Origin of the sequence: Streptococcus sanguinis, from assembly GCF_020729765.1 — a bacterium.
In the GTDB taxonomy this organism is placed as follows: domain Bacteria; phylum Bacillota; class Bacilli; order Lactobacillales; family Streptococcaceae; genus Streptococcus; species Streptococcus sanguinis_Q.
The window spans coordinates 1-57,671 of record NZ_JAJEPD010000051.1 but is presented as its reverse complement, the minus strand read 5'-3'; the positions used below and the strand labels follow the sequence as shown (position 1 = coordinate 57,671).

The following is a 57,671-nucleotide window of genomic DNA, read 5'->3' as shown; positions in this document are numbered from 1 at the left end:
GACCGTTCGCGGTGTCCAGGATGGTCAGGTTCATGACCCTAAGGCGCGTGTTCTAGGCATCCATGCTGGCAGTGCTGGCTTGTTTTCAACCCTAAGGGATTTAGAAGTTTTTCTGGAGCATTATCTGCAGGATGACTTTGCGGACCATCTGACCCAGAATTTTTCCAAGGAGTTAGGCAAAAGACGCAGTCTAGCTTGGAATCTAGAGGGCAGCTGGCTGGATCACACTGGCTACACAGGAACCTTTATCATGTATAATCGCAAGGAGCAAAAGGCGGCTATTTTCCTATCCAACCGGACCTATGAAAAAGACGAGCGGGCTCAATGGATCTTGGATCGTAACCAGCTGATGGACCTGATAAGAAGAGAACTTTAAAAGACTCCGGCTGCAAGCTCCGGGGTTTTATCATGTCTGCCTATATAAATATCGGTCTCTAGCCCCAGTGATTTTCTCTTAATAAAAATCGCTTTTTTTGCCAAAGTATATTAAAATAAGATAGAGAGAATCTACAGACAAGAGAAGAGTATGACAAAAGAAATCGGTGTCGGCAAGGCACATAGTAAAATTATTTTAATGGGAGAGCATTCGGTGGTCTACGGCTATCCGGCCATTTCCCTGCCTCTTAATCGTATTGAAGTGACCTGTCAGGTCTTTCCGTCTGAGCGGGCCTGGACCCTCTATGCTGAGGATACGCTGTCCATGGCTGTTTTTGCCTGTCTAGAACATCTAGGCCGGCAGGGGGCTAAGATTCGCTGTCAGGTGGAGTCCATGGTCCCTGAGAAGAGGGGAATGGGTTCTTCAGCCGCAGTCAGTATTGCGGCCATTCGGGCGGTCTTTGACTACTTTGAGGAAGAGCTGGATGACCAAACACTGGAGATTCTAGCCAATCGGGCAGAGATGATTGCCCATATGAATCCCAGTGGCCTTGATGCCAAGACTTGCCTTAGCGATGTGGCTATCAAATTCATCCGCAATTTTGGTTTCAGTGAAATTGAGCTGGATCTGGATGCCTTTTTAGTGATTGCAGATACGGGCATTCACGGTCATACCCGCGAAGCTATCCGTGCTGTAGAAAGTCAGGGTCAAAAGGCTCTGCCTTTGCTGCAGGAATTGGGGAATTTAACGAAAATCCTTGAGAAGGCTATTTCTATCAAGGACCTGATGACAATGGGGCAAGCTATGACCAAGGCTCATGAGAAGCTAGCCAAGCTAGGAGTGTCTTGCCAGAAAGCGGATGAGTTGGTAGCGGCAGCTCTTGAAAATGGGGCTTTGGGTGCTAAAATGAGCGGTGGTGGTCTGGGCGGCTGTGTCATTGCTCTTGTAGGAGAAAAAAGTCAGGCGGAGGTCTTAGCCGCCGTATTGAGAGAGAAAGGGGCCATTAACACATGGATCGAAAGCCTGTAAGTGTCAAATCCTATGCCAATATTGCAATTGTCAAATATTGGGGGAAAAAAGATGCAGAAAAGATGATTCCGTCTACCAGCAGTATCTCGCTGACACTGGAAAATATGTATACCGAGACCAAGCTGAGTCCTTTGCCGGCTACAGCGGCTGGAGATGAGTTTTATATTGACGGTCAGCTGCAAAGTCTGGCAGAACATGCCAAAATCAGTAAGATTATTGACCGTTTTCGCTCTCCAGAAGATGGTTTTGTCCGCGTTGATACCAGCAACAACATGCCGACTGCAGCGGGTCTGTCTTCCAGCTCCAGTGGTCTGTCTGCCTTAGTCAAGGCCTGCAATGCTTATTTTCAGACGGGCTATCAGACGCAAGAGCTGGCCCAGCTGGCCAAGTTTGCTTCAGGGTCCTCTGCTCGCTCTTTCTTTGGTCCGCTAGCGGCCTGGGATAAGGACAGCGGGGCCATTTATCCAGTCAAGACGGATTTGAAGCTAGCCATGATTATGCTGGTTCTGCACGATGAGAAAAAGCCTATTTCCAGCCGCGACGGTATGGAGCTCTGTGCCAAAACTTCCACCATTTTCCCAGATTGGATTGCCCAGTCTGCCTTGGATTATCAGGCCATGCTAGGTTATTTGCGGGACAATGATTTTTCCAAGGTTGGTCAGCTGACGGAAGAAAATGCTCTTCGGATGCATGCTACGACAGAAAAAGCTTATCCGCCGTTTTCTTATCTGACAGAGGAGTCTTACCAGGCTATGGATGCTGTCAGAAAGCTACGGGAGCAGGGCGAGCGTTGCTACTTTACCATGGACGCGGGGCCCAATGTCAAGGTGCTCTGCTTGGAGGAAGACCTAGACCATCTGGTGGCTATTTTTGAGAAGGACTACCGGCTTATCGTCTCCAAAACAAAGGACTTGTCAGATGAAGACTAGTGCAAGAGTCCAAACCTGCGGCAAGCTCTATCTGGCGGGTGAATATGCAGTGCTGGCGGCAGGTCAGCCGGCCATTATCAAGGCCATCCCAATCTATATGACGGGAGAAATCCAGACAGCGCCTGACTATCACTTGACATCAGATATGTTTGAACACAGCTCTAACCTAGAGCCAGACCCTGATTATGCCTTGATTCAGGAGACGATAGGAGTTATGAACACTTATTTATTGATCTTAGGCTTCCAACTTCAGCCTTTTTTTCTAAAGATTAGTGGCAAGATGGAGAGAAAAGGCAAGAAGTTCGGGATTGGCTCCAGCGGTAGTGTTGTTATTCTGACCATCAAGGCCATGGCAGCCCTTTATGAGCTGGGCTTAGAGCCAGAGCTACTCTTTAAGCTGGCTTCTTACGTTCTCCTCAAGCGCGGAGACAATGGCTCTATGGGAGATCTAGCCTGCATTGCTTATGAAGATCTGATTTACTACCGGTCTTTTGATAGAGAGCTGGTCCACAAGCGTATGGACAAAGTTGATTTACAGCAATTACTAGCAGAGGATTGGGGTTTTGAAATTCGCAGTATTAAGCCTTGCTTAGTCATGGATTTTCTGGTTGGCTGGACCAAGCAGCCAGCGATTTCTAAGGACTTGGTCAATCAGGTCAAGTCAGCTATTTCAGAGTCCTTTTTGACAGGCAGTAGGACGCAGGTTGATGCTTTGGAGAGAGCTTTATTAGCAGGAGAGCAGCCCGTTATTCAGTCCAGTTTGGAAAAGGCTAGTCAGCTATTAGAAACACTCAGTCCGGTTATCTATACAGACAGGCTGAAAGTCTTAAAAGAAGCGGCAGAGGGACTGAACTGTGTGGCTAAGAGCAGTGGTGCCGGCGGTGGTGACTGCGGGATTGCTCTCAGCTTTGATGCCGCATCTAGCAAGCAACTAATTCAAGCCTGGCAAGAAGCTGGCATTGAGCTATTATACAGAGAAAGGATGGGTCATGATGAGCCAGAATCGTAAGGACGACCATATCAAATACGCTTTAGAGCAGCGTCCAGGTTACAACAGTTTTGATGAAATGGAACTGGTTCACCGTTCTCTGCCCAAGTATGATTTGGCAGAGATTGACCTATCTACTCACTTTGCTGGTCGTGATTGGGACTTTCCTTTTTATATCAATGCCATGACTGGCGGCAGCCAAAAAGGTGGCCAGATCAATGAAAAGCTGGCTCAAGTAGCTGAAAGTTGTGGCCTTCTTTTTGTGACTGGCTCTTATAGTGCAGCCTTGAAAAATCCTTCTGATCTTTCCTATCGGGTGGCGGCTGGTCGGCCTGATTTATTACTGGCTACCAATATCGGCTTGGACAAGCCTTATCAAGCTGCCCAGCAGGCGATAGCTGATTTGCAGCCCCTCTTTTTGCAGGTCCATGTCAATCTTATGCAGGAATTGCTGATGCCAGAGGGCGAGCGGGAGTTTCGCTCTTGGCGCCAGCACTTGACAGATTATAGTCAGCGGCTGGATCTTCCCCTAATTCTTAAAGAAGTTGGCTTTGGCATGGATCGCTCTACTGTCGAAGAAGCGCGCTCCTTGGGGATTCAGACTTTTGATATTTCCGGCCGGGGTGGCACTAGCTTTGCCTATATTGAAAATCAGCGGGGTGGCAATCGTGACTACCTCAATGATTGGGGGCAATCTACTCTGCAGAGTCTGTTAGCGCTTCAGCCACTTCGCGATGAGGTCGAACTCTTGGCTAGTGGAGGTGTCCGCCATCCTTTGGATATGGTCAAAGCTCTGGTCTTAGGAGCCAAGGCGGTCGGTCTCTCTCGCACTATGCTGGACTTGGTGGAAAATCACTCAGTAGAAGAGGTTATTGATATTGTAGAAGGCTGGAAATCGGATCTGCGTCTCATCATGTGCGCCCTGTCGTGCCGAAATTTGCAAGAATTAAAGAGTGTACCCTATCTACTCTACGGTCGGCTAAAAGAAGCTCATGAACAGATTCAATAAATAGCATAAAGTCATACAAAAAAGGCCATCAATGGCCTTTTTACTTGTCCTGTTTTCGTAAGTCAGCTAGGATTTCCTGAGCAGCAGCTAAGTTGAAAGTCTTATTAGCTGTTAAGCGACTGGCTATAGCAGCAATTTCTTCGCCTTGGGCTCCAGCTTGTAGAGCCAGTGACTTTGCTTGCAATTTCATATGACCAGCTTGGATACCAGTGCTGACCAGTGCTTTGAGGGCGGCGAAATTTTGTGCCAATCCGACTGAAACGATGAGGGAAGCCAAGTCCTTGGCCTGAGGCTGTCCTAGTAAGTCAAAGCTGGCTGCCACTGCGGGATTGAGGCCGATGGATCCTCCCTTAGTTGCAATGGGCATGGGCAGGGTCATCTGACCATGAAGCTGGCGTTTGTCTGGGTCTGCCGTCCAAGTAGAGAGGCCGCGGTAGCTTCCTTCTCGGCTGGCATAGGCATGCGCACCGGATTCTACAGCTCGCCAGTCATTTCCAGTAGCCAGCACCAAAGCATCAACACCATTAAAGATACCTTTATTGTGGGTAGCCGCTCGATAAGGGTCAATCTGGGCTAGCTTGCTAGCCAGCTGCATTTTATCCGCAAGAAGTTCCGCCTCAGCCTTATCCCGGCTGAGAAAGCGATAGTCGATGACACAGCGGGCTGTTACAAGGCTATCTGTTGCATAGTTTGACAGAATAGCCATCAGGCTCTTACCGCCAGTCAGATCTTCCAGAGGAAGGGTGAGGGCCTCCAGCATAGTGTTGAGCATATTGGCTCCCATGGCTTCCTGCGTATCCACAGACAGATAAAAAATGAGGAAGTCATCCTTTTGCTCCAGCCAAAGATTTCTAGCACCGCCACCACGGGCAACAATAGATGGATAGGCTTGGTTGGCCTGCTCCAGCAACTCTTTCTTTTTCTTGAGAACATCTTTGATGGCTTGGTCGATCTTTTCAACCTGATAGAGGGCGATTTGTCCAATCATCTGACGTTTGTGGATCTCTGTCTCAAATCCGCCAGAACGTTTGATAATCTTAGCGGCAAAGCTGGCTGCTGCTACCACAGATGGCTCTTCTGTCACAAATGGAACTTGATAGGTCTTACCATCCACCAGAAAGTCTGGCACCAGAGAGTAGGGCAAGGCTAGAGTAGCCAGTACATTTTCACTCATCTGGTTGGCTGTTTCCAGAGGCAAAGTCTGTTGACTGTCTAGCGGCTGCCAATGTTCATCTTGTAAAAGTCCCTTTTCTTTCAACATCTGCAGCCGTTCAGCAGGAGTTTTTTTGGAAAATCCAGTCCAGTTTACTTTCATGATGATTTCTCAACTTTGATGTACTTGCGCTGGTGCTCTGCAATTTCCGCCAGAGCAAAGCTTTGGTCTTCATAGCCAGAGAAGCGGGCATTGCCTTCCGCATCCAGCTCAGCTTCTTCAAAAAAGATGCGCTCGTAGTCTGAGATGGAAAGAGCCTGACGCTGGTCTAATTCCTCTAGGCGTGTCTGGGATAGATGTTTTTCATAGCCCTCTACCAAATTGGCACTAAAGATTTCAGAGACAGCTCCGCTGCCATAGCCGAAAAGAGCAATCCGATCGCCGGCCTTGAGGTTGTCAGAGTTTTCTAAAAGAGACAGGAGGCCTAGGAAGAGGGAGCCTGTATAGATATTTCCAACTTTTTGGCTGTAGAGGATTGACTTTTCAAAGTTTTCCTTAAGCTGGTCTTGCTGCTCTTGAGGTAGGCTTTTATCCATGATTTTATTGAGGCCTTTAAGGGCCAGTTTTGGATAAGGCAGGTGGAAGCAGTAGGCTGCAAAATCTTTGAGAGCTAGCTTGTGGCGTTTCTGGTACTCTGTCCAAGTTGTCTTTAAGCTATCCAGATACTGCTGGGTTGAATAGAGCCCGTTGACATAAGGAGTTGTCGAGTAATTTGGGCGCCAAAAATCCATGACATCGCGTGTCTGAGCTACATTATCATCATTGAAAGCGAGGATACGGGGATTGCTGCTAATCAGCATAGAAATAGCTCCCGCTCCCTGAGTTGGCTCGCCCGGTGTATTGATTCCATACTTGGCAATGTCGCTAGCTAATACCAAAACTTTGCTGTCTGGGTGTTTTTCGATATGGAGCTTGGCATAGTCCAGTGCAGCAGTAGCTCCATAGCAGGCTTCCTTAATTTCAAAGCTGCGGGCAAAAGGCTGGATACCCAAAAGGCCGTGGACAAAAACAGCTGCCGCTTTGCTTTGGTCAATCCCTGACTCAGTAGCCACGATGACCATATCAATCTTTTCTTTGTCCTCTGCTGTCAGGATGGGGTCTGCTGCCGCCGCTCCCAAGCTAACAATATCCTCAGTCAGAGGAGCAATGCTTAGTTCCTTGAGTAAGAGCCCCTTGCTAAGCTTGTCTGGGTCAGTCCCACGGGCTGCCGCTAAATCATTTAATTTTAAGACATAATTACTGGTCGCAAAACCGATTTTGTCGATTCCGATTGTCATTATAAGACCTCTTTAAATCCTTTTATTCTAGTATATTCCGAAAACTATTTTACCATACTTAGGAATAAAACTCTTACAAAAAACATCTAATCTCAGCTAAATCAGGCTTAAGATGTATTTTCCAAAATAAAAACAGCAGATGGCTCTACTGTTTGTTTGCTGTGAGTTTGGTTTGGCGCTTTTTCAAGTAGTGGTAGAGCTTGAGTACGACAGTGCCACTGGCCATGCCAATTGAGATGACCAAGGCCAGAATGACCACCAGAGTAGCGTGAATCATGGCCTGGCTGTAATCACCAGTGACAAAGAAGGCAGTCGTCCGATAGGAAATGTAGCCTGGGACCAAAGGCGCTAGAATAGCCAAAATAAAAACAACAGCAGGCGTTTTATAGATGATGCTGAGAATTTGGCTGACGCAGGAGCCAATGATAGCAGCCACAAAGGTTGCTATGATGACATTGGTCGGTCCTTTGAGCAGGAGATAGAGTAGCCAAATAGCCATGCCCAGCACTCCGCCGGGAATTAGCATACTGCGCTGGACGTTTAGAACGATTAAAAAAGTAATGATAGCCAGTAGGCTGGCAACTGCTTGCAGTAAGAATGTCAAGATTGTCATAGGCTCATTTCATAATAAGGAGGGCAACAGAGGTACCTGCACCGAGAGCAAGAGTGATGAGGAGCGATTCAAAGAGCTTACTCATCCCAGAGTTAATATGGTTGGTCATGATGTCACGCACAGAGTTGGTCAGAGCAATGCCGGGCACAAAAGGCATGACAGAACCCGCAATAATCAAATCATCTGTGGAGTTAAAACCAGAATAGCGTGTCCAGATATGAGCCAGCAGTCCGAAGACAAAGGCTCCAGCAAAAGCTGTCACAAAAGGAATGCGGATATATTTGTCAACGTACAAAGAAAAAGCAAAGCCAAAGAAGGTAGCAATGGCAGCCCCCAAAGCATCGTAGAAATTTCCGCCAAACATGATGGAGAAGAAGGGAGCACTGAGCGTTGCGGCAGCAATCAGCTGCTTGTTGTTATAGGGCAGCTCCTTGACTTTGAGGCGATTCAGCTCATCAAAAGCCTCTTGAAGGCTAATTTCTCCTGTTACCAACTGACGGGAGACCTGATTGACATCGCAGACCTTCTCGATATTGTAGTTGGTCTTGAGATTACGCTTCATCCGTGAAACATTTGTATTTTCAATCGAAAAGAAAATAGCCACTGGCATTGCTAAGGCATTGCAGTCGATTATCCCTTGCGAATGAGCGATACGAATCATGGTGTCTTCCACCCGATAAGTCTCGGAACCGCTCTGCAGCAGCAGTGTCCCAGCCAGCATGATGACATCTACCGCCAGATTGAAATCTTTGGCTTCTTCCCTGATACCTTTCTCTGTCATTTCCCCAGTCCTTTTCCTAGTATAGCAATAGAACCATTATACCATAAAGCCTCTGAAAAATTTCATCAAGTTGGCAGTCATTTGGAGTCTGAAATACAAAAAAGAAGATTGGGATTTCCAATCTTCTTTCAAATGGTTTGTAAGTCTTTAGTCGTTTATTAGCTCAAAGCATCGTCCATAGAGAGCACTTCGTGGAAGACACGTTGAGTCAATTCAGTCTTTTGCTCTGGAGTGAGGTACTTAGTATTTACACAGTAACCTGAGATACGAACGATAACGTCTTCGCCAGACATAATCTTGTCGTAAACATCCTTCAAGTCCATAATGTTCAAGTTAACGTGCTGACCACCGTTTTCGAAGTAGCCATCCAGGATAGTAACCAAGTTGTCTACTTGTTCGTCGTGTGTCTTACCAAGCGCACGAGGTGAAACTTGAGTTGTCAATGAGATACCGTCAGCTGCGTAACTAAAGTCCAAGCTAGCAAGAGAGTTCAAGTTTTGCAACCAGCCACCTTTTGCCTTGTTAGATGGGTTAGCACCTGGTGAGAAGAATTCCAATTTAGACAAGTTCACGCTACCATCTTCGTTGAGGTACACTCCTTTATGGACTGGTGAGTTACCAGTTTGTTTAGAGTAAGCAACGTTAGATGTGATAGTCAAGAGTGATACTGTTGCTTCAGCGTTCTTGTAAAGTTTGTGGCTGCGCAGACGAGTTGTGTAAGCTTCAACTAACCATTCAGCCAGTTCGTTTGAGCGAGGGTCATCTTCACCCCAACGTGGGTATTCTCCGATTGTTTCATAGTCGTAGATATAGCCGTTTTCGTCGCGGATTGGCTTAACAGTTGCGTACTTGATAGCAGACAAGGTGTCAACAGTGTTGGCAAATCCACAGATACCGAATCCCATGTTAGCGCGTTGGTAAGTTGGCAAGAAGGCCATTTGAACAGCTTCGTAGTTGTACTTGTCAGTCATGTAGTGGATGATGTTCAAGGCATCTACGTAAGTGTCAGTCAACCAGTCCAGAGATTTTTCAAAGTTCGCTTTAACTGATTCGAATTCAAGAACTTCGTCACGGATAGGCTCGATGTCAAATACCTTGTAGTCTTTATGAACATCGTCGTAACCACCGTTGAGACCTGTCAGAAGGGCTTTCAGCACGTTTACACGAGCACCAAAGTATTGGATGTTGTGGCGTTGTTCTTCATTTTCAGGGTCAAGCGGAGACACACAGCAAGAGATACAGCTCATTTCACCGTAGCCGTCTTTAGCCATAGTTGTTACACCTTCGTATTGGATAGAAGAGTGCTTATGGCTCATGTGCATACAGTAGCGACGGAATGAGTATGGAAGTTTGTCAGTCCAGAGAACGGTCAAGTTTGGCTCTGGAGAGTTCCCAATGTTGTCAAGTGTGTTAAGGAAACGGTAGTCCATCTTTGTAACACGGTGACGGCCGTCGTTACCCATACCTGCCATAGAAGTAGTGATGAAGGTTGGGTCACCAGAGTAAAGTTGGTCGTAAGCTTTCGTACGAGCAAACTTCACTGTACGAAGTTTCATAACGAAATCATCAACAAATTCTTGGATTTCTGATTCAGTGTAAGTACCGCGAGCCAAGTCACGTTCAGCATAGATGTCAAGAACGATAGGCACACGTCCAAGAGAAGTAGCAGCACCGTTGATAACACGGCAGACAGCCATGAAGGCGATGTTAGTCCATTGGATAGCTTCTTTAACGTCAAAGGCAGGACGGCGAACATCTACTCCGTAAAGGTCACCAAGTTTTACAACTTCACCAAGTGCTTGGTATTGCAGGTTGATTTCTTCGCGCAGACGGATTGTTTCTTCGTCAATATCAGTCAAACCATTCCAGTCGCGAACTTTTTCAGCCATGAGGTAGTCAGCTCCATAAAGAGCAAGACGTGCGTAAACCCCGATGATACGTCCGCGTGAGTAAGCATCTGGAAGACCAGTTACAGTGTGGGCGTGACGAGCACGGCGGATGTTAGAAGTGTAAGCACGGAAGATTCCGTCATTTACTGTAGTAACATATTTAGTAAAGATTTCATGAACAGCAGGATCTGGTTCGTATCCATTTTCTTTCAAAGTAGTTTCAGCCATGCGGATGCCGCCTTTTGGCATGAAGTTCAATTTGAAGAGTTCGTCGTTTTGGATACCGTAAATCAGTTCGTTGTCCTTGTCAATGTAACCAGCATCGATATCAGCGATAGATGCTGGACGAGTGTCCATTGGGAAACGAGTTTCTTCGTAGTGAGCTTTTGTTTCTTCTACGATTTTCTTGATGTGGAGTGAGCGCTCAGTAGGACCTGCCAAGAAGCTTTCATCTCCATCATAAGGTGTGTAGTTAGCTTGAACGAAGCGAGAAACACTTGCTTTCTCTTTCCAGTCTTCACCTTTGAAGCCTTCCCAAGCTTTGTCAAAAATATCTTGAGCTTCAACAACTGTTTTTACAACCATTTGATTTTCCTCTTTATTCTAGCAACATAAACTGTTACATTTATAAGTAAAGTATATCATACGGTAATCGGTTTCACAAACCATTTTCGGCAGAAAGAAAGACTTTCTTTTATAATACAGAAAGTAAAAAGTCGCGTATGTGTACTATAGATTTGAAAAACATAACTCTTTTCAAATATTTTGGAAAAATGGGTAAAAAAGTTATAATAAAAGTAATTAAAATGTCATACAAAAATTGCTGACGAAGAATCTTACGTTTAAAATACTTTTTACAAGAACGAGAAACTGTTTCAGATTTATTTGAGTAAAAAGGGCCGACTTTGTGAAAGCCAGTAAGCTGAGATTGATGGCAGGAGAAAGGAGGAGGGCATGCTGATTTTTCCACTGATTAACGATACATCTCGGAAGATTATCCACATTGATATGGATGCTTTTTTCGCTTCGGTGGAAGAGCGGGATAATCCTAAGTTAAAGGGGCATCCGGTCATCATCGGCAGCGACCCACGCTTGACTGGAGGTCGTGGTGTCGTCTCCACCTGCAATTATGAGGCCAGAAAGTTCGGAGTTCATTCGGCTATGAGCTCCAAGGAAGCCTATGAGCGTTGCCCGCAGGGCATTTTTATCTCGGGGAATTACGAAAAATATCAAGCAGTCGGCTTGCAGATCCGAGAAATTTTCAAACGTTATACGGACTTGATTGAGCCAATGAGTATCGACGAGGCTTATCTGGATGTGACAGAAAACAAGTTAGGAATTAAATCCGCAGTCAAAATAGCCAAGCTGATTCAGCACGATATCTGGAATGAGCTGCATCTGACGGCTTCAGCGGGCGTTTCTTATAATAAGTTTCTGGCCAAGATTGCCAGTGACTATGAGAAGCCTCATGGTCTGACTGTCATTCTTCCTGAGGAAGCAGAGGCCTTTCTGGCGCCTATGGATATTGCCAAGTTTCATGGAGTTGGTAAAAAGAGCGTTGAAAAACTACATGACATGGGTATTTATACCGGCGCAGATCTGCTCAAGGTACCAGAAATGACCCTGATTGATAAGTTTGGTCGCTTTGGTTTTGATCTCTATCGTAAAGCGCGTGGCATCAGTAATAGTCCAGTCAAGTCCAATCGCATCCGTAAGTCGATCGGGAAGGAGCGGACCTATGCCAAACTACTCTATAGTGAGGAGGATATCAAGAAAGAGCTGACCTTGCTGGCTCAGAAGGTAGAAAATAGCTTGACTAAGCATGACAAGAAAGGGCGAACCATCGTTCTGAAAATCCGCTATGCTGATTTCTCCACCTTGACTAAAAGAAAAAGTTTGCCTCTAGCCACTCAAGACAAGGAGCAAATCGAGCGAACGGCTCATGAGATTTACGATAGCTTGGAAGAACAACCACGAGGTATCCGGCTGCTAGGACTGACAGTGACGGGGTTTGAATAAAGATAAAGGCTTGGTTCATTACCGAGCTTTTTTAGATATAGTTTTTAGTATGAGAGAGTTGCCTGTGACGATTTTCTAAGTTGTCTGATGATTTTCATTGACTAAAAATAATCTTTTTTGAAAAAATACTGGACAAAGTTTTCTGTGTCTGTTATACTAGGTCTATAAAATAAAAAAACCGTCTGGTCGGTTTTTTGAAAAGAAAGGAGCAGAAATGAAGAAATCTGTAGTAGAAAAAACAAGCGAGCACATCCTCAAGTTGAATCAGGAGATGGATCGGCAGCTGGAAGGTCAGAAAGAGTTTTTGCAGCAGCATGCAGAAAAGCTGAAAAAGATGTCACAGGGTGAGAATGGCATACGCTATTCTAAGTGGGGAGTCAAAGCTGGATATGCTGTCCTTGCTGGTGGCTTGCTGACTTCTGTCTTTAGCCCATGGCGAGGACTGGGTATTATGGCAGTAGGGGGTCTGAGCATTGCCTCCAATCTCTGGCAAATTCGGCGATTGCAAAATAAAGAAAGGAGCAAGTAGCAGTGAAATGGCCTGTCTTAAGCATCAGAGTCAGGACAACTTAGAAACTAAAAGCAGCAGGCAGTAGCTAAACGGTGCTGACATAGCTTTTAGCATTATTTAGTCTATCTTTGCTTTTTATTTTAGGCAAAGACTAAAAGACTACGTTTTCTATTTGGCGCAGGTCTTTATTTTTTATAATAAAACAAACCGAATGGTCGGATATTAAAAATCTGCGTTTCAAAACAGGTAATCATCTGAAAGACTGAGAGTAAAGGATGCCTTTGTCCAGTTTTCGGATGACTTTTCACTATTCTACATTTGATAAGGAGTTATCGTATGAACAAACAAACACATGTAGAGCCAGAGACAAGGCATATCCTGCCCTTTCTGGCCTGGACTTTTGGCATTACCTGGGGAGCCTGGCTGCTTCAGTATATTTTAACCGCCCTGAAGCTGACCAGCGGGGCTGAGCCTTTGGGCTTTGCTCTCAATTACATCGGGGGCTTCGGACCGACCTTGGGAACTTTTATCAGCCTCAAAATTTCTCATCCTAAGAAGATGCTGGACTTTATCTTCTCCCATGCCAAAGGCTGGTGGATTTACATGCTGGTCTTCTGTCTGGTTCGGGTTTTGACCCTTTTTATCGCCAATCCTGTATTACCGCCGCTCAATGCCGTTCTGATGTTTCCTCTGGGCTGGACCTTTGTTGGAGGCGGGAACGAAGAGCTGGGCTGGCGGGGAGTGCTGCAGCCGGCTCTGGAGAAAAAATTCTCCTTCCCTCTGGCAACTGTCATCACGGCTCTGGTCTGGGTGGCCTGGCATCTGCCCCTCTGGCTGATTCCGGGAACGAGTCAAGGTCAGGTTTCTTTGCTCTTCTATCTCTCCTTTGGTATCTTGCTCTGTTTCTGTCTGGCAGTTCTCTACAAGCAGACGGCCTCTGTCTTTGCCTGCATGGCTTTTCACGGCTGCATTAACTTTGCTCAGGCGACGATTGTCGGCAGTGCTACAAATGGCGGAAGGTATCTCAGCTTCCAGGCTGCTAATCTGGTCATGACCGCCCTGCTGGTCGGCTGGTGGTATTGGAAGGGCAATCGGAAAGGGGCTGAGAAAGATGCAGGCTAAAAATCTTGGCAATCGCTCTTCTGCCAAAGAAAAAGGAGTAATCATATGAAAACGCAAACACATGTTGGGCCAGAGACAAGGCATATCCTGCCCTTTCTGGCCTGGACTTTTGGCATCAGCTGGTCTGCCTGGCTGGCTTCGGCTTTCCTGAGGATTCCTATTATTTCCCAGGTCCTAACCATCGCTGGTGTTTTTGGCCCGGCCATTGGAGCCAAACTGGTCTTAGGAAAATCGTTCAAGGAGCTCTTGGCTTCTATCGGATCGGCCCGAAAAAGGACTTGGGTCCATCTCTTGATTTTGACAATTCTTTATACCCTTTCCATAGTCTTTTGGAGCCCGCTCCTGCCTGGTTTTAGCCTTCTCAGGATTGCCCTGATTTTTCTCATGACGACTCTTCTGACAGGCGGCAATGAAGAGATTGGCTGGCAAGGTTTTCTGCAGCCAAGTCTGGAGAAGATCCTGCCCTTTCCGATAGCGACTGTAACAACTGGGTTAATCTGGGTTGTCTGGCATCTGCCCCTCTTCTTTACCCCCGGCAGCAGTCAGGCAGGGACTTCTTTTCTAGTCTTTACTGCCGCCTGCCTACTCGCCCGTTTCTGGCTGGCGGCTCTTTACAAGGTCAGTCAGTCCATCCTTTACTGTGTTCTTTTCCACGGGGCCATCAATACCATTGGTGAAGGCATTTTCCTGGGGAAGGGGACGGAAAATCCGCTCTTTTTCCTAGGCTATATCTTGATGGCGGCTTACAGTATCTATCTTTGGTATCAAAGGGATCAGCAAGACAAGGCTTAAAGATATTTTTATGATTTTGTATTTCCCCGGCTTTTTTGGTAGAATAAAGCTATATTAGAAACAAAGGGGAACAGAATGGCGCAACGAAAAGACAAATCCCAGGCCATGAGAGAAAAAATTTTAAATACAGCAACCCAGCTCTTTATCCAAAAGGGGTCCGAAAAGACCAGTATGCAGGATATCGCCCAGACGGCAGGCATTTCCAAGGGGGCTATCTACCATCATTTCAAGTCAAAAGATGAGATTGTCGTGGCGGTGATGAGGAGCCGGCAGGAGTTGATGGAAGAAGAGATGAAGCAGTGGCTCAAGGCTACGGAAAATCTGACTGGCAGGGAGCAGCTGCAGACCATCCTCAAGTCTAATCTGGAAAGTCAGACAGCCCGGGCTACGGACGGCATTGTGGGTGAGTATGAGAAGGACGCGGGCTTTATTTTGACCATGATGCGGGACAATCTGCGGATAGGCGCCCCTGTGGTCAGTGACATTATCAAAAAAGGGATGGCAGATGGCTCCCTTCAGACCCAGTATCCGGAAGAGGCTGCAGAAGTTTTTCTGCTGCTGGTGAACTTCTGGATGCATGGGACCGCTTTTGAAAGTGAGCCCGAAAAACTGCCAGAACGTTTCCATTTTCTGCAGTTTATGATGACCTCGGTCGGTCTGGATATCTTTACTGACGAGCTCCTGCAGCTCTTTAGCCAGAAAAATAAGCATTAAAAAAGGCGCTGGAACAGAACTTAAAAATTGGCTCTGTCTAGGCCTTTTTATTCATGTTTTAAATATACTGTGGATATCTTCCTCGGTCAGGCCGATTAGGGGGTCAATTTTCAGAGAAAAGTTTTGAAAAGCAGGCTGAGCGTCTCCGCTTTATCCGCTTTATGCTGGAATCTATTGGCATTGATATTCTTAGTGACGATCTGATGGAACAGACTCTGACATACTTAAAACGAAGCTAAGCGATGATTGGTACACCGAATTTTCCAAATACAATTGTAGAAAGTTAATATAAAGAGGACAGCAAACTGTCCTCTTTATAATTCAATATTTGGAAATTTGTCATGGATTTGATTTTTTAAACGAGTTAAAGCAAGATCTGTTTTAGAAACGTTTTGATGTCTTAGAGGCAGTTTCTCTTCGTTGCCATCAGAAAGGACAACCCGAATCTCATTTTTTCTGATGATTGGAAAGATAGAAATCATGAATGAATTGCTATGATGATAAATTGTTAGCGCGTCATGTATGTCACATGTTTTAAAGCTAGATTTGTAACTGACCAGATGATTCTTGTAAAAGAAGACACGGATATCTGGGTCAACATAGCCACCATTGTTTTCAATCTGATTCAGCGTTTCATTCAACTCGGGATAGAGTCTGTAAAAATCATTCAATCTTTTATGGTTTAAGTAATAACGGATGAACCCGATCAAAATGCAGAATATAGCAATATAGGTGAAGAAAGTGAAGGAAGTTGTTCCACTTTTTTGGAATTCTTTATCATCAGAGAGAGTGATGTAGTATTTCAATTGTTGGTTATTTCCATGATTAAATAGATACGAGTTCATGATTTTAGCGTAATCGGGAATATCTGAAGCTGAGTGTACTGAGGCAATCAACCATTTTGGCTCTCCTCCTAAATTATCCGCTTTTTCTAGTTCATCTACGAAGCGGCTAGTTGAAGAATCATTGCGCAGGCCAACATCGGCTTCCCTACCATTTTTATCTATATAAGTTACTCTGTAGAAATAGGTTGAGTCATGATCTTCTTTTAACTCTGCAACCGGTCCATCAATATGAGTAATTTGTATTGCTTGGCTGTAGGAGGTGTCAGAGATTTTTGCAGAAAGAATTTTTCCTTCTTTTCGCAAGGTTTCCACACTGATATCCTTAATTCTTGTTGATGAACGGGAACCAAATAAAATGAGACAGCATCCTACAAGCACCCATTTTATTAGAGAGGCATATTTATTGTATTTCATTAATATCTCCTTTGAAGAAAGTTAATTGTTGTTTTGTCTGGTCGTATAGCCACATTTTAGCATTATACACAGAGCAAAGAAGGGAGTCAAGGATTACTTAAAAATTCCCTTTATATCTTCTTCTCTTATCCCAATCATAGGGTCGATTTTCAGGAAATTTTCCTCAGTTAGGACATAGTTTTCCACAGGCGCTTTCATTTTATCCACAGGATTGTGGATATTGCTTTCGGCTTGCGGGAGGTCTCCAAAGCGCTCGATGAGATAGGTTTTACGGGCGGTGCCAGTGTTTTTTATGGCATAGTCAAAGGCTGCTTTTTCCCCAAGTAAGATCAGCTTGCTCTTGGCGCGGGTGATAGCGGTGTAGATGAGGTTGCGCTGCAGCATCCGATGACTGCTCTTGGTGATGGGCAAGATGACCACGGGAAATTCACTGCCCTGAGACTTGTGAATGCTCATGGCGTAGGCCAGGCGAATCTTGTACCACTCGCTGCGCTGATAAACAAGTTCATTGCCATCAAAGTCAATGGTCAGCTCGTCCTGCTTGGAGTCGGTGTACTTAGCAGGCAGTAGATCGCTGATATAGCCTAAGTCACCGTTGAAGACATTGCTTTCGGCATCATTGACCAAGTGGATAACCCTATCTCCTTGGCGATACTGACAGTCGGGAGCTTCAAAGGTCAATTCATCTTTCTCTACAGGATTGATGAGATTTTGCATAAGATTGTTAATCTGGTCAATGCCGGCTGGCCCCCGATACATAGGTGCCAATACCTGAACATCTTGAGCTGGGATACCGCTGCGAATGGCTGCACTAGTGATTTTCTCAATCATAGGCGGGATATGCTCATTTCTAGCTTCAAAATATGAGCGATCCGCTTTTTTCTCTGTAAAGTCCGCTGGTAAAATGCCCTTCTGAATCTGGCTGGCCAGTGTGACGATGGTGGACTCTTCGCTCTGCCGATAGATGGTTTCCAGCTTGGTCTGTGGGATAGTTGGTATTTGCAGCAAGTCCGCCAGTACCTGGCCAGGACTGACAGAAGGCAGCTGGTCCGCGTCTCCGACAATCAAGAGCTTGGTTTGAGAGGAGATATTGCTGAGCAGCTGATTAGCCAGCCAAGTGTCCACCATGGAAAATTCATCCACAATGATAAAATCAGCATCCAGATAATCATCCAAATGACTGGTATCATCATCGCCAGTCATTCCCAAATGGCGGTGGATAGTGGCGCTAGGAAGACCAGTCAATTCGTTCATGCGCCGAGCAGCACGTCCAGTGGGAGCAGCTAACAGAATAGGCAGATCATTGGCCTTTCGCAAATCCAAACCGCGAAGCTGGGCGTAGACTGCGATGATACAGTTGATAACGGTAGTTTTTCCAGTGCCCGGTCCGCCGGTTAAGATAAAGACCTTCTGATTGATAGCCTGACGGATAGCATCTTTTTGGATACTATCATAGGTGATGCCAGAGCTCTCCTCAACTTGCTGGATAGCTGCAGTAATCTTATCTGGATCGAAAGAATCTTGCTCTCCTTTTTCCAGCAGACGGACTAGATTACTCCTTATTCCTTCTTCAGCAAAAAATAGGCTGTTTTCAAAGATCTTGGTTTCTACATTCTGGACCTTATCTTCCTCAATTAGATGAGCCAGCTCATCAGCGACTAGACTAGGGTCCAGCTCAACTTGGCGTGAGCTTTCTAAGAGCTCGATGGTATGCTCTAGTAAATCACGAGCTTCGACATAGGTATCTCCCCGCTCCATGGACTGGGTCAGCAGGGTGTGGACAAGGCCAGCCCGAAACCGCTCAGGGGCATCACTTTGGATACCCAGCTCTTCTGCCAGATGGTCAGCGATTTTAAAGCCGATCCCCTGAATATCCTCTACCAGCTGATAGGGATAGTTTTCGACAATGTCCAGCGTTTCTTCCTTGTAGGTATCCTGGATTTGAAAAGCCAGCTTATTGGGAATGCCGTAGGCTGCTAGCTTGGCCAGTACCATCTCAGTTCCGTAGTTGAGTCTGAGCTTGGCGACAAAGGCCTCTCGGTTCTTAGCTGCTAAGCCGTTTATCTGGGTCAGCTTTTCCGGCTCTGCTAAAATCTTGTCAATGGTGTCTTCGGTATCTTCTCCGTAGAGTTGGACGATTTTTTGAGCAGTCTTGACACCGATGCCCTTGAAATGGTCGCTGGAGAAGTATTTTACTAGGCCTTTACTGCTGGGTTTGGCTCGCTCATAGCGAGAAATTTTAAGTTGCTGGCCATATTTGGGGTGCTGGACAAGACTGCCCCAGAAGCTGTAGTCTTCGCCTTCCATGACATCTGCCATGGATCCGGTGACAATGATTTCAAAATCTTCAAAATCCTTGGCATCTGTATCCTCAATATCTAAGAGCAGAATACGGAAAAAGTTGCTGGGATTTTCAAAAATAATCCGTTCAATCGTTCCTGAAAAGTAAAATTCCATAGTTTATAGGTTCTTCTTTTAAAACGAACCCAGCTGATGTTCAGCTGAGTTCGGTATGCTTAATAGGTCTTAAAAGGCAGCAGTGGCCAGAAGCGGAACTTAGCTTCGCCCTGGATTTGTTCTTTTTGGAAGGTACCGACTTGGCGACTATCTTTGGAAACAATCCGGTCATCACCCAGAAGCAGGTATTCATCATCCAGAAGCTTGATGGTGAATACAGGGCTGCCTTCACTATCAACAGTGAAAGCTTGAGCCTGAGCAGCGAGTTTTCTGAAAAACACACCATTGTCATCATAATCATCCCCAGTATAAGTGGATTGGAGCTTGTCTTCTTTGAATTTTTTGATGTAGTCCGTCAGGTAAGGCTCGTCTGTTTTTTTGCCGTTGATGTAAAGAGTATCATTTTCATACTGAATAGTATCACCCGGCATACCGATAACCCGCTTGACAATCTCCTTGGTCGTTCCGTCATTATCTGTCTCAGTGGCGACAACGATATCAAATCGGTCAATAGACTGATATTTAAGCACAAGTAGATATTCCCCATTGGCCAGCGTAGGGTCCATAGAGTGGCCATCTACCTTTACAGGGGACCAGAGATAGAGCCGTGATAGGATAATGACAGAGATAAAGATGATAAAGAGCCCCCATTCTTTGAGAATGACAACGGCAGTATTTGATTTTTTCATAGGTTACCTTTCTAGAATTTTTTGAGCTTTTTCAGTATTTTTAAAGTGGAGTTTAGCAGAATGCTGCAGACCGGCCATTCCATAGGCTTGAAGAATCTGGCTAGCAACATGATTGCTCTTGCTTCCGGCTCCGCTAGGCAGGGTATAGCCTAGCTCTTGACTGAGATTTTCTAGATTTTCTAGAAAGAGGTCGCGAGCGATAATAGAGCTGACTGCAACAGCTAGGAACTTTCCTTCAGCCTTTTCAATCAGACTTACCGGATTTGGAAAATGATTTTTTTCCTGCTTTAGGTATTTATTGTAGTTTTGCTGGCTGGTAAAGGCATCGATGACGATTTTTTCGGGATTGATGCCTTTCTGCATCAGTAGGTAGATAGCTTGATTATGTAAGGCTACCTTGACAGAGACGGCGTTGTAGCCAGAAGCGATGACTTCATTGTACTTCTCTGGTGATAGGAGCAGAGCTTGGTGGGCAATCTTTTCTTTCAAGACCGGCGCCAGTTGGCGAATCTTGCTATCGTTCAAGGTTTTAGAATCACCAACACCCAGTTTTCTCAGAAAGTCGTGCTGGTCTGGAGTGACGAAAGAAGCTACGACGGCTAGTCCTCCAAAGTAGGAGCCGTTGCCGACCTCATCCGTCCCAATGAGGGCAAAATTCTGAGAAGCAGGACTAGAACTGGTCTTGGTCACTTGATGGCCAAAAAAGCCAGCGTAGTGAGCAGCTTTTGCCCCTTGAAAGAGAACTTTTCCGGAGCTAAAGACACTGACCGTCGCCTGATCCAGCCGGAAGAAATATTGAATATGCGGGTTCTTGCTGGGAGCCAGCTGGCTCTGATATTTCTCAACAAAAGCCTGAATTTCTTGCTGTTTGGGACTGAGGGTGATACTTTCCATACCCCCTATTGTACCATAAAAAGGAAAAGTCGAAAGTCATAAGATTAAAAATCTTACAAAAATTTTGTAGGAGAGCACCGCTGATTGCTATGTCAAAAACGATGAAAAAGAAAGTCCCTGTCTAGTTCCAAGTGTTTTTATAACTGACAAAGGGCTTCTTTTTTGATATAATACAATGAGGTGATTTTATGGCAAATTTGAATCGATATAAATTTACATTTGGAAACAAGACCTTAACTCTAACAACAGAACACGATAATCTCTTTATGGAAGAAGTGGAACGGGTAGCAAAGGAAAAATACAAGGCAATCAAAGAGCAGATGCCTGCGGCAGATGATGAAGTCTTGGCGATTTTGCTGGCTGTCAATAGCCTATCTACTCAGCTCAGCCGCGAGATTGAGTTTGATGACAAAGAAAAAGAACTAGAAGATTTTCGTCACAAAATGCTCAGTGATTTGAGAGAAAAGTCGGGTAAATAGAGGAGAAATAATGCTTTCTATTATTATTTTACTAATATTGGCCTGGAGTTTTTATATTGGCTACTCGCGTGGTATTGTTCTGCAGGGCTATTATGCTGCTGCAACCATGGTTTCCATGTTGGTAGCTGGAGCTTTTTATAAGAGTTTGGCTAAGTTTATCAGTCTCTGGGTGCCTTATGCCAGTGCGACTCAGGGCTCTTCGACCTATTTTTTCCCTAGCTCCCAGCTCTTTCAGTTGGATCAGGTTTTTTATGCTGGTTTGGCCTATCTCATTATTTTTACGGCTGTCTACATCCTTGGGCGCTTTTTTGGGATTTTTGCGAATCTGATTCCCTATCCCAATAAGCTGGATACCAAATGGTACAATGTGACCAGCGGAGTCATTGCTGTTTGCATCTCTATTTTTGTTTTGGGAATGTGCCTGACTATTTTAGCGACGGTGCCGATGGAGATGGTTCAGGAGCGGCTCAACAGCAGCTTCATGATTCGCTTTATTGTCAAGTATACCCCTATCACATCCAATATCCTCAAAGATCTCTGGGTGAATCAAGTTATCGGATAAAAGACGACTCAGTTGGCCTGCTAGCTGGGTTCTTTTTTACTAGAAAAGAAAATTATGAACACAAAAATTTTAGAAACCTTAGAATTTAAGAAAATAAAAGAACTTTTTGCTCCCTATCTTCTGACCGAGCAGGGGCAGCTGGAGCTAGGCCTGCTCTTGCCGACCAGCAAGAAGGAGACAGTGGCCTCGGCTTTTCTGGAAATGAGAGATATGCAGCAGATTTTTGTGCAGCATCCCCACTTTAGTCTGGCTGCGACTCAGGATATCACTGCCTTGACCAAGCGGTTGGAGCTGGAAAGCGACTTGAATATTGAGGAGTTTTTAGCTCTCAAGCGCGTTTTGGCAGTGACTCAGGAGCTCAAGTCCTTTTATGATGACTTGGAAAATGTGCACTTGGAAAAGCTGGACCGTCTGTTTGAGAACCTAGTTGTGTTCCCTAAGCTGCAAGGAAGTCTGCAGGCTGTGAATGATGGCGGCTTTATCGAAAGCTTTGCTAGCGAAAGTTTGAGCCGCATTCGCCGAAAAATTCAAGAAAATGAAAATCAGGTGCGGGAAATTCTGCAAGAGATTCTCAAAAACAAGGGAGAGATGCTGGCGGATCAGGTAGTGGCCAGTCGGAATGGCCGCAATGTACTGCCTGTGAAAAATACCTACCGCAACCGCATTTCTGGTGTGGTTCATGATATTTCTGCCAGCGGTAATACCGTCTATATCGAGCCTAGAGCAGTTGTCAATCTCAACGAAGAAATTGCCAGCAGTCGAGCGGACGAGCGTTATGAAATTCAGCGGATTTTGCAGGAATTATCGGACCTATTCCGTCCCCATGCAGCTGAAATTGCCAACAATGCTTGGATTATCGGACATCTGGACCTGGTGCGTTCCAAGGCCCGCTTCATGCAGGAGACAGGAGCGGTGGTGCCTGACCTGTCGGAAGAGCAGGATATCCAACTGCTCAGTGTCCGCCATCCCCTGATTGAAAATGCAGTGGCTAATGATTTGCATTTTGGGCCTGATTTGACAGAGATTGTCATTACAGGGCCTAATACGGGTGGTAAGACCATCATGCTGAAGACCTTGGGCTTAGCTCAGATCATGGCTCAGTCAGGCCTGCCGATTCTGGCGGACAAGGGGAGTCGCGTCGGGATCTTCAGTCAGATTTTTGCAGACATTGGTGATGAGCAGTCGATTGAGCAGAGCCTTTCAACTTTCTCCAGTCACATGACCAATATTGTCTCTATTTTAGAGCAGGTTGATAGTGAGAGTCTGGTTCTGCTGGATGAGCTGGGAGCTGGGACTGACCCGCAGGAGGGTGCAGCTCTGGCCATTGCTATCTTGGAAGATTTGCGGCTAAGACAGATTAAAACCATGGCGACAACCCACTATCCCGAGCTCAAAGCCTATGGGATTGAGACGGACTGGGTGGAAAATGCCAGCATGGAATTTGATACAGATAGTTTGCGGCCGACCTATCGCTTTATGCAGGGAGTGCCTGGTCGCTCCAATGCCTTTGAAATCGCTCGACGTTTGGGCTTGGCGGAAGTTATCGTTGGCCATGCCCAAGAGCAGACCAACACAGACAGCGATGTCAATCGAATCATTGAGCGACTAGAGGAGCAGACGCTGGAAAGCCGCAAGCGCTTGGATAATATCCGCGAGGTGGAGCAGGAAAATCTCAAATTTAACCGAGCCCTCAAAAAGCTTTACAATGAGTTTAACCGAGAAAAGGAAACCGAGCTCAATAAGGCGCGCTTGGAAGCCCAGGAAATCGTTGATTTGGCTTTGTCAGAGAGTGAGAGCATTCTCAAAAATCTCCATGATAAGTCCAGCCTTAAACCGCATGAGATTATTGAAGCCAAGACTCAGCTTAAAAAGTTGGCACCAGAAACGGTTGATTTATCAAAGAATAAGGTGCTCAAGCAGGCCAAGAAAAATCGGGCACCCAAGGTGGGAGATGATATCCTAGTCACCAGCTATGGTCAGCGGGGAACCTTGGTCAAGCAGCTCAAGGACGGCCGTTGGGAAGCCCAGGTCGGTCTGATCAAGATGACTCTAGAAGAGCAGGAATTCAACTTACTCAAAGCTGAAAAGGAGCAGCAACCTAAGCGCAAGCAGGTCAATGTGGTCAAGCGGGCCAATACTGCTGGACCGAAAGCCAGACTAGATCTGCGCGGCAAACGCTATGAAGAGGCCATGGAAGAGCTGGATGCCTTTATCGATCAGGCCCTCCTCAATAATATGGCCCAGGTGGATATTATCCACGGTATTGGGACCGGGGTCATCCGTGAAGGGGTGACTAAATACCTCCGCCGCAACAAGCACGTCAAGTCCTTCGGCTATGCTCCGCAAAATGCCGGTGGCAGTGGCGCAACGATTGTGATCTTTAAGTAAGAGGCCAGAAATGAAAATACAAACCTATGACTCGACTTATGAGAAAAGTTGGATTTATACAAAGGCTTTGAGTTATCTCTTTTCGCCTTTCTTTGATGATATGAGCCGCAGCAAGGATGAGTTTACCGAAGAACCTTACCAAGATTCGGTTGAGCTTATAGCAGTGGAAGATGATCAGGTTGTGGGGCTTCTAGATATTGGGATTTACACCGAAGAAGCAAGTCATTCTTATGCATATTATCCAGGAGAAAAGATAGCTTACTTCGCTAATCTGGCTGTCCATCCTGATTTTCAGAATCAAGGCATAGCCAGCCAACTCTTTCAAACTGCTTGGGAGCAGCTGCAAGAAAAGAATGTTGAGGCCTTGATTATCTTTAGCAGAGACGGAGAACAAGCAAATCACCTCTATCAGAAGTGGGGCGGCAAGCTGATTTGTCAAGATTATTTAGTTGTCGGACGCCCCAAAGATCAAATAGCGTTTTCTTTCAGCGTTGATACTAAGCAGCAGACAATCTGTCTGACAGATAAGTCAGGAAATTCCTTAGGCTATTATCAAAGAGAAGGGCATTATATTGTCTCAAGGAAAGAAGATTTGGAGCATTTTGAGATTGATGAACTTTACAAAGAGCATACCTATGTCTTGAAAATCGAATAGGGTATTGGAAGTTTCAGAGAGAGATAACAGCGGGTCCTTTTATGAGGGCCTGCTTTTTGCTATAATGTAAGCAGCATAAAGAGTATCGGAGGGAAAATAATGAGATTAAAACATGCATCAGATTCCTGCACGACTATTTTGGTAGGCAAGAAGGCCAGTTACGACGGTTCAACCATTGTGGCTCGTACAGAGGATTCACAAAATGGGGTGTTTACACCCAAGAAATTTATCGTAGTGGAGCCGCAAGACCAGCCACGCCATTATCAGTCAGTTTTGACATCCTTTGAGATGGATTTGCCGGACAATCCAGTCCGCTATACGGCAGTGCCTGATGCAGTTCCCAAGGATGGGATTTGGGGAGCTGCTGGGATTAACAGCTACAATGTTGCTGTCAGCGCAACGGAAACGATTACAACCAACAGCCGCGTGCTGGGAGCTGATCCTTTGGTAGAGTCAGGTATCAGTGAAGAAGATATCCTTACGCTGGTTCTTCCCTATATCAAAACAGCTCGCGAAGGGGTTCTTCGTCTAGGGAAAATCTTAGAAGAATACGGTACTTATGAATCCAATGGGATTGCTATTTCAGATATTAATGAAATCTGGTGGCTGGAAACCATCGGTGGCCACCATTGGATGGCACGGCGCGTGCCAGATGATGCCTATGTGACTAATCCCAATCAGCTGGGTAGTGATTATTTTGAATTTGACAATCCTGAGCACTTCCTCTGTCATTCAAATCTTAAAAACTTTATCGAGGAAAATCATCTCAATCTGAATTACTCGGATGAGGGCTTCAATCCGCGCTATGCTTTTGGCAGCCAGAAGGATAAGGACCGTCATTACAATACGCCGCGAGCTTGGGATATCCAGCGTTTTCTCAATCCAGAAGCGGAGCAAGATCCAAGGAGTTTCTTCATTCCATGGTGCCGCAAGCCATACCGCAAGATCACGATCGAAGATGTCAAGTATGTCCTGAGCAGTCACTATCAGGATTCGCCTTATGATCCTTACGGAGCAGAGGGGGACCACCACAGCAGACGGGCCTTTCGGACTATTGGGATCAATCGGACCAGCCAGACAGCTATCTTGCAGTTGCGCCCTAATCAACCGCAGGAAACAACGGGCATCCAGTGGCTATCCTACGGCTCCATGCCTTACAATACAGCAGTTCCTTTCTTTACTCAAGTCTCGACAACGCCAGATTACTTTGCCAATACGACAGACAAGGTTTCGACGGATTCTTTCTACTGGACCAATCGACTCATTACTGGGCTAGCTGATGCTCATTTTAGCAGTCATGTCGGTGATTTGGATGATTATCAGGAAAAGACCATGGCCTGGGGTCATGAAATGATCGGTCGGGTAGACCGAGCTCTGGCCAAGGGCGAGGATGTGGACTTTGAAGCTGAAAATCAAGCCATGAGCGACAAGGTGCAAGAAGCGACAGACCAACTCTTGGAGAAAGTTCTCTTGGATGCCAGCAATCTCATGACCAACCATTTCTCACTAAGTGACTGAGGTGCTACCCGTAGCAAATATTTTTCTTTCTCCTGCTTTTGGTGTAAAATGTTAACAAAAGTAAGCTATTCAAAGGAGAAGATTTATGGTAGCAGCAGTTACAGATGCAACATTTGCAGAAGAAACAAAAGATGGATTGGTTCTGATTGACTTTTGGGCAACTTGGTGCGGTCCATGCCGCATGCAAGCGCCTATCTTGGAGCAGTTGGCAGAGGAAGTTCATGAAGACGAACTGAAAATCCTTAAAATGGATGTGGATGAAAATCCAAATACTGCCCGCGCATTTGGCATTATGTCCATTCCGACCCTTCTGTTCAAGAAAGACGGTCAAGTCGTTAAGCAAGTCGCAGGTGTTCATACCAAAGACCAGCTCAAGGCTATTATTGCCGAATTAAGCTAAGTAAGGAGCCTCTGGGCTTCTTTTTTGCATCAAAAAACGTTTACATCCTTAAAAATTTTTATAAAATATTGACAAAAAGCGAATGTTCTTTTAGAATAATAGAAAATTAATAATCAACACCGAACGAAGTTTTTCAGAAAGAGGCGAGCGCTTCTGACTGTGAAATGGACGGAACTCTGGAGAGACCATGAATGGCACCGAAGGGGCAAGGCGGTTTAGAACCGCTCAAACTCTCAGGTAAAAGGACAGAGCTAAGAGGCAGGGATTTCCCTACTCCAGCACATCCAGAGTACATGTTTTGCATGTGCTCTTTCTTTTTCTCGGTGTGAAAAGGAGCTTATATCATGTTGGAAATATTGAATCGTCTAGATTCTTTTGTTTGGGGGCCGCCCCTGCTCATTTTGCTGGTTGGTACCGGTATCTATCTTAGTTTGCGTCTGGGCTTGCTGCAGATTTTTCGACTTCCGCGTGCCTTTCGGCTAATCTTTGTATCGGACGAGGAGCATCAGGGCGATGTCTCTAGCTTTGCGGCTCTCTGTACGGCTCTGGCCGCGACTGTGGGAACGGGAAATATCATTGGAGTGGCAACTGCCATTAAAACCGGTGGGCCGGGCGCCCTCTTCTGGATGTGGGTGGCTGCTTTCTTTGGAATGGCGACGAAGTATGCCGAAGGCCTCTTGGCTATCAAGTACCGCCGCAAGGATGCTCATGGTGCTATGGCGGGCGGCCCCATGCACTATATCTTACTAGGGATGGGCGAGAAGTGGCGCCCGCTGGCCATCTTTTTTGCGATAGCTGGTATCTTGGTGGCTCTCTTGGGGATTGGGACCTTTACGCAGGTCAATTCCATCACAGAGGCTATGCAGAATACCATTCAGCTGCCTCCAGCTGTGACAGCTTCTATCTTGGCTATTTTGGTGGCTCTGGTTATTTTCAGTGGCATCCAGTCTATTGCTCGAGTATCGACCAAGGTTGTGCCCTTTATGGCAGCGATTTATATCTTGGGGACTGTGACTGTCTTAGCGGTCAATCTAGATCGTCTGCTACCCACTCTCCAACTTGTCTTTAGCTCAGCATTTAGTCAGACGGCTGCTGTCGGTGGTTTTGCCGGTGCGACCATCCAGATGGCAATTCAAAACGGGGTCGCGCGTGGAGTTTTTTCCAATGAATCTGGTTTGGGATCAGCACCCATTGCAGCGGCGGCAGCTCGGACTAAGGAACCGGTAGAACAGGGCTTGATTTCTATGACTGGAACCTTCATCGACACCCTGATCATTTGTAGTCTGACAGGATTGACAATTTTAATTACAGGGGTCTGGGATGGCAATCTCAATGGTGTGTCTCTGACTCAGGCAGCCTTTGCGACTGTTTTTGCTAATTTTGGTCCAGTTCTGCTTTCAGTCTTTCTAGTTCTGTTTGCCTTTACGACTATCTTGGGTTGGAACTACTATGGTGAGCGCTGTTTTGAATTTCTCTTTGGGGTGCGCTATATCCGCATTTATCGCCTGCTATTTGTTCTTATGATTGTTCTAGGTGGCTTTGTGAGTCTAGAGGCGGTCTGGATTCTTGCAGATATTGTCAATGCTCTCATGGCCTTGCCAAATTTAATCGCTCTCCTAGCGCTCTCTCCTATTGTCATCAGTGAAACAAAGAAATACTTTGACAAGTATCGAAAGAACTAATTTTCGCACATAAAAAAGCCTCTAGTTTTCTGTAATGATGGAAGTCTAGAGGTTTTTTGTCGAAATTAATAGCGTTTTTCTTTTGGCCAGCTGCTCATCTCGGCCACAGCTGTAAAGAGAACGTCAGTAGAAGAGTTGAGGGCTGTCTCGCAGGAGTCCTGAATGACACCGATGACAAAGCCGACGCTGACTACCTGCATAGCCAAATCATTGGAAATCCCAAAGAGGCTGCAGGCGACCGGAATGAGCAGGAGAGAACCGCCAGCTACGCCGGAGGCCCCGCAGGCAGAAATTGCCGCTACAATACTGAGAACTAGAGCCGTGCCAAAGTCAACCCGGATACCCAGCGTATTGACAGCAGCCAAGGTCAGGGTATTGATAGTAATGGCAGCCCCTGCCATATTGATAGTAGCTCCCAGAGGAATAGAGACCGAGTAGGTCTCTGGATTGAGTCCTAGATCCCGACATAGTTTCATGTTGACGGGGATGTTTGCCGCAGAGCTGCGCGTGAAAAAGGCAGTCACACCACTGACTCGCAAACAGCGCCAGACCAAGGGATAAGGATTTTTCCACAGCATGATAAAGCTAATTAAGGGATTGATAACCAGAGCGACAATCAGCATGCTGGCTATCAAGACCAGCAGCAGGATACCATAGCTTTTTAGAGCCTGGAAGCCTTTGCCGGAAATGGTCGTGTAGACCAGGCCTAAAATGCCAAGAGGGGCTATAGATTGATAATCCACTCGACAATCTTAGAAGTGATATCTGCCAAGGTTTGGAGCAGTTCCTTGCTGTGGTGGCTAGCTTCTCGCATGGCAATTCCAAAGATGACTGCCCAGGACAGGATACCGATATAGTTTGCAGTGATGAGAGCGTTGACGGGATTGTCCACCAGCTGAAGCAGAAGATTGCTGAGGACTTGTCCGATTCCATCTGGCGGAGAAACCTTTTGGGAGGACGAAGCCAACTCTATGCGAATGGGAAAGAAGAAGTTGACTAGGACCGCTACCAAGGCCGCCGCAAAGGTTCCCAGGAGGTAGAGCAAGATAACTGTCTTCATATTGCTTTTTTGCCCCTTTTGCTGCTGAGACAGGGCGTTTGCCACCAGAGCGAAGACGAGGAGCGGAGCGATGGCCTTGAGGCCGCCAACGAAGATTTGGCCCAGAAGTCCGATGTCCTGTGCTTGGGGGAAGATGACAGCCAGCGGGACACCAATGCCAATACCGATGGAAATCCTCTTGATTAGATTGGTTTTATTCCAAATGGTGATGAAGCGATGGAGCATGTAAGTTCCTTTCTTGTCTTAGATACTTATTTTATTATACGATAGAAAAGGGGGGGAAAGCAATGCTAGGTCGGGTTAATCATTCTATGTCCGCGCCGATTGGTCTTTGTGGTATAATGGTAGTAATCTTTTTGGAGGTAACCTATGTCTAAGACCGGAAATGTCTTTTCCCGTTATATCCAGCAGGTTGACTGGAGCAAGATTGCAGATGACCTTTTTTCCAAGCTGGTCTCTTTACTTCTGCTTTTTATCTTATTTTACATCGTTAAGAAAATCCTGCATTTGTCAGTGACCAAGATCATTGCTCCCTCTCTCAAGCTATCCAAGCAGGATGTAGCCAGACAGAAAACAATTACCCGTCTGATTGAGAATCTGCTTAATTATGTCTTGTATTTCCTCTTGATTTACTGGGTTTTATCCATCTTGGGACTGCCAGTTTCCAGTCTTTTGGCTGGTGCGGGGATTGCTGGGGTGGCCATCGGGATGGGAGCCCAGGGCTTCCTGTCGGATCTGGTCAATGGCTTCTTTATCCTTCTCGAGCGCCAGCTAGATGTCGGTGACAATGTCCGCCTGACTAACGGTCCTATCAACATCGCTGGAACAGTAATCAGTGTCGGGATTCGGACGACGCAGGTACGGGACGCGGACGGAACGCTTCATTTTGTGCCCAACCGCAACATCATGGTCGTCAGCAATCTGTCTCGTGGAGATATGCGGGTCTTGATTGACATTCCGCTTTATGCCCAGACGGATTTGGATGAGATTTACCGTATCATTTCCAAGGTCAATGAAGAAGCAGTGCCAGAACATCCAGAGATTCTCAAGGAACCGGATGTCTTGGGGCCTCAGATGGCTTCAAATGGCCAATTCAACTTCCGCATCAGCATGATCGTACAAGGTGGCATGCAGGTTTCCATTTACCATATCTTCTACCGCCTTTACCATGAGGCGCTTTTGCGAGAGGGGATTGAACTCCCAACGCTTGGGCCTCTTACAAAAGGCGAGTAATTATTGATTAGAAAGGTCCATATGAATCAGCGAATTCAGCAGGAGATTGTCAGCGAGGACAATCATGTTTACCGTTTAAAACGTCCTCTCCACAAGCAGGGTCTCTTTTGGGCAGCTCTGGTTTCTGGGATTATTATCTTTCTTCTGGCCTTACTCAGCATTCTCCTCGTCATCACCACGATTGGCCTTATGGAGGAAAATGACCATCTCAAGTCTCTTACAGGCTACCATAACTCGCCTTTAGAGACCTATTCCAGCCATGCTTTTGAGAAAACAGTTGAATTTTCCAGCGGACTCAAGGTGACAGTTCATTCGGCAGTGGAAGATAGCAAGAGAGTCATGAGCGATGAGTCAACAGGAGTAGCTGTCGTTGCGACTATCACGGTTGAAAATACTTCTAAAAAGCCCATTCTGGTTAGTCCTTATGATTTTGGACTCTATGACAAGAAGGAAAATGTCTATATTTTGGATGGCTCAACCTTTGACAATACACAAATCGGCACCAATCTGGCGCCAGGCAAGTCTGTCCGTTTTGACCTAATCTTTGATGGGGAAGGCGGCGATGAGGATACCTATACCGTGACCTACGAAAATGCTAAGTGGCAAAAGGAGAAAAACAAGACAAAGCAAGAGAAAAAGAAGGAGCAATAGGGAAAATCATCCTATTACTTTAATGTCTTTGCTACTTTCCGCACTAGATTTGAAAGTGGAAGCAGCAAACTGTATAGATAAAAGAAGATTTGAGGCGAAAGTTTCAAATCTTTTTCTTGACTCTGACCTTAGAGGAGGGTGTATACTGGTGAAAATTAGAAAAGGAGATTACCATGCAAATCAATATCATTCGTTCAGATAAGGTTTATCAAGAGATGCTCGAGCTGCCTTTAGAAAAGAGAGAAGGCTGTTTTCGCGCTAAAATATTAGCACCTTTTGCAACAAAATATCGAACACAACACATTCCTCTGAAAGCGAAGTATCCCGGAGGGTTTGATGCTCTTTTCCTACTTGGCTTTATGAATCATCTCCCTGCTACTCTGTCAGAAAAGGATAGACCGGCTATTGATGCTCTGAGCTCTGATCAACTCTGGCAAAATTGTCAAGATACCATCAAGAGGAGTATCGGTCTTTTTGAGCAAGCTGGCTATGATTTAGAGGTTGAGGATTACTATTTTACTATTTTGTTAGGCAATCCAGAAAAGCTCATGCTACAGCTCAATAAGGGTTACAGCGGAGATGGTGGAATTCCAGGCTACCTCATGCTTAGTATGCTACCGAATGACTATACTTTGCCACGTATTCAGGCAGCTCTGGCCCACGAGTGCAACCATAATGTCCGCTTCCAATTTATCAAATGGAACCAGCAGACGACACTAGCAGACTGGGTAGTTAGTGAAGGATTGGCAGAGTCCTTTGCTGCTGAGCTCTATGGCAAGGAGCTCATCGGACCTTGGGTCACTTCAACCAGTCCAGAACAATTAGAAGAGATTAAACCCATCATCTCCAGTCAGCTTCAGCTAACGGGGATGGCGGAAATGGCTCCCTATCTCTACGGTGATGAAATTGCAGAAATACAAGGTCAAATAGCAGTTGGAATGCCTTATGCTGCAGGCTATGCTTATGGCTATCATCTGATACAAGCTTATCTGAAAAAGACTGGCAAGAGCATTATTGAGGCCACAGTAACACCGACGGCAGAGATTTTAGAGGCGACTAAAGACTTTTGGAAATGACACTTTTACTTGAAAATCTGTCAAAACTTGATATAATGTAGGTGATTTCTGGAGGTATCAGTATGCATTATAAAAGAATAGAATTGAAAGTCACAAATCAAGGTATCCATGAGCGCAAGATTTTTCAGGGTGTTAAGATTTTCAGCCGCAGCAAGCTGTCCAAAGATCAGAAAAGCATTCTGACGCAGAAGATTTACCTGACACCGAAGCAAAACATTGTTTACTATCAACAGACAGATGTCAACTATGACCAGAACTGGCACCATAAGAAGGATTATTACGAACTAGCTTATGGCCAGTTGGACAGAGAAACTGTCTTTAAGGTTTGCCAAGATTTTGACGAACTAAGTCCTTTTCTGGAGAATGAGTTGTTAGAGAAGCTAAAAGAAAAGCAGGTAGTAGGCAAATTTTTTGAAAAATTAGATATATAAAAATCCGACTGCTTATAAAAGCAGTCGGATTTTTTTGAGTTCTAGTTTGATAGTGCTTAAACAATACTTTGCGCAATCATGGCTTTGGCTACGTTTTCGAAGGTAGAGATGTTAACACTAGTCAGATGGTTTTTGCCAATTTCGTATGTTTCAGCGGTAGTTTTAGCTGTGTTGAGGATGTTGGTCATGATGTCCTTGAGACGGCCAGAGTATACTGATATCTATTCATCTGATAAGAGTGATTTTATCATCCAGATATTCATAGCTGGGTGGCCAGTGGCGTTAGAAAGTGGTTGTTGCAGTGATGTGAAACCATAGTGCTGATAGATGGCCACTGCCGTAGCCAGTTCAGTAGTGGTTTCTAGATAAAGCTGTTCATAACCTGCTAGGCGGGCTTCTTGGAATATCTGCTTTATCAGCCGACTGGAATAACCTTTGCCACGACTGTGTTTAGTGACATACAGTTTTTGTAATTCAGCAATCTTATCAGACACAGGTGCAAAGCCACCACATCCAACGAGCTGCCCTTCATCTTCCAGAACAAAGTAGGCTGCCCTCTCTTGATGTTGATAATAGTCGGCCAAATGATCTAGATGAGAATCAAAGTAGACAGTTCCTGGTTTGTTAAGTCCGAATTCTTCTAGGCTGGCTCGAATGAGCTGCGCTACAGCCGGATTGTCTCTCACTTCCATTGGCCGTAAGTTCATGATAGTCCTCCGATAGGATGTATCGACTAGTTAAACAATACCTTGCGCAATCATAGCATTTGCTACGTTTTCGAAGGCAGCGATGTTAGCACCGGCCAGGTAGTCTTTGCCAAGTCCGTAAGTTTCAGCGGTAGTCTTAGCTGTGTTGAAGATATTTGTCATAATGTCTTTGAGGCGGCCGTCAACTTCTTCGCGAGTCCATGACAGACGAAGGCTGTTTTGGCTCATTTCCAGAGCAGATACAGCTACACCACCAGCATTGGCAGCTTTAGCAGGTCCGTAGAAGATACCATTCTCTTTGTAAACTGCGATAGCATCTAGGTCGCTCGGCATGTTGGCACCTTCAGATACACAGATAACTCCTTGAGCAACTAAGCGTTTGGCAGCTTCGCCATTGATTTCATTTTGTGTCGCACATGGCAGAGCGATGTCATATTTCTCAGCGTAAGTCCATACAGAACCTTCATGGTAAGTAGCAGTTGCTTTTTCAGCAGCATATTCTGTCAAGCGAGCGCGGCGTTTTTCTTTGACATCAACCAAAAGATCAAAGTCAATACCGTTTTCATCGATAACATAGCCGTTTGAGTCAGATACAGAGATAACAGTTGCACCAAGCTCAGTTGCTTTTTGAAGAGCGTATTGGGCTACGTTACCAGAACCGGAAATAACCACTTTTTTGCCAGTAAAGCTTTGGCCGTTAGCCTTGAGCATTTCTTCTGTGTAGTAAACCAAGCCGTAACCAGTTGCTTCTGGGCGAATCAAGCTACCACCAAATCCAAGGGGTTTACCAGTCAAGACACCAGCGTCGAATTGGTTAAGGCGTTTGTATTGGCCATAGAGGTATCCGATTTCACGTCCGCCGACACCGATATCACCAGCTGGAACGTCAAGAGATGGGCCGATGTGCTTTTGCAATTCTGTCATAAAGCTTTGGCAGAAGCGCATCACTTCAGCATCAGTCTTACCTTTGGGATTAAAGTCAGATCCACCTTTACCACCGCCGATTGGCAGTCCAGTCAATACATTTTTAAAGATTTGCTCAAATCCGAGGAATTTCAAGATACCTTGGTTTACAGTTGGGTGGAAACGAAGGCCGCCTTTATAAGGGCCAACTGCTGAGTTAAATTGTACGCGGTAACCACGGTTGACTTGTACGTTGCCTTCGCGGTCTACCCAAGGAACACGGAAGCTGATAACGCGCTCAGGCTCAGTAATACGCGCTAGGATGTTTTCTTCAATGTATTCTGGGTGTTTTTCAAAAACGGGCTCCAGAGTATTGAGAAACTCTTCAACAGCTTGGAGGAATTCTGCCTCGTGTCCGTTGCGGGCTTTTACGGTCTCGAAAGTGCTTTGGATATATTCTTTAGCAGTTGTCATCTGTCATTCTCCTTTAAATAAAATAGTAAACCATCCTGTCGGAAGCTACTTACAACTTGTGTGACGAGGATGTGTTTAAATTTTTAAAACAGGCATCTTTTAGATGTCATATTTTATTACATGGAACATTATAGCAGACTTTTTTTCTCTTGTAAAGAAAAAAGTTGAATTTTCTAAAAATTTCCACAATTTATTTTCTGAAATATTCCAGAAAATAGCTGAGCGAACTGGATGTTTTCCGAACGTTAGTCAGGAATTGCTGGTTTAAAAAACGAAAAAGTGGAGTTTGGTGATATAATAGAGGAAATGAGCTAAAGGCACTCGCCTTCAGAAAAAAAGGAGCGTTTTACTATGGTTTCGACATCTACACAGATTGCTGGTTTTGCATTTGACAACTGCCTGATGAATGCAGCTGGGGTTGCCTGCATGACAAAAGAGGAACTGGCAGAAGTCAAAGATTCTGCTGCGGGAACGTTTGTGACCAAGACAGCGACGCTGGAATTTCGTCAGGGAAACCCAGAACCGCGCTATCAGGATGTTCCGCTGGGGTCTATCAACTCCATGGGTCTGCCCAACAATGGTTTGGACTACTATCTTGACTACCTGCTGGGACTCCAGGAAAGCGAACCAAATCGCGCTTTCTTCCTCTCTTTGGTTGGTATGTCGCCAGAAGAAACCCACACCATTCTTAAGAAAGTGCAGGCAAGTGACTTTAAAGGCATTACTGAGCTCAATCTCTCCTGTCCCAATGTCCCTGGCAAGCCGCAGATTGCCTATGACTTTGAAACGACGGAAAAAATCTTGTCAGAAGCTTTTGCTTATTTCACCAAGCCATTGGGAATCAAGCTGCCTCCTTATTTTGATATCGTGCATTTTGACCAGGCCGCTGCAATTTTTAACAAATATCCGCTCAAGTTTGTCAATTGTGTAAACTCCATTGGAAACGGCCTTTACATAGAAGATGAGTCAGTGGTCATTCGTCCGAAAAATGGCTTTGGAGGTATCGGAGGTCAGTATATCAAGCCGACTGCTCTGGCCAATGTCCATGCTTTTTACCAACGCCTTAAACCAGAAATCCAAATCATTGGTACTGGTGGTGTTCTAACGGGGCGCGATGCCTTTGAGCATATCCTCTGTGGTGCCAGTATGGTGCAGGTAGGAACAACCCTTCATAAAGAAGGAGTGGCAGCTTTCGAACGCATCACCTCAGAACTCAAGGCTATTATGGAAGAAAAAGGCTATGAAAGCTTAGAAGATTTCCGAGGAAAATTGAAGTATATTGAGGAGTAATTTTCTATTAAAAGATTTAATTCAAGCGTTATTGTGATTTGAAATGAAGATTATGGCTGGGTTAATTGTCATTAAGATCCAGCTTTTTCATAACAATTTGAAGAAAGTTCTAATCAAATTGCTATAATTTCGACTCCTTTTATGAGAAAATAGACGCAAAGAAATGAGGTGCTTTTATGGCAGAAATTTATTTAGCAGGTGGATGCTTCTGGGGCTTGGAAGAGTACTTTTCTCGCATTGAGGGTGTGGAGGAAACGACAGTGGGCTACGCCAATGGGCAAGTAGAATCAACCAACTACCAGCTGATTCATCAGACGGATCATGCAGAGACAGTTCATCTAGTCTATGACGAAAAGCGGGTCAGCCTACGGGAAATCCTGCTCTATTTTTTCCGAGTCATTGATCCTCTGTCGGTCAATAAGCAGGGAAATGATGTAGGTCGTCAGTATCGGACGGGCGTTTACTATACCAATCAAGCCGATAAGGCAGTCATTGAGCAGGTTTTTTCTGAGCAGGAAAAGCAGCTGGGCCGAAAGATTGCTGTTGAGCTAGAGCCTTTGCGCCACTATGTCCTAGCTGAGGACTATCATCAGGATTATCTCAAGAAAAATCCTGGTGGCTACTGTCATATCAATGTCAATGATGCCTATCATCCCTTGGTAGATCCTGGCCAATACGAGAAGCCTACAGATGCGGAACTAAAAGAGCAGCTGACGGAAGAGCAGTACCAGGTGACTCAGAATAGTGCGACAGAGCGTCCCTTCCATAATGCCTACAATGCCACTTTTGAAGAAGGAATTTATGTAGATGTGACGACTGGTGAGCCCCTCTTTTTTGCTGGAGACAAGTTTGAATCTAGCTGCGGCTGGCCTAGCTTTAGCCGGCCCATTGCCAGAGAAGTTCTGCGATATTATGAAGACAAGAGCCATGGCATGGAGCGTATCGAAGTGCGCAGCCGTTCTGGAAACGCCCATCTTGGGCATGTCTTTACTGACGGCCCAGAAGCAGCAGGCGGCTTGCGCTATTGTATCAACTCAGCAGCTCTGCGATTTATTCCAAAAGAGAAAATGGAAGCAGAAGGATATGGCTATCTGCTGACCTTCATGCAGTAAAAGGGGATAAAATCAACTCAAATGCTTCAAATCGTTATATAATTTTTTTATCACGGCGATAAATTATTTATATAAGCCAAGTCTCCTTTAACATGGTAAAATGAGAAGTAATCTTATAAAATAGAAGATTTAGAATTTTATCCATTAAAGGAGAATAAATGATGAATTTGAAAAAAATCTTTTCAGTCGGCTTAGTCGGCCTGGCAGCCTTGGGTTTGGCAGCTTGCGGAGGCTCTTCTAGTAAGGAGAGCAAATCAGCAGACGGACCTGTAACCGTCAAGGTTGGGGTAATGAGCCTGAGTGATACAGAAGAAGCGCGCTGGAACAAGGTTCAAGAGATTCTTGACAAAGAAAATGCAGGCGTTAAATTAGAGTATACACAGTTTACCGACTACTCTCAGCCTAACCAAGCTCTGCTTGACGGTGATGTGGATATCAACGCTTTCCAACATTACAACTTCCTTGAAAACTGGAACAAAGAGAAGGGAGCAGACCTTGTGTCTGTTGCGGATACCTATATCGCTCCTATTCGTCTCTACTCTGGTACAAAGGACGGCAAAAATAAATACACAGATGTGAAAGACATCCCAGAAAATGGGACAATTGCCGTTCCAAATGATGCGACAAATGAGAGCCGTGCTCTTTATCTTCTTGAATCAGCTGGTTTGATCAAGCTTGATGTTAAAGGGAACGAGCTTGCGACTGTTGCCAATATCAAAGAAAACAAGAAGAATCTGACAATTTCTGAGTTGGATGCTTCTCAAACACCAGCTTCTCTGACTTCAGCAGATGCTGCAGTTGTCAATAATACTTTCGTCCGCGAAGCAGGCATTGACTACAAGAAGGCCCTCTTCAAAGAAGAAGCCAATGAAAACTCAAAACAATGGTATAACCTGATTGCAGCGAAACCAGATTGGAAGAAATCAGACAAGGCTGACGCGATTGAAAAAATTATCAAGGCTTACCATACTGATGAAGTGAAAAAAGTTATTGAAGAATCATCAGATGGTATGGATCAGCCGGTTTGGTAATTTTTTTCCAGCAGAAGGTCATTGTATTGAATAAATGAAATGATTAAGAAGGGCGGAGATTAGCTTCTCCAGCCCTTTATCTGCTATTATGATCATTTAGTTTGATCATTATCTAGCTTTTAGCTAGGTCGGTATAGATTGTAGCTTATGATTTTACATTTCCCTAGTCGAGCGACAGGCGGAAAGCAAACTAAGAGGCTATAGTGGCTAAATCTCATATTGGACAAATCAAGGAGTGAATCGGAAATTATGGGCAAAGAAATTATCAAATTGGATCACATTGATGTCATTTTTAAGCAAAAAAAGCAAGACATTAAGGCTGTAGAAGATGTGACCATTCATATTAATCAGGGTGATATTTATGGAATTGTAGGCTATTCTGGTGCCGGGAAATCTACTCTGGTCCGTGTCATTAACTTGCTGCAGGTGCCGTCTGCTGGTAAGATCACGGTGGATGATACGGTTTTCTATGATCATCATCAGGTTCAGCTTACTGCAGCTCAGTTGCGCCAAAAGCGTAAGGATATCGGGATGATTTTCCAGCATTTTAACCTCATGGCACAGATGACAGCCAAGGAAAATGTTGCCTTTGCGCTCAAGCATTCACCTTTATCAGCTGCTGAAAAAGAGAAAAAAGTTCATACGCTTTTAGACTTGGTAGGCTTAGCGGATCGGGCGGACAATTATCCTGCCCAGCTGTCTGGTGGTCAGAAGCAGCGGGTAGCCATTGCACGGGCCTTGGCCAATGATCCAAAAATCCTAATCTCGGACGAGTCTACATCTGCTCTGGATCCTAAGACCACCAAGCAGATTCTGGCTCTATTGCAGGATTTGAATCAAAAATTGGGTCTGACTATTGTCCTCATTACCCACGAAATGCAGATTGTCAAGGACATTGCCAACCGTGTAGCGGTTATGCAGAATGGCCGACTGATTGAAGAAGGCTCAGTTCTGGATATTTTCTCTAATCCCAAGAATGAGCTGACCCAAGACTTCATTACTACCGCAACGGGCATCAATGAGGCCATGATCAAAATCAACCAGCAAAAGATTGTGCAAAACCTGCCGGAAAATTCCATTCTGGCACATTTGAAATACTCAGGTGTGGTAACGGACACAGCCATTATAAACGACATTTACAAGCAGTATCACATATCTGCCAATATTCTTCACGCCAATATTGAGATTTTAGATCATGTACCGGTCGGAGAAATGGTCGTTATCTTATCTGGAGAGACCAAGCAACTGGCGGCGGTGCAGGAAAGTCTGCGCGAAGCAGGAGTAGAGCTGCATGTTCTGAAAGAAGGGAGTAACTAATGCTACAGCTGATTCAACAATTTATGCCCAATGTTTATAGAATGGGCTGGTCTGGGCAGGCTGGCTGGGGAACAGCTATTTACCTGACTCTATATATGACTATCATTCCTTTCTTTATCGGAGGGATTCTAGGTTTTATCGCTGGTCTCTTGCTCGTCTTGACAGGGCCGAGAGGTATTTTGGAAAATAGACTTGTCTTTTTCGTCTTGGACAAAGTTACCTCTATCTTCCGGGCTATTCCGTTCATCATTCTCTTAGCCCTTATTAATCCCTTTACTCGGATTATTGTGGGAACTGGGATTGGTCCGACTGCGGCCTTGGTACCTCTTTCACTGGCTGTTTTTCCTTTCTTTGCCCGTCAGGTTCAGGTGGTCTTATCCGAACTAGACCGAGGGGTCATTGAAGCGGCGCAGGCTAGTGGAGCAACTTTCTGGGACATTGTCGGTGTTTACCTGCGGGAAGGTCTGCCGGACTTGATTCGTGTGACGACAGTTACGCTCATCTCTCTGGTTGGGGAGACCGCTATGGCAGGGGCGATTGGTGCCGGCGGACTGGGAAATGTTGCCCTGACTTATGGTTATCAGCGTTTCAACCATGATGTGACCATTCTTGCGACCATTCTTATTTTGCTGCTCATCTTCTTCATTCAGTTTGTTGGGGATTTCCTGACTAGGAAGATTAGTCATAGATAATGATTGACAACTAGAGCCTCAGATGGGGCTCTTTTTTATGCCATAATTTTATAAAAAGACTTGCACAATTAGATTAGGCTTGTTATAATAGCTAAAATCTCTTGAAGCCAAGTGTTGGGAAAGTGAGGATATGGCGGATGAAAGCTTATACAAATGTCAATCTGGTGACCTGTGACAGCGTATTTCATGTTTACCGAGAAGGGCTGCTGGTCGTGGAAGATGACCGCATTGCCTACTGTGGTCCCTATGATGAAAACTGGCTAGGGAAATGCAGTGAAACAGTGGATTATGAAGGGGCTTGGATCATGCCCGGACTGGTCAACTGCCATACTCATTCGGCCATGACCTTGCTGCGCGGGATTCGTGATGACAGCAATCTGCATGAATGGCTGGAGGACTATATCTGGCCAGCAGAAAGTCAGTTTACAGCAGAAGTGACTACTAAAGCAGTTCAATTTGCTCTAGCTGAAATGCTGCTGTCAGGAACAACAACTTTTAACGACATGTATAATCCTCAGGGAGTGGAAATTGACAGGATTTATCAGACTGTGCGGCAGTCTGGTATGCGCTGCTATTTCTCACCAACACTCTTTAGCTCAAAGTCAGAAACAGCAGAAGAGACTCTGGTTCGTACTCGGGCCATTATTGAGAAAATCCTTTCCTATAATGATGAAGATTTTCAGGTCATGGTGGCGCCTCATTCGCCTTATGCCTGTGATGAAGCTCTGCTCAAGGGCAGTCTTGAGCTAGCGCGTGAGCTGGATTTGAAGCTTCATATCCATGTGGCGGAGACTCAGGAAGAAAATAAAATCATTCTGGAGCGCTATGGTAAAAGGCCTCTGGCTTTCTTAAAGGGTTTGGGTTACTTGGAGCAGCCAGCAATTTTTGCTCACGGGGTTGAGCTAAATCCGTCAGAGATTGCGGACTTAGCGGCTTCACCAGTCAGCATCGCCCACAATCCTATCAGCAACCTCAAGCTGGCTTCTGGTGTAGCTCCAGTGACAGACTTACTAGCCGCTGGGGTGACCGTTGGCTTAGCGACGGACTCTGTCGCTTCCAATAATAATCTGGATATGTTTGAAGAAGGTCGGACAGCTGCTCTCCTTCAGAAAATGCGGGCAGGCGATGCGACCCAGTTTACGATTGAGCAGGCTTTGAAAGCTTTGACTATTGAAGGAGCCAAGACGTTGGGCTTGGAGGACAAAATCGGCAGTCTTGAATCGGACAAGCAAGCCGATTTCATTGTCATTCAACCTAAGGGACGACTTCACCTCTATCCTTTGGAAAATATGCTGTCGCACCTAGTATATGCAGTCAAAGGCAGCGATGTTCAGGATGTCTACATTGCAGGGCAGCAGGTTGTCCGAAACGGCCAAGTGCTGACTGTTGATCTAGGAAGTTTTGTGTAAGAATGAAAGCTGAGTTTCAGCTCGGCAATCAGCTATTAGAATTGAAAAAATAGATAATGAAGCAGGAGAATGGTGGAAGCATGCCGCAATTTGAAGATTGTAGCATGCTTCTCCCTCTCCTGCTTTTTGCTTTTCTTTCCTTTTGACGGTAAAAATAGTACAATATAGTAAATGTTGATGCACTATTATCAAGCAAGAAAAAGCGGAGAGATGTGATGGATAAAAAAATTCTTTGGGAGAAAATTCAGACTTTTTTTCAGGAACTTTGGAAAAAGATATCGGGTTTTGCTGCGGAACATAGTCTGCTGGCAGATGCTTACCATGCTTGGCGAGACTGGTTTAAGGGACTTCCATTTCCTCGTCCCAAAATCTTTCAAAAACAGCTTAGTAATCGCCAGTTTGTCGGAGTGCTTTTGACCGTAGTAGGGCTGTCAGCCGGATTAATTCTTCTGTCGGAGCATGTGCAGGATTTTACCTTTCTGTCTCCTAGTAAGAAAGAGCAGCAGTCAGGTTCTTCTCAGAATCAGACGGTTCGTATCATGGCGACTGGGGATTTGCTTTATCACGATGGCCTTTATCTGAGTGCTCAGAAAGAAGATGGAACTTATGATTTTTCTGAGAATTTCCACTATGCTAAGGAATGGCTTCGGCAGGGGGATTTGGTCTTAGGAGACTTTGAAGGCACGATTCGGCCGGACTATCCCTTGAATGGCTATCCGCTCTTTAATGCTCCAGAAGCCGTAGTTCCAGCAATCAAGGATGCTGGCTATCAGGTGATGGATCTGGCTCATAATCACATTTTAGACTCTGGCTTGGAGGGAGTTTTCACTACAGCTCAGGCTTTTGAAAAAGAGGGAATCACTCCCGTCGGTGTTTATCCGCATGAAAGCCGCAGTCAGGCACCGCTCTTGATAAAGGAAGTAAAAGGCATTAGGATTGCACTGCTAGCCTACTCTTATGGCTACAATGGCATGGAGGGGCTTCTCAGTCAGGAAGACTATGACAATCGACTGTCCGATCTGGATGAAGAAAAGATGCGAGCCGAGATTGAGCGGGCAGAAAAGGAAGCGGACATCACGGTTGTTATGCCTCAGATGGGGGTAGAGTACCAGCTGGAGCCGACAGAGGAGCAGATGACCCTCTACCATAAAATGGTTGACTGGGGAGCAGATATCGTCTTTGGAGGGCATCCGCATGTGGTTGAGCCGGCAGAGATTTTAGAGAAAGATGGTCAGAAGAAGCTGATCATGTATTCTATGGGAAATTTCATTTCCAATCAGCGCATCGAAACTATGGAGGGAATTGAAAATGCTCATTGGACCGAGCGCGGAGTGCTGATGGATGTTACCATTGAAAAGACAACAAAGGGCACACAGATAAAAAGTGCTCAAGCTCATCCGAGCTGGGTCAGTCGAGTTGAAAAGGGCACTACTTCGGCAGACGGTCTACCTTTATACACTTACCAGACCTGGATTTTGGACGACTTTGTCGAAGGTGGCAAGTATCGAGACAAACTGGATCAAGAAACCAGAGCACGGATTGATACCGCCTATCAGGAAATGAATTCTCATGTTGGACTGAATTGGCCGGGGCAATAAATTGCTTGAATATGATTTTAGCCAGATTGGATTTGCCAATCTGGTTTTTGCTGTTTTAAAATTGAGGGCTTTGTTATAATTAAAAAGGATTATAGAACTGTTAATGAATGAAACTGACCGCTTTCGAGCTCGTCTATCATGTTATTGGAAAGAAAATAAAATGTATTTTGGTTTGAGGCTGCTTTTGTATTTTATACCCATGTTTATCTTGTTTTTGTTGCTAGTGTGTTCCCTGGTCTTGTTGATTTTCTGCCTGTTTCTGAGAAGAAATCTCTTCAAGGAAAAGCAGGGCCGCAATTTGCTGCTAGCTATCCTTTGGCTGGGGCTCTTCAATCTCCTGCTGAACTTGCTAGTATAGAAATGATGAGTTCGTAAGGAGAACAATCCAAATGAAATGATAGAGACTAACTTTATCCTTGTTTGCTGAAACTAAATATTGATTGAGAATTAAAGAAAGGCGAAATATGAATTTTTTTGAACAACTTTTTCTTTTAATAGACTTTTTAATTCACTTTTTACCACTCTTATTTATCTTTGTTGTTTTTATCGTTTCATGGATAGTTTATATCTGTATAAAGAAACCTTTCTACAAAAGCATTTATGGGAAAGTGATTAGTCTACTCTTTTTGGGAACTTTGATTTGGAATCTGGTTTATTTTGGCGGAGAAGATCATGGCGGCTCCTATCAATTAGTCAAATTAAAGCCAGGCGAAGCTGTTTATGTAAAGATTAAAAAGCCTTATCTTGACCTAATAAAGGGTTCAGGAGTCAGTGTTTTAAAATTTAAAGATAAAACAGATGGGAAAATTAGAATATACGATTCTTATTTGAGAGAGCAGATAGGTGAAAATGAGTATATCTATGATGCAGAAAAAAAGTCTGTTCACTACTATAATGAAAAGGATGGGGGGATAACAATCCCAAACGAACAGGCTTTATCCGATTTAGGTGTTGAGTTTAACGAAAACTATAGCATTGATGTCWACTTTACCCAAAATAGAGCGTTTGTTTTTAGTGTAAGCGACAGTGATCAAGATATCACTGTCCAAAACGAATCAGATAAACCCATATCTTTTTATGTCAAAGCCTATCACAGAGTCTATGGCTCAGAAGGTAGGGACCGAGATATAGAATAATATCTTACAAAACATGGTGCTGTTTCTATCCTTCTTATAATATTAGCATTACAAAAAACGAATACCTCCAAGTTCACTTAGCTTAGCAGGTATTCGTTTTTTATTTTCTATTTTAGAGCTTCATTTCTTCCGATACTGGCTTGGTGTCATTTGGTAGTATTTTTTGAACTGGCGGTTGAAGTTGGACAGGTTATTAAAGCCTGCTTGACTGGAGATTTCCAGTACAGAGAGATTGGAGTGCTGCAGGAGTTCGGCTGCCTTGCGCAGGCGGAATTGAATCAGGTACTCAATGCAGGAAACGCCCAGATGCTTCTTGAAGAAGTTCATGAAATGGGTGGAGCTGTAGCCGCAGATGCCAGCTAATTGGTCAATATTTAGGTCTTCTTGGTAATGGGCATTGATGTAGTCGATGATGGAGCGAATCTTTTCTTCCTTGCGGTAGCCTTCTGGTGATAGGTCTTTGGAAATGACATAGCCATTCTCAAAGAGCAGGTAGAAGAGCTGGTTAAGCTGGGCTTTGAGCTGAAACTCGTAGTGAGATTTGCGGAAATAGCCTGTTTCCATAGCTACTAAGAGGTACTGGCGAATCTCGGCATAGGCTGTATCCGTAGGCTTGATAACATGAGTCAAGTCCAACTGGCCATTGTAGAGGGGCTGCAAGTAGTTGATGCTGGCCTGATCCATGGCAGAGTAGCCCATCAGATCCAGATGGAAATTAATGGCGTCCATATAATGACGCTCGTCGTTGATGGGGTGGATGGAGTGCAGGGCATTGGGGCGAATCAGGATAATATCACCTTTTTCGCTGTTAAAGTAGTCGTCATCAATATGAAATTGTGCTTTTCCTTCGTGGACATAAATCATTTCAACATCGGTATGCCAGTGGAAAAGAATATCTGGATGACCATTTTCAGTGATGGTGCGGGTCAGAGAATAAGGGGTTCCTTGGTTTTTAAAAACGGTATTTTTATGTAGTTGGCCTAAATCAATCATGGGGACACTCTTTCATAGAATAGTACAATTTATTAAGATAATTGTGTTAGAAAATATGTTTGACAACTATTATAATATAAATATAAAAAAAACGAAAGCGAGAAAATGCAAATGGGTAAATTTCCGCAGAATTTCCTCTGGGGCGGTGCAACTGCAGCCAACCAGTATGAAGGCGCCTATAATCTGGATGGAAAAGGCCTGTCTGTTCAGGATGTGACTCCAAAAGGCGGAGTGCCAGCCAAGCCAGGTGATTGCAATCCTTTGATTACCGAGGGGCCGACACCAGATAATCTCAAGCTAGAAGGGATTGATTTCTACCATCGTTATAAGGAGGACATTGCCCTCTTTGCGGAGATGGGTTTCAAGGTTTACCGGACTTCCATTGCCTGGTCTCGGATTTTCCCAAATGGGGACGAGCTAGAGCCCAATGAAGCTGGTCTGCAATTCTACGACAATCTCTTTGACGAGCTGGCCAAATATGGCATTGAGCCGCTGATTACCCTGTCTCACTATGAAACGCCCCTGCATTTAGCGCGTCAGTACAATGGCTGGGCCAACCGCGATTTGATTGGCTTCTACGAGCGCTATGTCTGCACGGTTTTTACTCGCTACAAGGATAAGGTCAAGTATTGGCTGACCTTTAATGAAATCAACTCTGTTCTCCATGCACCCTTTATGAGCGGAGGCATTGCCACGCCAGCTGAAGAACTATCCAAGCATGACCTCTATCAAGCGGTCCACCATGAGCTAGTGGCTTCTGCCTTGGCAACGAAGATTGGTCATGAGATCAATCCTGATTTTAAGATTGGCTGTATGGTCCTGGCTATGCCAGCCTATCCTATGACGCCTAAGCCAGAAGATGTGCTGGCAGCACGGGAATTTGAAAATCAAAACTATCTCTTCTCTGATATCCATGTGCGTGGAAAATATCCAGCCTATATCAATCGTTTCTTCAAGGAGAATGGGATTGAGATTCAGTTTGCGCCGGGAGACAAAGAGCTTTTGGCTGAAAATACTGTAGACTTTATTTCCTTCTCCTACTATATGAGTGTAGTTGCGGCCCATGATCCGGAAAATTATTCTTCCGGCCGAGGCAATCTTTTAGGTGGTATCCTAAATCCTCATCTGGCTAGCTCAGAATGGGGTTGGCAGATTGACCCAGTCGGCCTGCGCTTAGTGCTAAATAGCTTTTATGACCGCTATCAACTGCCTCTCTTCATCGTGGAAAATGGTCTCGGTGCCAAGGATGTCTTGGTGGATGGTCCAAATGGTCCAACGGTTGAAGATGACTACCGCATTGATTATCTCAAACAGCATTTGCAGCAGGTAGGAGAAGCTCTGGAAGATGGCGTAGAACTGCTAGGTTACACGACTTGGGGCTGTATTGATCTAGTCTCAGCCAGCACGGCAGAACTTAGCAAACGTTATGGCTTTATCTACGTTGACCGCAACGATGACGGTAGCGGAACTCTAGCCCGCTACAAGAAAAAATCTTTTGATTGGTACAAAGAAGTCATTGCGACGAATGGAGACAGTCTCTATCAGGATTGAATGACTTAAACAAAATAGCTCCTTATAAAATAAACCAAGTCCTATCTGGCTTGGTTTTTTAATATTTTAAGATGGGAATTGGCTGAATCCTCTTGATTTTAAAAGCAAGATGAGAAAAGGCAGTGTTTCGAGGGAATCTGTCTCTATAAAAAAATAAGAATTTATTCGCAAAATTGCAGATATTTGAATCCGCTTACAAAAAAACAAAGACACCTCAAATAAAATATGGTATAATATATTAAGAATATTTACTTCAGGAGGGGAAATCATGAGTAGGAAAATCCGTTTCATTTCTCTGCTTACTCTGTTGATTTGTTTTCTGATGGGCTGCAGTCTTTTTCAAAAGAACGGTGGAGGTCCGGGAGAGCAAGGCAGCCAATTTTCGGAAAGTGTTCGTAAGCTGAGAGAAAAATACAGCAAAAATACTCCTTATGATGTCCAAGAAAAGGTCATTCAGATCAAGGAAAATGAGCCCATTACATTTCCGACAGAGGTACAAAAGCCTAACGATTTTGAGACACTGCCACATGAAGGACAGACCGAGTTGATTTCTTCCTTTGAAATTTATGGGGACAGCAACTTACGAGCTATTTTAGGGGGTGACTTTAAGATGAATGATAAGCGGCAGATAGTGATTGAGCCAGCTTATCATTTCTCTGCGACTAGAGTGGAGGCAAATGGAGAGCATACGGAATATGGTCTAGCCAAGCAAGGTGAGAGCTGGGGGGTCTTTGATACGCTCTATTTGCTGCAACGGGATGATGAGCGCACAGGTAAAAAGCTTAAAAAACCAAAACTTTGGATCGTTAAGATAGATAAGAAAGGGCGCGACAAGCTAGCTCTGAAAACCAAGAGCAGTCTGCTCGGAGATGGTCGCTTGCAGCTGGAATGGACCGAAGTACCTGGAGCGGACTCTTATTCCATTATAAAAAGAGAATATGTGACCATGCCTGGCAGTGATACGAAGACAGGCCTTTATAACTATAAAGAGGTCGATCGGGTCACTTCGACAGTGTATCGGACGGATTTGCCTACCCACTATGATAGCCGCAACGGAGGCCGTTCTGGTGATGATCCAATTCTTGCCAGACAACGGTTGCTGCAGGCTTACGACCAGGATTACAGTAAGAAAACGGTTGAGAAAAAGCCTTATGAACTCCTTGTTGTTCCCCTTAAAGACAAAGAAGCTTTAGGAACTATCAGCAATCCTATCTCATCTGATAGCTTTGCGAAACTGATGCCGAATCAAATCGATTTTCGGACTTTTTCTGACCAGGTTTCCGCCCTGAGGCAGAAGGGAAACATTCCTGAAGAAGCACCACTGCAGATGATGGATGGCCAGACTCAGAACTTTCCAATCGTCTATGAAAAAATTGAAAAAGAAGGTCGGGATGTCAGATGTCTGGTCTCTATCAAGGGCATGCCTACTGTCAAAACGGACTTTTTCATTGAACAGGCCAGTGTCGAAGAAGTGCAGCCTGTTGTAGATAAGCATAATGAAAAGGTCAATAAAGAGGAAAGCAAGTCAGGTGTTTCAGAGAAATATATCAGCGTAGAGCAGGCTGACTTGGATCTCAAGGGTAAAACAGTCGTTCATGATGTTAGTGATATTGAGGAAAGAGTGGCAGCCAGAAGTGCGGCGCAGGAATATTTTGCCAAGGCCCTTCTGTCCGATGCAGAATATGTCGATTACAGTGAGTTTCCAGAGCTGAGTGAAGGAGATGTCAGTGAATTGCTTCACGATGTTTTAGAGCAAAATCCAGTCATTCAGCAGGGAGTGCTCCCTACCATTGATGCTAAGCAACATGTGGTAAGTTTTAAATACGATGCTGACGAAACAGCCAAATATAAGAAGGCCCGAAAAAAAGTCAAAGAGATTGTTAAAGACATCATCAAAGACCAGATGAGCGACCGAGAAAAGATTGAGGCAATTAATCAGTATTTAATTGAGCATACTAGCTATGATAAGGCTGCTTACCAAGGCTTTTTGAATTACAAAACATCTATTGAGAATAAAGAATCAGAAGAGGCTATTTCAAAAGCGTTTAAAGATATGCAAGACGGTATTCGCAAGTATGAATCTAGTTTTGATATTACTGGTCCGCTATTTGAGGGTAAGGGAGTCTGTCAGGCTTATGCTGTAACCTTCCAGGCTCTTGCTCAGGAAGCTGGTCTCGAAACCATGTATGTGAGTGGAAATACAGATGATTTTGACCCGCATGCTTGGAACTTCGCAAAAGTAGATGGTCAGTGGCTGGCTTTAGATGTTACCTGGAATGACTCTGATGGAGACAGCAATAAAACAGAAAACGAATACTTGCTATTGGCCATGGATAATCCACTCTACGCACAGAGCCACTATGCCTTTGACAGATACGAAGATGCTATTAAAGAATGATGCTCCAAATAGAAGAAATCTTTAAAAGATGCCAAAGTCTTGTAAGGCAAGGAAGAAGCCAATCAAAAACCCTGAGATACTGTTATCTCAGGGTTTTCTATGCTTTTATTTCCTCCAGCTTTCGACTTCTTTCTGGTGGTTTTTGATCCACTCTTTGGCTGCAGCTTCTGGTGAGCTGCCTTCGTTAATCTTAAGCATGACTTCTTCCATGTCCTTTTGAGTCCAGTTGAAGTTGTCTAGGACCTTATTGACTTCTGGTAAGTCCTTGTCTAGATTTTTCCGAGTCATAGTGTGGATAGCTTCCTTACCGCCCATGGTTCCCTTAGGATCCTTGAGGTATTTGAGGTCGTATTTGGAGAACATCCAGTGAGGTGACCAGCCGGTTACGATGATATCTTCTTTATTCTTAATAGCCTGATCCAGAGCAGTGGTCATGGCTCCTGTTGAGGAAGAAGAAAGATTCCAACCACTGAGATTGCTGTATTCTTGCATAGTCTTCTCAGTCGCGGTCATGATACCAGCACCGGGCTCAATACCTGTGATGGTTTTCTTGGCTTGTTCTGACAGGTCTTCGATGGAGTCAGCATCCATATAACTTGGTACGACTAGCCCTGTCTTAACGCCCTCAAGGTTTGGCCCCAAGTCCACTAGCTTATCCTTGTACTCCTCATAGAGAGCAGCATGGGTAGTCGGCAACCAGGCAGAAACCATGGCATCGGCTTCGCTATTAGCAACGGACTTCCACATAACGGCATTGTCTAGCGGTGTGATGGTGACATCGTAGCCCATTTCCTTGAGAGCTTCCGCTACGACATTGGTTGAGGCAACTTCGGAGTCCCATTCAACATAGGCAAGGTTGACCTTTTCTTTTTTGCTTTGCTGAAGCTTGGTTACTTGATTTCCGACAAAGGCTGTCAAGATGACAGCGGCCAGAGCAGACCAGAGCATAATCTTGTTGCGTTTTTCCTTGGCAGTGACCGGTGATTTTTTAGCCAGAGGTTGGTTGAGTTTCTGGGTCAGGCGGTCAATGATAATGGCCAGGATAACCAGAGATACCCCATTGACAAATCCGGAACCGATGTCGGCATGCTGCAGGGCTGAGAGGACGCCGCGACCCAGTCCGGGTGCCCCAATCATAGAGGCGGTAACAACCATTGAAAGAGCCAGCATGATGGTCTGATTAACCCCAGCTAGGATGGTATTTTTAGCCAGAGGCAGCTCGACTTTGAAGAGCTTCTGCTTGCCAGTGCCCCCGAAGGAGTCTGACGCTTCAATCAGCTCGGTCGGAATCTGACGAATGGCTAGATTGGTAAAGCGGACAGTCGGTGGCAGGGCAAAGATGACAGAGGCAAAGACCCCAGGCACCATACCAATACCGAAGAAGGCCACGGCCGGTATCAGGTAGACAAAGGCTGGCATGGTCTGCATAAAGTCCAGCAAGGGCTTGATAACTGCTTCGACACGGTTGCTCTTAGCCATCCAAATTCCCAGTGGAATACCGATGATAATGGAAATGGCACTGGAGATGATGACCAAGGTCACAGTGTTCATGAGATTTTCCCAGAGGCCTTGGTTGTAAACAAAGAGCAAGCCTAGGAGGGTGAGCAGGGGCAGCCCCAGCTTACGCTTGGAAATCAAATAGGTAAAAATAGTGATGACTGCGATAAAGAGCAGGGGCGGAATGAAGAGCAGGGTGTCTGTCATTCCATTCATGATGGCGTTTCCGATAGCCTGAAGGACCGAGAAAAGCCCGGAGAAGGTATCTGTTACCCAGTTAGTAAAGGCCTCAACCCATTGAGAAACAGGGATTGGCTGTTGTAAAATATTCAAAATGCGAACCTCCCTTATTCTTCAGATTCAGTAGTATTGGCCAAGGCTTCAATGACTCGACCTTTAATAATAACGCCGACTAACTTGTCCTTATCATCTACAACGGCCAGAGGCGCTGGTGAATCGTAGATCAGTGGGAAAATATCAGTAATCAGGGTTTCCTGAGTGACCTTGCGGACGTTCTTATCAATCACTTCAGCCAGTGCTTGATGCTGCTTACGGGCATCTCGGGCGCCTTCGGCAGTTAGACTACCCTTGAGATGCCGCTTTCTATCCACAGCCAGCAGCATACTGACCTCTTCTTTTTTCATGCGATTAAGGGCCACGGTTGGTCCGTCGATGTCAATGTTGGTAGTCAGTGGTGTTGTCATGATATTCTGGGCAGTCAAGACCTTGGAGCGGTCCACATCTTCAACGAACTCTCGAACGAAGTCGTTGGCTGGATTGGTCAGGATTTCCTCACCGGTGCCAATCTGCATAATCTGACCGTCAGCCATGATGGCAATGCGGTCACCAATACGCAGGGCTTCATTGAGATCGTGGGTGATAAAGATAATAGTACGCTCATGCTCTGCCTGCAGATCTAGTAACTCATCCTGCATTTCTCGTCGGATAAGGGGATCTAGAGCTGAGAAGGCCTCGTCCATGAGCAAAATGTCAGGATTGTTGGCCAAAGCTCGAGCAAGACCGACCCGCTGCTGCATCCCACCGGAGAGCTGATCGGGGTATTGATCCTTGAAGGAGAGGAGACCAGCATTGTCCAGAGCTTGTTCAGCTAGGCGCGTGCGCTCTTCCTTATCAACACCTCGGACTTCCAGACCGAACTCAGTATTTTCCAGAATGGTCCGATGTGGGAAGAGGCCGAAGTTCTGGAAGACCATATTGAGCTTGTGGCGGCGAACGTCACGCAGCTCCTCTTCGTTCATCTTGGCTACATCTTGGCCGTCGATGTAAATGTCGCCTGATGTCGGGTCAATCAATCGGTTGAGCAGGCGGATAAGGGTAGATTTCCCACTACCGGACAGTCCCATGATGACAAAAATTTCTCCGGTCTGAACCTCAAAGTTTACATCGTAAACTCCGACAGTAGCGCCGGTTTTTTCTAAAATTTCCGTTTTGCTTTTGGCTTGCTGCACCATTTCTAGTGCCTGCTTTTGCCTTTTACCGAAAATTTTAGTCAAATGTTTTACTTCTAGTTTATTCAACGTATTTCTCCTTTTGCACAAGTGACTACATGTTTATTTTGATAAGTTGTCACTTAAAAGACCATCACAGTATAACATCGTGTGGTCACTTTGTCAAACCCAAAAGACCGTCAGACCGGCATTTTTCGACTATTATAAAAAAGGAGGATGATTTTCTAGAATATTTCTGAAAGTCGCAAAAGGCTTGTCAGACAGCGGATTCGCCTGTCTATTCTGCTTTTTGACAAAGAAAAAACAAGCGCTGTTTCACTTGTTTGTTTCAATTTCATTAAAAAATAAATTATGCATCAAACCGACTGATAATTCGTTGCCAACAAAATAGATGGTATTGCCGGCTTCCAGCTTGGTATAAGGACCAGGCGAGATTAGGAGTTGGTCTCCCTGCTGGACTGCGACAATGGTAGCACCAGTCGAGTGCCAGATATTGAGTTCATTGATAGATTTTCCTAGGTTGATAGCGTCTGCTGAGAGCTGGAGCTCGTAGGGATTGAAAGGGAAGCGCTGCTGGACATCCTTAGTTCGACTGAGAAGCTGATTAAGCAATTGGGAAAAGTTGGCAAATTCTTCCTCTTGGCGCTGGATGCTCTGGTGGAGCTTGCTTTTGAGATCCTGCAGAGAGTTGACATCTTTATAGGTCTCAAGAAACTGCTGGGCTTTTTCCTTGGAGGAAATGAAGGCTCCGCTGCCGTGGCGGACTTCCATGATTTCCAAATCTACCAGCACATTGATAGCCTTGCGGGCTGTCTCAGGAGAGACATTGAAGTTGCTGGCTAGGGTAGAGCGGGCATAGATCTTGCTGCCGATAGGATATTTGCCGTCAACGATTCGCTCGGCAATAGCGACAGCTATCTGCTGGTAGCGTGGGAATGCGACTTCTTTTTTGCTCATGAGGACCTCCAATTTTACGACAGGAATATAGCTATGATTATAATATAAAACTGGAAGATTGAAAAGTGGCCTTTGTAAAATCGACCGTATTATCCGCCTCTTCTTGCCTTTCTTTTTACTTTTTTAAGTAGTATAATATGTCTAAAAGTTAGAGGTCTTCTGGAAAGGATGAGGGCATTTATGTCGCAATTTATCGTGGTATTACTGGGCTTTTTGGCGGTGCTAGTGCTTGTCATAGTCTTTGCTATTCGGAGAAAGATTCGCTTTAAGAAGCGTTTAGCTGCTGCTTGGGGAAGTCGTGAGCGGGTTGATTGCCTGCCAGACAGTGAGTCCAGTCTATATGAGTCCTTTTTGTTAGACGAAGAAGCTGGAACCTATGATAGTTTGGTGGACGACCAGACTTGGGGAGATTTGGACTTTTTTGATGTTTTTCAGGATATTGATACAGCATCCCAATCCAGTCTAGGTTCAGAGTACCTTTACAGCAAACTCCGCCTGTTGCATTTCGAGGCAGATCAGGAATTTGATGATTTGCAGGCATATTTAGCCCAACATCCAGAGGTGCGTATTCAGCTGCAACTGCTTTTTTCTGAGCTTGGCAAGAAAAATCACAATCAAGCTAAGAAACTGATCTATAAACCAGCTCAGGCGAATCACAAGGGAAGTTTTTACCTGTTCTTGGCTGCGATTCCGATACTTTCCCCTTTCCTCTATTTTATCAATCCTAGTCTGGGATATATAGTTCCCATCATCAGCATGGCCTTTAATATCGTTTACTCCATGGCCACGCGCTGGTCTCTCGAGATGAAGTTGGACAGCATGGGCTATCTGGTACGGATCTTCTATATTGGTGAAAAGATCGCCCGACTGCCCTTGCCCCAGCAAGCTGCTCTGAAAGAAGCGGTGGCTTCTTTTAGCCGAACACGGCTTTTTGGAGAAGTCTTTCGGCCCCAGTCGGGTGCCTCTGAGCTGGAGATTTTCTATCTCTATATCAACTCCGTCTTGCTCATACCTCAGTTAGCTCAGGCCTATATCTCCAATCGTCTGGTCAAGGCCAATCAACAGGCTAGGCAAGTGCTGGAGATTCTAGGTCGCTTAGAGGCAGCGATTGCTGTACTTAACTACAAGGAAAGCCTGCCAATTTATGCAAAACCTAGCTTTACAAGCTCAACTGGGATGAAGGGCAAGGGACTCTATCATCCACTCTTAGAGCGACCTGTCAGCAATGATTTGGACTTTTCTAAGAATATGATGATTAGTGGCGATAATGCTTCTGGAAAATCGACTTACCTGAGAATAGCAGCTATCAATGCTATCTTGGCTCAGGGGTTAGGCTTTGCTTGCGCCGAGAGTTTGACCTTGCAGCATGGTCATGTCCTGAGCTCAATGGATGTGACCGATGACATCGGCTCTGGGGATAGTTACTTTATCACCGAGAGCAGGGCTATTGAGCGCATGATAGATTCCTTGGAAGAAGAGGGCTTGCACTACTTTTTCATCGATGAGCTTTTTAAAGGAACCAATACTGTTGAGCGGATTGGTGCGGGACTAGCAATCATTGATTGGCTAGCTGAGAAGCCCTGTCTTTACATGATTTCGAGCCATGATGTGGAGTTGGTAGCAGCCTCTGGTCAGCTCAATGCTCAATATCACTTTGACAGTCAATATATAGCAGGAGAGATTGTCTTTGACTATAAAATTAAGCAAGGCAGCGCTTTGACCAAGAATGCGGTTAATACACTAGAGAGCCTGAACTATCCAGAAGAGATTACGGATACAGCTAGGGAGATAATCACAGCCTACGAAGCCAGCGGCAACTGGAGCTTGCTAGGAAAGGGATAATCAAAATTGGATGATAGAGATAGGAATGGATAAAAAGATGACTGTAAAGATGATAGCGGCAGAAATCGGAATGAGGTAATTGATATAATTGAATACAAAGAAAGCCTTGGAACAAGCTGTTTCCAAGGCTTTTAATCTGTTCGTAAAAGACTAGAAACCTTTGAACGAAAACTCTTGGTATGAAGGATTTATATAGAGGATAATTATCAGAGAAACAATTAAAATTTAAGTAGTAGGAGTAATAAAATAGGAAGAGATTTAACCAATTTGCGTGTAGAGGACTCTTTTGTTTCCAATGATATATAAAATTGAGTGACAAGTACTCTGAACATCGCTTAATTAGTAGAAGAGCAATATAAATTCTATAGATAATTGCTATTAGGAATGCGAGATAAATTTTTCATAGGAGAGAGAGGTCTAAGATGGATTAGTGAAAACTTAAAATATTAAGGAGCACGAACGTTGAAGTGATTGATAATTTTATGATAGTAATAAATCAAATGTATGATAAATTTGGGAAAAATAGGTTTTACTGAACTTGATTTTAGTGTATCAATTATGTTAGAATGGGACTTAGTAAATAGTATTATCTATTTTGAAAGGACAAATTTAAAAAATGAAAAAAAAAAACATTTTATATTACTACTCCTATTTACTATCCTTCTGGTAAGCTGCACATAGGTAACGCCTCAACTACTATATTGTGTGATGTATTAGCACGTTATAGGAGAATGAAGGGCTTCGAGGTGTTTTTTTTAACTGGAACTGATGAACATGGTGAAAAGATTGAAAAAAAAACCAAAGAATTAAATGTTACTCCGAAGCAGTATGTTGATAAAATGTCTGAGGATATCAGAGAACTATGGAAGTTATTGGATATTTCAAACGATAAGTTTATTAGAACGAGTGACATTAAGCATGAAGAAGTTGTAGCTGCTGTATTTGAAAAGTTGTTGGCCAAAGGTGATATCTATCTTGGCGAGTATGAGGGATGGTATTCTGTCTCGGATGAAGAGTTTTTTACTGAGAGCCAGCTAAGCGAGGTTTATCGGGATGAAAATAATAAAATAGTAGGCGGCTTAGCCCCGAGTGGAAATGAAGTAAGTTTAGTGCGTGAAGAAGCATATTTTTTTCGTATTGCTAAGTATCAGAAACAATTACTAGAATATTATGAAAGTCATCCAAACTTCATAACTCCTCATTTTCGTAAAAATGAACTATTAAACAATTTTTTTGAAAGTGGCTTAGAGGATCTAGCTATTACTAGAACGTCATTTTCATGGGGTGTTAAAGTACCAAGTAATCCGAAACATGTTGTATATGTTTGGATTGATGCACTACTAAATTATATTACTGCTCTAGGTTATGGGACTGAAAACACTGAACTATTTGATAAATTTTGGCCAGCAAATGTCCATGTAATTGCAAAAGAAATAGTTAGGTTCCATGCTATATATTGGCCTGTATTGTTGATGGCACTTGAAATACCACTTCCTGAAAATATTTTAGCTCATGGTTGGATTATTATGAAAGATGGAAAAATGTCTAAATCTAAAGGGAATGTAGTATATCCTGATGTGCTGGTTGAAAGATATGGGGTTGATGTAGTTCGTTACTATTTAACTAAAATAGTAAATCTTGAAAATGATGGTCAGTTTTCTCCTGAGGACTTTGTTGAAAGAGTTAATTCTGATTTAGCAAATGATTTAGGAAATCTTTTAAATCGCACAATTGCTATGATAAACAAGTACTTTGGAGGAGTTATACCAGACTATAAAGGCGATGTTGGGGAGTATGATGAGGAACTCAGGGTTTCAGTGACTGAAAATATAGAAGTTTTTTTTAAAGCACTAGATTCTAATAATCCCTCTAAGGGCTTAGATGAGATATGGAAAATAATTAGTCGAGCAAATAAGTACATTGATCAGATGAGTCCATGGATATTGGCCAAAGATGGAGAGAAAGCTGTTGAATTAGAATCTGTGATGAGACACCTATCGGAAGTACTACGTATTGTCGCTATATTAATAAAACCTGTTTTGACACAAGCTTCAGTAAAAATTTTTGACCAATTAGGATTGGAAGAAGAATATACTTTTAATAGCTTGACATTCGGTAACCTAAAAGTAAAAACAAAAGTGATTGAAAAAGGAGTTCCGGTTTTTCCAAGATTGGATACTGAAGAAGAGACTGCTTTTATCAAACAAAGAATGAGTAAAGGAAATTAATAGTGTTAATGGAAAAATCACTTATTATCATAAAGCCTGATTTAGAGAAAAATTTAGTTGGCAAGGAAAAATTAATTAATTTAATATCGGGCAGTGGGTTAACTGTATATGATACTTCACAAATTGTTTTCAATAATTGGATGATTGAAAACATGTGGCCTCAATTTCAAAGTGATGTAATTTCTATATCGAATCGTTTATTAATTGTAACACCTGGAATTACATCTGTCAAGTTTTTTGTTCTATTTGGAAATAATTTTAAACTGAATAAAGATTTTAAACTAAAAACTTCAAACAAAAAAGCCCAGTGCAAAGAGGCAACTCTCACACTGAGCTTCTTTTTTATCTTAGTAATATTCACCCTGACGGTA

General features: G+C 44.5%; 48 protein-coding genes, 4 pseudogenes and 1 riboswitch (1 of these 53 running past the window's edge). Of the genes and pseudogenes, 35 read left to right on the top strand and 17 right to left on the bottom strand.

The window, feature by feature from the left end; genetic code table 11:
* From K4H96_RS07180 to fni, 5 genes are all read left to right on the top strand, one after another.
* Positions 1 to 376: the end of a serine hydrolase domain-containing protein gene (locus K4H96_RS07180; RefSeq protein WP_223337891.1), read on the top strand. 560 nt of this gene lie to the left of the window's left edge; the window shows 376 of its 936 coding nt (coding positions 561-936); its start codon lies beyond the left edge, outside the window; its stop codon occupies positions 374 to 376.
* 150 nt (positions 377 to 526) lie between these two features.
* Positions 527 to 1,405 (top strand): mevalonate kinase, encoded by an 879-nt coding sequence (mvk, locus tag K4H96_RS07175; RefSeq protein ID WP_048768364.1) that lies wholly within the window; start codon positions 527 to 529, stop codon positions 1,403 to 1,405.
* Positions 1,387 to 2,334: a diphosphomevalonate decarboxylase gene (mvaD, locus tag K4H96_RS07170; RefSeq protein ID WP_223337890.1), complete on the top strand. Its 948-nt coding sequence runs from the start codon at positions 1,387 to 1,389 to the stop codon at positions 2,332 to 2,334. The genes mvk and mvaD overlap by 19 nt, the downstream gene beginning before the upstream one ends.
* Positions 2,324 to 3,343, top strand: coding sequence for a phosphomevalonate kinase (locus K4H96_RS07165; RefSeq protein WP_223337889.1), 1,020 nt, complete (start codon positions 2,324 to 2,326; stop codon positions 3,341 to 3,343). The genes mvaD and K4H96_RS07165 overlap by 11 nt, the downstream gene beginning before the upstream one ends.
* Positions 3,324 to 4,331, top strand: coding sequence for a type 2 isopentenyl-diphosphate Delta-isomerase (gene fni, locus K4H96_RS07160; RefSeq protein WP_223310939.1), 1,008 nt, complete (start codon positions 3,324 to 3,326; stop codon positions 4,329 to 4,331). Before K4H96_RS07165 ends, fni begins: the two co-directional genes overlap by 20 nt.
* Positions 4,332 to 4,371: 40 nt before the next feature.
* On the opposite strand, the gene K4H96_RS07155 is transcribed toward fni, so the two are convergent.
* From K4H96_RS07155 to pflB, 5 genes are all read right to left on the bottom strand, one after another.
* Positions 4,372 to 5,646, bottom strand: coding sequence for a hydroxymethylglutaryl-CoA reductase, degradative (locus tag K4H96_RS07155; protein ID WP_223337888.1), 1,275 nt, complete (start codon positions 5,644 to 5,646; stop codon positions 4,372 to 4,374).
* On the bottom strand, positions 5,643 to 6,821 hold the full coding sequence (locus tag K4H96_RS07150; protein ID WP_223337887.1) for a hydroxymethylglutaryl-CoA synthase: 1,179 nt from the start codon (positions 6,819 to 6,821) through the stop codon (positions 5,643 to 5,645). The genes K4H96_RS07155 and K4H96_RS07150 overlap by 4 nt, the downstream gene beginning before the upstream one ends.
* 145 nt (positions 6,822 to 6,966) lie before the next feature.
* Positions 6,967 to 7,434: a threonine/serine exporter family protein gene (locus tag K4H96_RS07145; protein ID WP_002903393.1), complete on the bottom strand. Its 468-nt coding sequence runs from the start codon at positions 7,432 to 7,434 to the stop codon at positions 6,967 to 6,969.
* A 4-nt stretch (positions 7,435 to 7,438) separates the two neighbouring features.
* Complete coding sequence (locus K4H96_RS07140) at positions 7,439 to 8,215, bottom strand: threonine/serine exporter family protein (RefSeq protein WP_002901514.1); 777 nt, start codon at positions 8,213 to 8,215, stop codon at positions 7,439 to 7,441.
* 158 nt (positions 8,216 to 8,373) lie between these two features.
* The gene (pflB, locus tag K4H96_RS07135) at positions 8,374 to 10,689 is read right to left on the bottom strand and encodes a formate C-acetyltransferase (protein ID WP_223337886.1); all 2,316 of its coding nucleotides are present in this window, start codon (positions 10,687 to 10,689) and stop codon (positions 8,374 to 8,376) included.
* Positions 10,690 to 11,058: 369 nt separating this feature from the next.
* Here pflB and dinB point away from each other — a divergent pair, with 369 nt between their 5' ends.
* From dinB to K4H96_RS07110, 5 genes are all read left to right on the top strand, one after another.
* The gene (dinB, locus tag K4H96_RS07130; protein WP_002907315.1) at positions 11,059 to 12,123 is read left to right on the top strand and encodes a DNA polymerase IV; all 1,065 of its coding nucleotides are present in this window, start codon (positions 11,059 to 11,061) and stop codon (positions 12,121 to 12,123) included.
* Between the two features lie 214 nt (positions 12,124 to 12,337).
* Positions 12,338 to 12,652, top strand: coding sequence for a hypothetical protein (locus K4H96_RS07125; RefSeq protein ID WP_002907313.1), 315 nt, complete (start codon positions 12,338 to 12,340; stop codon positions 12,650 to 12,652).
* Positions 12,653 to 12,970: 318 nt separating this feature from the next.
* Positions 12,971 to 13,756, top strand: a complete 786-nt coding sequence (locus K4H96_RS07120) for a CPBP family intramembrane glutamic endopeptidase (protein ID WP_223337885.1) — start codon at positions 12,971 to 12,973, stop codon at positions 13,754 to 13,756.
* A gap of 45 nt (positions 13,757 to 13,801) precedes the next feature.
* Positions 13,802 to 14,548 carry a CPBP family intramembrane glutamic endopeptidase gene (locus tag K4H96_RS07115; protein WP_223337884.1) on the top strand — a complete coding sequence of 249 codons (747 nt, stop codon included), beginning with the start codon at positions 13,802 to 13,804 and terminating at the stop codon, positions 14,546 to 14,548.
* 75 nt (positions 14,549 to 14,623) lie between these two features.
* Complete coding sequence (locus tag K4H96_RS07110) at positions 14,624 to 15,262, top strand: TetR/AcrR family transcriptional regulator (RefSeq protein ID WP_002910688.1); 639 nt, start codon at positions 14,624 to 14,626, stop codon at positions 15,260 to 15,262.
* A gap of 314 nt (positions 15,263 to 15,576) precedes the next feature.
* Here the strand turns inward: K4H96_RS07110 and K4H96_RS07105 are convergent, their stop codons facing one another.
* From K4H96_RS07105 to rnhC, 4 genes are all read right to left on the bottom strand, one after another.
* Positions 15,577 to 16,521, bottom strand: a complete 945-nt coding sequence (locus tag K4H96_RS07105; RefSeq protein ID WP_223337883.1) for a hypothetical protein — start codon at positions 16,519 to 16,521, stop codon at positions 15,577 to 15,579.
* Between the two features lie 93 nt (positions 16,522 to 16,614).
* A complete protein-coding gene (recD2, locus tag K4H96_RS07100) occupies positions 16,615 to 18,978 on the bottom strand; it encodes an SF1B family DNA helicase RecD2 (RefSeq protein ID WP_223337882.1) in 2,364 nt (787 codons plus the stop codon).
* A 59-nt stretch (positions 18,979 to 19,037) separates the two neighbouring features.
* Positions 19,038 to 19,667, bottom strand: a complete 630-nt coding sequence (gene lepB, locus K4H96_RS07095; RefSeq protein ID WP_223322984.1) for a signal peptidase I — start codon at positions 19,665 to 19,667, stop codon at positions 19,038 to 19,040.
* Positions 19,668 to 19,670: 3 nt separating this feature from the next.
* Positions 19,671 to 20,561 (bottom strand): ribonuclease HIII, encoded by an 891-nt coding sequence (gene rnhC, locus K4H96_RS07090; protein ID WP_223337881.1) that lies wholly within the window; start codon positions 20,559 to 20,561, stop codon positions 19,671 to 19,673.
* Positions 20,562 to 20,749: 188 nt separating this feature from the next.
* On the opposite strand from rnhC, the gene K4H96_RS07085 reads away from it, so the two are divergent.
* The 7 genes from K4H96_RS07085 to K4H96_RS07055 all read left to right on the top strand — a co-directional run bounded on the left by K4H96_RS07085 (position 20,750) and on the right by K4H96_RS07055 (position 28,245).
* Complete coding sequence (locus K4H96_RS07085) at positions 20,750 to 21,040, top strand: hypothetical protein (RefSeq protein WP_002896593.1); 291 nt, start codon at positions 20,750 to 20,752, stop codon at positions 21,038 to 21,040.
* Positions 21,041 to 21,050: 10 nt separating this feature from the next.
* The gene (locus tag K4H96_RS07080; RefSeq protein WP_223337880.1) at positions 21,051 to 21,602 is read left to right on the top strand and encodes a CvpA family protein; all 552 of its coding nucleotides are present in this window, start codon (positions 21,051 to 21,053) and stop codon (positions 21,600 to 21,602) included.
* A gap of 54 nt (positions 21,603 to 21,656) precedes the next feature.
* Complete coding sequence (locus K4H96_RS07075) at positions 21,657 to 23,990, top strand: endonuclease MutS2 (protein WP_223337879.1); 2,334 nt, start codon at positions 21,657 to 21,659, stop codon at positions 23,988 to 23,990.
* A 10-nt stretch (positions 23,991 to 24,000) separates the two neighbouring features.
* The gene (locus K4H96_RS07070; RefSeq protein WP_223337878.1) at positions 24,001 to 24,645 is read left to right on the top strand and encodes a GNAT family N-acetyltransferase; all 645 of its coding nucleotides are present in this window, start codon (positions 24,001 to 24,003) and stop codon (positions 24,643 to 24,645) included.
* Positions 24,646 to 24,744: 99 nt separating this feature from the next.
* A complete protein-coding gene (locus K4H96_RS07065) occupies positions 24,745 to 26,163 on the top strand; it encodes a C69 family dipeptidase (protein ID WP_223337877.1) in 1,419 nt (472 codons plus the stop codon).
* Between the two features lie 85 nt (positions 26,164 to 26,248).
* A complete protein-coding gene (gene trxA / locus K4H96_RS07060) occupies positions 26,249 to 26,563 on the top strand; it encodes a thioredoxin (protein WP_223337876.1) in 315 nt (104 codons plus the stop codon).
* Between the two features lie 166 nt (positions 26,564 to 26,729).
* A riboswitch (glycine riboswitch) is annotated at positions 26,730 to 26,822 on the top strand.
* Positions 26,823 to 26,907: 85 nt separating this feature from the next.
* On the top strand, positions 26,908 to 28,245 hold the full coding sequence (locus tag K4H96_RS07055) for an alanine/glycine:cation symporter family protein (protein ID WP_223337875.1): 1,338 nt from the start codon (positions 26,908 to 26,910) through the stop codon (positions 28,243 to 28,245).
* 65 nt (positions 28,246 to 28,310) lie between these two features.
* Here K4H96_RS07055 and sstT read toward each other — a convergent pair.
* Positions 28,311 to 29,530: pseudogene (gene sstT / locus K4H96_RS07050) on the bottom strand (serine/threonine transporter SstT).
* Positions 29,531 to 29,674: 144 nt separating this feature from the next.
* On the opposite strand from sstT, the gene K4H96_RS07045 reads away from it, so the two are divergent.
* From K4H96_RS07045 to K4H96_RS07030, 4 genes are all read left to right on the top strand, one after another.
* Complete coding sequence (locus tag K4H96_RS07045) at positions 29,675 to 30,538, top strand: mechanosensitive ion channel family protein (RefSeq protein WP_227956443.1); 864 nt, start codon at positions 29,675 to 29,677, stop codon at positions 30,536 to 30,538.
* Positions 30,539 to 30,559: 21 nt separating this feature from the next.
* Positions 30,560 to 31,189: a DUF4352 domain-containing protein gene (locus K4H96_RS07040; protein ID WP_223337874.1), complete on the top strand. Its 630-nt coding sequence runs from the start codon at positions 30,560 to 30,562 to the stop codon at positions 31,187 to 31,189.
* 173 nt (positions 31,190 to 31,362) lie between these two features.
* Positions 31,363 to 32,265 (top strand): DUF2268 domain-containing protein, encoded by a 903-nt coding sequence (locus tag K4H96_RS07035; protein ID WP_002901483.1) that lies wholly within the window; start codon positions 31,363 to 31,365, stop codon positions 32,263 to 32,265.
* A gap of 62 nt (positions 32,266 to 32,327) precedes the next feature.
* On the top strand, positions 32,328 to 32,696 hold the full coding sequence (locus K4H96_RS07030) for an EXLDI protein (RefSeq protein ID WP_002901482.1): 369 nt from the start codon (positions 32,328 to 32,330) through the stop codon (positions 32,694 to 32,696).
* 56 nt (positions 32,697 to 32,752) lie between these two features.
* Here the strand turns inward: K4H96_RS07030 and K4H96_RS07025 are convergent.
* From K4H96_RS07025 to gdhA, 3 genes and pseudogenes are all read right to left on the bottom strand, one after another.
* Positions 32,753 to 32,902, bottom strand: a pseudogene (locus K4H96_RS07025) (NADP oxidoreductase); the annotation flags it as partial.
* A gap of 15 nt (positions 32,903 to 32,917) precedes the next feature.
* Positions 32,918 to 33,403, bottom strand: a complete 486-nt coding sequence (locus K4H96_RS07020; protein WP_223337873.1) for a GNAT family N-acetyltransferase — start codon at positions 33,401 to 33,403, stop codon at positions 32,918 to 32,920.
* A 30-nt stretch (positions 33,404 to 33,433) separates the two neighbouring features.
* The gene (gdhA, locus tag K4H96_RS07015) at positions 33,434 to 34,780 is read right to left on the bottom strand and encodes an NADP-specific glutamate dehydrogenase (protein ID WP_227956442.1); all 1,347 of its coding nucleotides are present in this window, start codon (positions 34,778 to 34,780) and stop codon (positions 33,434 to 33,436) included.
* 351 nt (positions 34,781 to 35,131) lie between these two features.
* Here gdhA and K4H96_RS07010 point away from each other — a divergent pair, with 351 nt between their 5' ends.
* The 9 genes and pseudogenes from K4H96_RS07010 (at position 35,132) to K4H96_RS06975 (ending at position 44,365) form a co-directional block, all read left to right on the top strand.
* Positions 35,132 to 36,070 carry a dihydroorotate oxidase gene (locus K4H96_RS07010; RefSeq protein WP_223337335.1) on the top strand — a complete coding sequence of 313 codons (939 nt, stop codon included), beginning with the start codon at positions 35,132 to 35,134 and terminating at the stop codon, positions 36,068 to 36,070.
* A gap of 176 nt (positions 36,071 to 36,246) precedes the next feature.
* The gene (gene msrB, locus K4H96_RS07005) at positions 36,247 to 37,182 is read left to right on the top strand and encodes a peptide-methionine (R)-S-oxide reductase MsrB (RefSeq protein ID WP_223337336.1); all 936 of its coding nucleotides are present in this window, start codon (positions 36,247 to 36,249) and stop codon (positions 37,180 to 37,182) included.
* 158 nt (positions 37,183 to 37,340) lie between these two features.
* Complete coding sequence (locus tag K4H96_RS07000; protein WP_002907288.1) at positions 37,341 to 38,213, top strand: MetQ/NlpA family ABC transporter substrate-binding protein; 873 nt, start codon at positions 37,341 to 37,343, stop codon at positions 38,211 to 38,213.
* 249 nt (positions 38,214 to 38,462) lie between these two features.
* Positions 38,463 to 39,530: a methionine ABC transporter ATP-binding protein gene (locus K4H96_RS06995; protein ID WP_223337337.1), complete on the top strand. Its 1,068-nt coding sequence runs from the start codon at positions 38,463 to 38,465 to the stop codon at positions 39,528 to 39,530.
* Complete coding sequence (locus K4H96_RS06990; RefSeq protein ID WP_002898357.1) at positions 39,530 to 40,222, top strand: methionine ABC transporter permease; 693 nt, start codon at positions 39,530 to 39,532, stop codon at positions 40,220 to 40,222. Before K4H96_RS06995 ends, K4H96_RS06990 begins: the two co-directional genes overlap by 1 nt.
* Positions 40,223 to 40,359: 137 nt before the next feature.
* A complete protein-coding gene (locus K4H96_RS06985; RefSeq protein ID WP_223337338.1) occupies positions 40,360 to 41,631 on the top strand; it encodes a TRZ/ATZ family protein in 1,272 nt (423 codons plus the stop codon).
* A 215-nt stretch (positions 41,632 to 41,846) separates the two neighbouring features.
* Positions 41,847 to 43,229, top strand: a complete 1,383-nt coding sequence (locus K4H96_RS06980) for a CapA family protein (RefSeq protein ID WP_223337339.1) — start codon at positions 41,847 to 41,849, stop codon at positions 43,227 to 43,229.
* Positions 43,230 to 43,406: 177 nt separating this feature from the next.
* Positions 43,407 to 43,604: pseudogene (locus tag K4H96_RS12330) on the top strand (RhtB family transporter); the annotation flags it as partial.
* An 89-nt stretch (positions 43,605 to 43,693) separates the two neighbouring features.
* Positions 43,694 to 44,365, top strand: a complete 672-nt coding sequence (locus K4H96_RS06975) for a hypothetical protein (protein ID WP_227956440.1) — start codon at positions 43,694 to 43,696, stop codon at positions 44,363 to 44,365.
* Positions 44,366 to 44,485: 120 nt separating this feature from the next.
* On the opposite strand, the gene K4H96_RS06970 is transcribed toward K4H96_RS06975, so the two are convergent.
* Positions 44,486 to 45,358 (bottom strand): AraC family transcriptional regulator, encoded by an 873-nt coding sequence (locus tag K4H96_RS06970; protein WP_223337340.1) that lies wholly within the window; start codon positions 45,356 to 45,358, stop codon positions 44,486 to 44,488.
* A gap of 105 nt (positions 45,359 to 45,463) precedes the next feature.
* Here K4H96_RS06970 and K4H96_RS06965 point away from each other — a divergent pair, with 105 nt between their 5' ends.
* Both K4H96_RS06965 and K4H96_RS06960 read left to right on the top strand, forming a co-directional pair.
* Positions 45,464 to 46,909, top strand: coding sequence for a glycoside hydrolase family 1 protein (locus K4H96_RS06965; RefSeq protein WP_317627996.1), 1,446 nt, complete (start codon positions 45,464 to 45,466; stop codon positions 46,907 to 46,909).
* 268 nt (positions 46,910 to 47,177) lie between these two features.
* On the top strand, positions 47,178 to 49,307 hold the full coding sequence (locus tag K4H96_RS06960; protein WP_223337342.1) for a transglutaminase domain-containing protein: 2,130 nt from the start codon (positions 47,178 to 47,180) through the stop codon (positions 49,305 to 49,307).
* Positions 49,308 to 49,412: 105 nt separating this feature from the next.
* On the opposite strand, the gene K4H96_RS06955 is transcribed toward K4H96_RS06960, so the two are convergent.
* The 3 genes from K4H96_RS06955 to K4H96_RS06945 form a co-directional block, all read right to left on the bottom strand.
* Positions 49,413 to 51,137, bottom strand: coding sequence for an ABC transporter permease/substrate binding protein (locus K4H96_RS06955; RefSeq protein WP_223337343.1), 1,725 nt, complete (start codon positions 51,135 to 51,137; stop codon positions 49,413 to 49,415).
* A 14-nt stretch (positions 51,138 to 51,151) separates the two neighbouring features.
* A complete protein-coding gene (locus K4H96_RS06950) occupies positions 51,152 to 52,342 on the bottom strand; it encodes a quaternary amine ABC transporter ATP-binding protein (RefSeq protein WP_223323031.1) in 1,191 nt (396 codons plus the stop codon).
* Positions 52,343 to 52,588: 246 nt separating this feature from the next.
* On the bottom strand, positions 52,589 to 53,230 hold the full coding sequence (locus tag K4H96_RS06945) for a GntR family transcriptional regulator (protein ID WP_002896558.1): 642 nt from the start codon (positions 53,228 to 53,230) through the stop codon (positions 52,589 to 52,591).
* A gap of 180 nt (positions 53,231 to 53,410) precedes the next feature.
* Between K4H96_RS06945 and K4H96_RS06940 the strand changes: the two genes are divergently transcribed.
* From K4H96_RS06940 to K4H96_RS06930, 3 genes and pseudogenes are all read left to right on the top strand, one after another.
* Positions 53,411 to 55,072 carry a MutS-related protein gene (locus K4H96_RS06940; RefSeq protein WP_223337344.1) on the top strand — a complete coding sequence of 554 codons (1,662 nt, stop codon included), beginning with the start codon at positions 53,411 to 53,413 and terminating at the stop codon, positions 55,070 to 55,072.
* A gap of 638 nt (positions 55,073 to 55,710) precedes the next feature.
* Positions 55,711 to 57,294: pseudogene (gene metG, locus K4H96_RS06935) on the top strand (methionine--tRNA ligase); the annotation flags it as partial.
* A 14-nt stretch (positions 57,295 to 57,308) separates the two neighbouring features.
* Positions 57,309 to 57,671: hypothetical protein (locus tag K4H96_RS06930; RefSeq protein ID WP_227956439.1), on the top strand; the 363-nt coding region annotated here is incomplete at its 3' end.

Coding starts and splice junctions, on each gene's coding strand:
- mvk (WP_048768364.1), top strand. CDS start 527: ATGACAAAAGAAATCGGTGTCGGCAAGGCACATAGTAAAATTATTTTA.
- mvaD (WP_223337890.1), top strand. CDS start 1,387: ATGGATCGAAAGCCTGTAAGTGTCAAATCCTATGCCAATATTGCAATT.
- K4H96_RS07165 (WP_223337889.1), top strand. CDS start 2,324: ATGAAGACTAGTGCAAGAGTCCAAACCTGCGGCAAGCTCTATCTGGCG.
- fni (WP_223310939.1), top strand. CDS start 3,324: ATGATGAGCCAGAATCGTAAGGACGACCATATCAAATACGCTTTAGAG.
- K4H96_RS07155 (WP_223337888.1), bottom strand. CDS start 5,646: ATGAAAGTAAACTGGACTGGATTTTCCAAAAAAACTCCTGCTGAACGG.
- K4H96_RS07150 (WP_223337887.1), bottom strand. CDS start 6,821: ATGACAATCGGAATCGACAAAATCGGTTTTGCGACCAGTAATTATGTC.
- K4H96_RS07145 (WP_002903393.1), bottom strand. CDS start 7,434: ATGACAATCTTGACATTCTTACTGCAAGCAGTTGCCAGCCTACTGGCT.
- K4H96_RS07140 (WP_002901514.1), bottom strand. CDS start 8,215: ATGACAGAGAAAGGTATCAGGGAAGAAGCCAAAGATTTCAATCTGGCG.
- pflB (WP_223337886.1), bottom strand. CDS start 10,689: ATGGTTGTAAAAACAGTTGTTGAAGCTCAAGATATTTTTGACAAAGCT.
- dinB (WP_002907315.1), top strand. CDS start 11,059: ATGCTGATTTTTCCACTGATTAACGATACATCTCGGAAGATTATCCAC.
- K4H96_RS07125 (WP_002907313.1), top strand. CDS start 12,338: ATGAAGAAATCTGTAGTAGAAAAAACAAGCGAGCACATCCTCAAGTTG.
- K4H96_RS07120 (WP_223337885.1), top strand. CDS start 12,971: ATGAACAAACAAACACATGTAGAGCCAGAGACAAGGCATATCCTGCCC.
- K4H96_RS07115 (WP_223337884.1), top strand. CDS start 13,802: ATGAAAACGCAAACACATGTTGGGCCAGAGACAAGGCATATCCTGCCC.
- K4H96_RS07110 (WP_002910688.1), top strand. CDS start 14,624: ATGGCGCAACGAAAAGACAAATCCCAGGCCATGAGAGAAAAAATTTTA.
- K4H96_RS07105 (WP_223337883.1), bottom strand. CDS start 16,521: ATGAAATACAATAAATATGCCTCTCTAATAAAATGGGTGCTTGTAGGA.
- recD2 (WP_223337882.1), bottom strand. CDS start 18,978: ATGGAATTTTACTTTTCAGGAACGATTGAACGGATTATTTTTGAAAAT.
- lepB (WP_223322984.1), bottom strand. CDS start 19,667: ATGAAAAAATCAAATACTGCCGTTGTCATTCTCAAAGAATGGGGGCTC.
- rnhC (WP_223337881.1), bottom strand. CDS start 20,561: ATGGAAAGTATCACCCTCAGTCCCAAACAGCAAGAAATTCAGGCTTTT.
- K4H96_RS07085 (WP_002896593.1), top strand. CDS start 20,750: ATGGCAAATTTGAATCGATATAAATTTACATTTGGAAACAAGACCTTA.
- K4H96_RS07080 (WP_223337880.1), top strand. CDS start 21,051: ATGCTTTCTATTATTATTTTACTAATATTGGCCTGGAGTTTTTATATT.
- K4H96_RS07075 (WP_223337879.1), top strand. CDS start 21,657: ATGAACACAAAAATTTTAGAAACCTTAGAATTTAAGAAAATAAAAGAA.
- K4H96_RS07070 (WP_223337878.1), top strand. CDS start 24,001: ATGAAAATACAAACCTATGACTCGACTTATGAGAAAAGTTGGATTTAT.
- K4H96_RS07065 (WP_223337877.1), top strand. CDS start 24,745: ATGAGATTAAAACATGCATCAGATTCCTGCACGACTATTTTGGTAGGC.
- trxA (WP_223337876.1), top strand. CDS start 26,249: ATGGTAGCAGCAGTTACAGATGCAACATTTGCAGAAGAAACAAAAGAT.
- K4H96_RS07055 (WP_223337875.1), top strand. CDS start 26,908: ATGTTGGAAATATTGAATCGTCTAGATTCTTTTGTTTGGGGGCCGCCC.
- K4H96_RS07045 (WP_227956443.1), top strand. CDS start 29,675: ATGTCTAAGACCGGAAATGTCTTTTCCCGTTATATCCAGCAGGTTGAC.
- K4H96_RS07040 (WP_223337874.1), top strand. CDS start 30,560: ATGAATCAGCGAATTCAGCAGGAGATTGTCAGCGAGGACAATCATGTT.
- K4H96_RS07035 (WP_002901483.1), top strand. CDS start 31,363: ATGCAAATCAATATCATTCGTTCAGATAAGGTTTATCAAGAGATGCTC.
- K4H96_RS07030 (WP_002901482.1), top strand. CDS start 32,328: ATGCATTATAAAAGAATAGAATTGAAAGTCACAAATCAAGGTATCCAT.
- K4H96_RS07020 (WP_223337873.1), bottom strand. CDS start 33,403: ATGAACTTACGGCCAATGGAAGTGAGAGACAATCCGGCTGTAGCGCAG.
- gdhA (WP_227956442.1), bottom strand. CDS start 34,780: ATGACAACTGCTAAAGAATATATCCAAAGCACTTTCGAGACCGTAAAA.
- K4H96_RS07010 (WP_223337335.1), top strand. CDS start 35,132: ATGGTTTCGACATCTACACAGATTGCTGGTTTTGCATTTGACAACTGC.
- msrB (WP_223337336.1), top strand. CDS start 36,247: ATGGCAGAAATTTATTTAGCAGGTGGATGCTTCTGGGGCTTGGAAGAG.
- K4H96_RS07000 (WP_002907288.1), top strand. CDS start 37,341: ATGATGAATTTGAAAAAAATCTTTTCAGTCGGCTTAGTCGGCCTGGCA.
- K4H96_RS06995 (WP_223337337.1), top strand. CDS start 38,463: ATGGGCAAAGAAATTATCAAATTGGATCACATTGATGTCATTTTTAAG.
- K4H96_RS06990 (WP_002898357.1), top strand. CDS start 39,530: ATGCTACAGCTGATTCAACAATTTATGCCCAATGTTTATAGAATGGGC.
- K4H96_RS06985 (WP_223337338.1), top strand. CDS start 40,360: ATGAAAGCTTATACAAATGTCAATCTGGTGACCTGTGACAGCGTATTT.
- K4H96_RS06980 (WP_223337339.1), top strand. CDS start 41,847: ATGGATAAAAAAATTCTTTGGGAGAAAATTCAGACTTTTTTTCAGGAA.
- K4H96_RS06970 (WP_223337340.1), bottom strand. CDS start 45,358: ATGATTGATTTAGGCCAACTACATAAAAATACCGTTTTTAAAAACCAA.
- K4H96_RS06965 (WP_317627996.1), top strand. CDS start 45,464: ATGCAAATGGGTAAATTTCCGCAGAATTTCCTCTGGGGCGGTGCAACT.
- K4H96_RS06960 (WP_223337342.1), top strand. CDS start 47,178: ATGAGTAGGAAAATCCGTTTCATTTCTCTGCTTACTCTGTTGATTTGT.
- K4H96_RS06945 (WP_002896558.1), bottom strand. CDS start 53,230: ATGAGCAAAAAAGAAGTCGCATTCCCACGCTACCAGCAGATAGCTGTC.
- K4H96_RS06940 (WP_223337344.1), top strand. CDS start 53,411: ATGTCGCAATTTATCGTGGTATTACTGGGCTTTTTGGCGGTGCTAGTG.